Origin of the sequence: Janthinobacterium rivuli, from assembly GCF_009208735.1 — a bacterium.
Taxonomy (GTDB): Bacteria; Pseudomonadota; Gammaproteobacteria; order Burkholderiales; family Burkholderiaceae_D; genus Janthinobacterium.
In genome coordinates, this window is the sequence record NZ_WFLJ01000001.1 from 55,596 (window position 1) to 112,972 (window position 57,377).

A 57,377-nucleotide genomic window follows, 5' to 3' on the forward strand; every position below is an offset into this window, starting at 1 on the left:
TCCACAAAAATTTCAGGATCTTCCAGGGCGCGTGCTGCGAGAAACCAGTCCTCGGCTTGCGCATCGATCGGAGGCACCTTGCTTGCCTCGGTTTCACAGATAAAATCCGCAACATGCGGATTGAAGAGGGGCAGGCTTTGGTTGCGCGGCAAGATTTCTTCTTTGTCGTTAGGCATTTTGCAGGCGAATAAAGGAATACATAGGAAAACTGCCAAGATAAAAAATGGCAGGAAAAGGGGGAAATTTTTATACTTTTTCATGCTCAACCCAAACGTATCGTCGAGCTGCGTTTATCTTCCAATGGCAGCAAAAAACCAGTCATTTTTTTATCTGTAGAATTTCCAGAAAAAGAAAACTTTTTTTCGCGATTCTCATTCATTAATTTCACCCATGCCCTATAAGCACCCACAATCTCCGCCTTCGTCCCGCCCCCTCCATCGACCAGCCCGCCGCTATGCATGCGCCACACCCGCTTGCGCAAATCGCGGGCCACGCGGTGGTCGACGGTGGCGATATTGATTTCGCTGTCGACGGCCATGCTGCGCTGGTTCAGGTTGGCGCTGCCCAAGGTCATGAACACGTCGTCGACCAGCATCAGTTTGGAATGGATGTAGATTTCACGGTAGCGCCAGCGGTCGTTGTCGAACGCGCTGACATTGAGCATGGCTACCGAGACCTTCAGCCCGAATTCGCTCTCGAGCGTCATCACGCCGGGTTTGTTGATGCCGTTGGAATGCCGCACCACGTCGGGCAACTGGACTGCCGCCTCAGCGGTAATGCCGAATCCCGCCCTGACAAGCCGGGTTGTCGGCGCCTTGTTGTAGTCGTCGATCATCTCGTTTTGCCCCGTCATGCCAGCGTGCTGTCCCAGCGCCGCCAGCGTGTCGTGGGTGCGCCACCATCTGCGCGCGCTCGGGCACGGGGATGACGATGAATACGTGCATGACCGGCATATCACGCATGGTCTTGCCGGCCTTGACACTGCCGGCCTTCCAGGCGGCGACCACCCTCTTGCGCTCGGCCAGCAAATGGCGGGCCCATTCTTCATACTGGAAATACTGGTTTTCCACGTACAGGTAGCCGGCCGCCAGGCTGGCCTGGGTCACGGCGCGAAAATAGGTTTCCTTGATGCTCTTGTCTTGTTCCTCGGGCTGCGTCAGGACGATCTGCACGGTGGAGTCGCCCGGTTCGGCCTTGCGCAACAGCCGCGCCGGTGGGCTGCCATGGGGCAACTCGCGGCTCACGCTGGCAGTGGACGCTGCATGCGTGCGATCGCCGGCCGCGCGGTCCCAGGCCTTCACGAAATTGTTATAGAGCGCGATGAGCGCCTTGCCGCCGTCGATGCGGCAGGCGTAATCCTGATACGGTTTCAGCGTGGCGTATCCGCCATCCGCGGCCATGCCTTGCAAACACTCGCACCGCTCGTTGACGCCGCCCTGTTCGCGCCGCGTATCGTCGAGCAGATGGGCCGTCGTGTCCCAATAATCGGTCACCGAGTTCAGGCCCATCACGTAACCGACGGCCTTGGCCCCTTCTTCGTGGTCGAAATCGATCAGGACCGGTTTCTGGTGATGCGTGCCCAGGTATTGCATGCCGGGCTTTTCGATTTCCCCCATCGTCAGGCCGTGCGGCCGGTTGATTTCGGTCGCGATACTCTTGCTGATTGCCGCGCTGTCGCCGTGCCGCAAGCGTATCTCCAGACCGCCAAACAGGCCCTTGAACGCGGCCGCATACCAGCTGTGACAATATTCCTCACGCGCCATTTTCGGAATATCCTCGGGCCGGACGTACTCGCCCCAATAACCGTTGCCTAAAATAGGTTTCTTTCTTTTGACAGCATCGTGCAACATCGCCAGGCTGGCTTTGGCGCTGATGTCATCAAAGCGCTGTCCACCGATTTTCCATGGCGAGGTGCCGTGTGTATGGCCCGGCATGGTGCGCGCTATCGGTGAACCGATCCGGTCATGCCAGATCAGCAGGCGCACCCTGACGTGACGCCGTGCGGCGGCGATCAGCAAGTCGCCAAACGTGTCGCCGCGCGGCCAGGTGGCGCTGTTGCCGCGCACCAGTTCCATGCCCGGATCGAAACCCCAGCAGCACAGGTCGATGGACTTTTCAGCCCTGGCGATCTCGCCGGCGATGTTGGCGAACCCTTCCTGTCCGCAAATGAACAGCGTCAGCTTGTTGTTATGCGTAATCGGGTGGCTGGCCTTGCCTTTCAGGTTGCGGTTTTCCAGCAGCCACTGGAGCGAACTGGTCGCGCTGCGGCCGACCTCGTCGATGTGCGTGGTTTCGATTCGGCTGGTCGGTTCCGGCATGGCGCTCTCCCGTCAGTGTCGTGAATCATTGCATCCAGCGGCCATCGGCGGTGTCGTCGAACGCGCGCACACCGCGGTTCGACAGCGTCTGTTCGCCATCCGCCGCTGCGCCGGCATCGAAGCACGCGCTGGCCTGCAAGGCAAACTCTTCGCCATTGCCCAGGACGACACGGTAGCGCGGCGTGCCATCCTCGTGCGCGATCAGGATGCGGCCGAATTCATCGGTCAAGCCGCGTTCGACTTCCGCATCCCCCTTGTACAGCGTGTACGGCACCTGCGCGTAGTGACCGCCATCCGCATGGGCCTGTATCGTATGCTGCAATTGCCCCGCTACCGGCGCAATGGGCGGTTCCATCTCCGGCTGCGGCCGGTTCTTGGGCGCCAGCGTTTCCAGGTTTCCATGAAACAGCGTCGGCGACGGCGTGAAAAACTGCACCTTGTCGCCAATTTCGAGCATGCAGTCGGCGCCATGCAGGCGCACGCCTTTGCGGCCGCGAATATTCACCCAGTCGGCCTGGCTGATCAGCTCCAGCACCTTGTTGGCGACGATTTCGACCGCATCGGTTTGCGCCGCGATCTGCACCCTGCCGGAGGCGGCGATCAGTTTCATGCCGGCCTTGTGCACGAACAGGCGCAGCGCAGCGCCGATGCTGGCAAACAGGCCGCCACCTGCCGCCAGCGACAGGTCGCGCCCGGTCGTCAGCGCGGTGTGCTCGGCGCTGGCGATGTGCGTCGATTGCGCGCTCGTCGTTTCGATACCGGCCGGACTGGCCAGCACCAGATGCGGCTTGGATAACTCCGGAAAGACGTCTGCGCCGCCGTCAGCGGCGCCTAGGATGGCGGCGTGCTGGGCTGTCAGCACCTCGGCGGTGGCAGCCTGCTGCGCGGCGCTTTCCTGCGCGCCGTGATGCTGCGCCAGGGCGGCGAGCGCCTTGTGCCGCTCGGCCGCCTCGGCCAACCGGCGCACCGTTTCATCCATGCTCTTGATATGCGAGGCGGCGCCAGGGCGCGCTTCGGTGGTCAGCAACATGCCGCGGCCGGCGCGCGCCACGCCCCAGGCGTCCGACGCCAGTTCCCACCCCTCGCCGCGCGCATCCTTGCGCCCGCTGGTGTCTTCGATGCGGCTGATGCAGCCAAGCGACAATTGGCTGTGCTGATGATCGCTTTTCAGTTGCGCCTGGATGCGCCGGTGCGTGTCGTCGAGCACCAGCTGGTTGCCGCGCACGCCGTAGCCGCCGCCAGGCATCAGTTCCGCGGTGCGCCAGCCGCCCAGCATGCATTGCCCCGGCAAATTCCACGGCGGCGCATGATTGCCGTTGTATACCGCGCCGACAATGACGGGACGGTCGATATTTCCGTCGAGAAACTGGATCAGCACCTCCTGGCCGATGCGCGGCAACGCGATCTGGCCGAACGCCTGGCCCGCCCATGGCGTCATGACCCTGATCCATGGCGAACTGCCCGCGTCGAACTTGCCCAGCCGGTCCCAATGGAATTGCACCTTCACCCGGCCCAGCGCGTCGGTATGGATGGTTTCGCCTGCCGGCCCGGTGACAATCGCGGTCTGCACGCCAGGCAACTTGCAAGGCGTGCTGTTGAACTGCCGCCCCGGATACCAGCGGATGCTCTTGCGGATGCAGCTGAAACGGTTTTCATAATGCGACTTCGCGCCCGTCCCTGCCTGGTAATTGTTGGTGGCGACATGCTCGACCGACAGGATCAGGTATTCGCGCGAGCCGATATCCGGGCGCGCCGCTTCGCCTCTGGCCGGCATGGATTGCTCGCCGCTGAAGTGGCCGCCCAGCGTGAAACTGCGCCCGGCCTGGGCGCCGCGGTGATTGCCGCCGGCCTCGAAGTATTGCGCCTGGCAGTGATGCTCTTCCAGGCGGCGTTGCGCCAGCGCTTCGCCGTCGCCCATGTCGGCATAGCCATAGCCGGTGTCCTGATACAGTTCATGGGCAAACACGTCGCCCTGCGGGTGCAACGCATGGCCGCTGGCACGGCTGACATGGGGCTGCTTGTAATTGAAGCTGGCCAGCGTCAGCGAGCCTGAAGCGATCTTGCGTATGGCCTGCCAATCGCGTATGCCGTCGGACTCCAGCGAACCGGCGCCGCTGCGAAACGCCATCGCGTCGGCTTCGCCGGCATGGCCATCGCTTGAGTCGATGCTGTCGGTCAGCCAGGTATTGTCGCCCAGGCAGAGCGTGTGACCGTCGGCGCGATGTTCATACCAGTAATGGATGCCCTGCTCTTCCCAGCGCCGGTGCAGATGGTTGTAATCGGTTTCATTGTGCTGGTTGGCACAAGTTAATATCGCTTTTTCCTCATGCAGGCGGTTTTGCCAGTCGCGCTGCACATAATGCGCGAAGGTCGTTTCGCTGATGTCGATGACCGTGCGTCCATGGAACGAGACGTTGTCCATGCGCAGCCTGGAAAACGCCAGCCAGGGTTGCAGCACCATCTGGTAGAACGCGAAACCGCCATCGCTGCGCAATAGGCGAAATTCGCCGACATAACCATTAAAATGGCGCAAGCTGCCATCATCGCGCACCATCGAAATCGTGACCATGCGTCCCATCATCGCCGTCAGGGGCAGGTGGGGATTATCGGACAGCAATTCGACGTCGAAGCGAAAGTCGCGTGACATAGCTTCGTGCGCCCGCAAGCTGTTGACCAGCAGCGCGGTATCGGGCGGACCATCGTCGTGCGGAAAATCCATGCGCAGCAAGCGGTTCTCCTGGACTCGGCTGCCCGCTGCGAAAAGGCGCGTCAGGTCGGCTGCCAGCTTGCCATCATCCATATTGCCTCCTTCTGACTTGTTTCCCTGGCCCATGCTAACCATGGGGAACGCCGGCATATTGATGGAACACAAACTAGTTGCTCATACGCAAAAAAGCCGCATCGGCCCTGCGGCGGATGCGGCTTTGCGCTAGTGCAAGCGGCTTACTTCTTTGCGGCTTTTACTGGCTTCGGATACTTGATCGTCATTTCCTGCAGCAAGTTATCCGCATGGTCCACTTCCTTCATCACCCACAGCATGTAGCGGATGTCGAGGTGGATGGCGCGCGTGATGGCCGTGTCGAAGTACCAGTCCTTGGTGATCGATTCATACGTCGAATCGAAGTTCAGGCCGATCAGCTCGCCGCGCTTGTTCATCACGGCCGAGCCGGAATTGCCGCCCGTGGTGTCCGCGCTGGTGAGGAAGTTGACGGGAACCGTGCCCAGCGCCGGGTCGCGGAACTGGCCGTAGCGTTTTTGCTTGACGGCGTCGATCAAGCCTTGCGGCGCTTCGAACGGCGCCTTGCCCGTGACTTTCTCGACGATGCCTTCCACGGTCGTGAACGGTCCCTTGGTCAGCCCATCGCGCGGCGAGTACGGCGCTACCGTGCCGTAGGTGACGCGCAGGGTCGAGTTGGCGTCAGGATACACCGGCTTGCCTTGCGACTTTTTCCAGGCAATCACCGCTTGCATGTATTGCGGAATCACGCGTTCCAGGTTGCCGTCGACTTCCTTGCGGCGCTCTTCCAGCGCAAGCTCCACCGGCTGCAGCTTGACGGCCAGTTGCATGAAGGCGTCGTCGGACTGGGCAACAGCGGCCTGGTCCTTTTCCAGCCAGGCCAGGCGCTTGGCAGTGTCAGCCAGTTGCGTCTGCTGGTACAGGGCCGCCACGGCCGCTGGCGCCGGCAGCAGCGCGTCCAGGCCTTGCGGATGGCTCTTCGCCGCCAGTTGCGCATAACGCTTCAAGCCCGCTTCGAAACGCGCCTGATCGACCTTGTTGACATACGACTGTTCCAGGCGCGCCAGGCGGGCCTTGATGAAAGCCAGGTCGCGCTGCTGGAAGCCCGATTCGCGCTCGGCGTCCGCTTTCTGGCGCTCCAGCGACAAACGGTAGACGGTGCGCGCGCTCTTCAGCAAGTCGCTGTTGGTGGCCACGCTCCAGGCGAACTCTTCTTCGCTCAAGGCCATGTCGCTGGCGATCGCCGCGTCCAGTTCGGCCAGCAGGGTCGGCGACACGTTCGGCTGCCTGGCGTACCAGGCGCGGAATTCGGCGTCCTGCACGTCCTTGATGGCGGCGATGTCCTTGCGGGCAAAACCGTCGAGCAAGCCCTGGGTTTTCTTCAGCACGTTGTTGATGCTTTTGACCACGCTCGCATAGCGCACGGCGGCCGCCGCGTCACCCTGCGTCGCGTCGGCCATCACGGCCAGGTCCGCTTGCAGTTCCGACACTTTCAGGGGGAAGGCCGTATCGCGCGCGAAGCGGATTTCCGCCGGCAGCTTGTAGCGGCTGGTGCGGCCGGGATAGCCCGCCAGCAAGATGCCGTCACCGGCCTTCAAGCCTTCGGCCGAGACGACCAGAAAGTCCTTCGATTGGTATGGCACGTTGTCGGGCGACGGGTCGGCCGGACGGCCATCCTTGCCCACGTAGGCGCGCAGGAACGAATAGTCGCCCGTGTGGCGCGGCCATTCATAGTTGTCGATATCGCCGCCGAAGTTGCCGATCTTGTCCGATGGCGCGTACACGAGGCGCACGTCGCGTATCATCATCTGACGGATGCGGTAGTACTCGAGGCCGCGGTGGAAGGCGGGCACGGAGCAGCGGTACATCTTGTCCGTTTCGCATTCGGCGATCAAGTCCTTGACGCGCTTCTCCACGGCTTCGTGGCGCGCGCGGCCGCTCATGTCGGCCGTCAAGCCTTTCAATACGCGCTCGCTGACATTCTCCACCTTGTCCGTCACATACACCAGGCTGTTCGGACCGCCCGGCAGCTCGCTGGCGCGAGTCTTGGCCAGGAAGCCGTTGGTGATGTAATTGTGTTCCGGCGTGGAATTGCGCTGGATGGCGCCATACGCGCAATGGTGGTTCGTCACCACCAGGCCGGCGTCGGAGACGAAAGCGGCCGAGCAGCCGCCCAGCGACACGATGGCGCTCATCGGGTGCTTGCTCAGGTCGGCCAGTTTTTCCGCAGGAATCTCGATGCCGACCCGTTTCAGTTCGGCTTTCAGCTGTGGCAGTTGGTGTGGTTGCCACTGCCCTTCGTCGGCGTGTGCGCCGGCGAACGCGCCCAACAAGGCGACTGGTAATACGATTGTCTTGAACAAGATATGCCCCTCCATAAAAAGCAGGCGAAAGTATAGCCTGTCCAGCCTGCATGAGTCGGCAAAAATTATCCTGCTGCAATTACTGTATCGATTGCGGCATCAGGCGGCCGGCCGCCCCGTCCCCTGCAAGGGAATCTGCAGCAGCAACCGGCAACCGGCGCCCGAGGCCGGCACGCCCACCTCGAACTGTCCGCCCAGCGCCGTCACCCGCTCGGCGATGCCGATCAGGCCGAAGCACTGCTTCTTGCGCTGCTGCTGCGGCGTGATGCCGATGCCGTTGTCGCTGATGGCCACATACACGGCGCAGGCATCCGAACTGAGTTCGATCTCGACCTGGCTGGCCTGGGCATGGCGCATGACGTTGCTGAGCGCCTCCTGCACGATGCGGAACAGCACGATCTCGACCTGGCTGCCGACGGTGGAAAACAGCGCCTCGTCGCGTATCAGCAGCTGGCAAGCGACGCCGCTGCGCTTGCGGAAGTCGCCTACCTGCCACTCGATGGCGGCCTGCAAGCCCAGGTCCAGCGCCATCGGACGCAGTTCGTTCATGATGCCGCGCACGCTCTTGATGGTGGTGTCAACGTTGCTGAGCACGGCGCCGACCCGGCGGTGCAGGCGCGGATGCGAGCCTTCCGTGCGCGCGCTGAGCATGGAAATATCGATGCGCAGCGCCAAGAGGTTTTGTCCCAGCTCATCGTGGATATCGCGCGAGATGCGCTTGCGCTCGTCTTCCTTGGCCGTTTCCAGGTGCAGCGCCAGCTGGCGCAGCTGCGCATGCGACTGGCGCAGCGCGCCATCCATCAGCTTGCGTTCGGTAATGTCCGTGTGCGCCACCACCACGCGCAGCGGCCCTTCGCCGAGGAAACGGCTGATCCTGGCCTGCGACCAGCGGGGGCCCGAGCGCGTGGCAAATTCATACTCGAGCGCAAACGTGTCCGCATTGCCGGCAATGACGGCGCGGATGCCGGCGGCCAATTCGCGGCCGGCGCTGCGCTGCCAGCGCGGGTCCGACTCGCAAAATTCCAGATACTGCAGCGGCTGTGGCGTTTGCCCGACGAAGGCCAGGCAAGCTTGGTTGGCATGCACGACGCGGCCCGCCCGGTCCAGCACCAGCACCCGGTCCGTCAAGGAATCGATGGTGGCGTGAAAGAAGCGCTCCGCATCGCGCAAGGCTTCCTGCGCCCGCTCGCGCTGGTGTACTTCCAGTTGCAGATGCTGGTTGGCCCGCAGCAATTCGGCCGTGCGGTCGACCACCCGCTGGTCCAGCTCGCGGTGCAGTTCGCGCAAGTCCGCCTCGGCCAGCTTGCGTTCGGTGATATCGGAAAACACGCCGACAAAATGGCTGATGGCGCCGTCCGGGCTGCGCATGGGCGTGATCGACAGCGATTCGACGAAGCGCTCGCCGTTCTTGCGCCGGTTCACCAGTTCGCCATACCAGCTGCCATCCTGGTGCAGGCTGCGCCACATGGCTTCATAAAAATGCGGCAGATGCGTGCCGCCGCCGAGGAAGGATGGGTCGCGCCCGATGGCTTCCTCCGCCTGGTAGCCGGTGATCGTGGTGAAGGCGGGGTTGACGGAAATGATGCGGTTGGCGCTGTCCGTCACCAGCACGCCTTCGCGTATGCTGTCGAGGATGACGAAGGCGCGCCGCAAGGCCGATTCGCGCGCGTGCTCGTCGCCCAGGTCCGTCACCAGCATGCGCGCCGTGGCGCTGGCCGCGTCGAAATTGGCCTCGATGCGCACCATGCCGCCCATGCCGCCCGCGTCGCCCTGGAACAGTTGCGCTTCAAGCACCTGGCGCGTGCCGCTGGCAAAGACGGCGTCGAGGAAGCGGCGGAAGCCGACCTGCGCCTGGGGTGCGACGAATTGCTCGAAACGTCGTCCCAGCAGCTGGTTCCTGTCGCGCTGCAACAAGCCGCAGGCCGCCACGTTGACGCGCGTGATCACGCCTTCGCGCGCCAGCGAAAAGTAGCTGACGGGCGCCTGTTCATACAGCTGCGCATAACGGTCGCGGCTGTTTTCATATTCATTCTTCAGCTGCTCCAGCTCGGCCAGGGCCGCGCTCTGCATTTCCAGCTCGATCTGGCTGACCTGCAGCTCATGCAGCTGACGCATCACGTCTTCATTCGACTGCGGCGGCGCTGCGGGCTGGCGCTGCTGCGCCGCCAATTGTTCGGCCTGCTCTCGCAACCTGGCCGGCGCGCTGCCGTCGTCGAATGGTTCGTTCATGACGCGCTCTCTCCTGCTTTCCCGTCTGCCACGGCGCCGGACTGGATCTGGCGCAGCTGGGCCTCCAGTACCTTGGACTCGGTAATGTTAATAAAGGTTACCACCACGCCATCGATGACATTTTCCACCGTGCGGTAAGGCATGATCCGCACGTTGTACCAGCGCCCGTTCTTGGTCTGCACCTGCCGTTCGCAAAACACGAGGCTGCGGATCACTTCCAGCGCATCCGCCTCCAGATTCGGGTAGGCGAGATCGTTGACGATGTCGCTGAGCGGACGGCGCAAGTCCGTCTGGATCAGCTTATAGATTTGCGTGGCCGGCGCCGTGAAGCGGCGGATGCGCAGCTCGCTGTCGAGGAAAATGGTGGCGATGTCGGTGCTGTTGAGCAGGTTCTTCATGTCGCTGTTGACCAGCGACAAATCGTCGACCTTCGACTGCAGCTCCGCATTGACCGTGTACAGTTCTTCGTTGAGCGACTGCATCTCTTCCTTCGAGGTGGTCAACTCCTCGTTCGCCGATTGCAGTTCTTCATTGGTCGACTGCAATTCCTCGTTGGCCGACTTGAGTTCTTCGCGCGAGGTCTGCATTTCATCGCGCACGGCCTGGATTTCATTGCGTGCCTGGATCAGCTGCTGCTCCAGTTCCAGCACCTTGGGATTCGGCGAGCGGCCCCGGCGCGCGGTAGCCGCCAGCGGCACGCTGGCAAACGTGACGAAGACCATGCCGCGCAACGCTTCGGGCTGAAGCAAGGCTTCCGCCGTCAAATCCACGCCCTGCGCCTGCCCTGCGTGATCCTTGAGCACCAGGCCTTTCAGGCGTACCAGGCTGTCGCTTTGCAGCGCCTGCTTGATCAGGCCCGCCAGCTCGTAGCGCAAGCCTTCGCGCGCCATGGCGTGGATGTTCCAGTTGGCCTTGCCTGCCGCCGGCTCCAGGAAGGCGCCCGTGCGGCCATTGATGTACAGGATGTCCCCATCCTGGTTCAGCAGCACGGCCGCAGGCGAGTATTTTTGGAGCAATAATTGCTCGACATGGGATTGGATTTTTCCGGGCATGCTGACTTCTCTTGTGTCGCTGGGGGTAGGAGGAGTGGCCGACGATACCTTGGTGGGAAAGTACGTCAGCAAGCGCTGGCGCGCCAGGTTATCGAGCCGGCGGTACATCCGGCTCGACGTCGTCAGCGGCGCGAACAGCTCGGAAAAATGTCCTGGCGTGTCGGCGCTGCCCAACAGCAAAACGCCGTCGCGGTTCAGGGCGTAATGAAACAGGGGAATCAAACGCTGCTGCAATTTGGCATTGAGGTAAATCAACAGGTTGCGGCAGCACAGGATATCGAGCTTGGTAAACGGCGGATCGGAAATGATGTTTTGCTGGGCAAAGATGATCATGTTACGGATCTCTTTCCGGACCAGGTAATCGTTCTTGTCCTGCAAGAAAAACCGTTCCAGGCGCTCGGCCGACACGTCGCTGCTGATACTGTGCGGAAAGCGCCCCTGGCGCGCGCGGTCGATGGCGTCGGCCGACAGGTCGGTGGCAAAGATCTGCAGGCTGTACTTCGCCGGCGGGTTGCTGCCGGCGACCACCTCATGGAACACCATGGCCAGCGAATACGCTTCCTCGCCCGTGGAACAGGCAGGAATCCAGGCCTTGAAGGCACGCCCTTCCGGGTGGGCTGCCAGCATTTGCGGCAAGACCACCATCTTCAGGTATTCCCACACTTTCGGGTCGCGGAAAAAATTCGTCACGCCGATCAGCAACTCCTTGAACAGCAAGTCGATTTCCGCGGGATTGTTGCGCAGATAGGAAATGTACTCTTCCATCGACGTCATCTGGTACAAGCTCATGCGGCGCTCGATGCGGCGCAGCACCGTGTTGATCTTGTAGTCGGAAAAGCTGTTGCCCGTATGTTCGGTCAGCAAGGCGACAATTTCCTGCAAGGAATTGCGTCCGCTCGCCTGCTTGCCCGGCAACTCCAGGAAGCTGCTGCGAAACAGGTAACTGACGATCTTTTCCGGCATCTTGTCGGGAAAATCGACGAGGTCCACCGCGTCGGCGGCGATGGCGCTTTGCGGCATCATGTCGAACTTGGCCGTATCGGGATGCTGGGCCAGGGTCAGGCCGCCCGCCTGCTTGATGGCCTGCAAGCCGCGCGTGCCATCGCTGCCCATGCCGGACAGGATCACGCCCACGGCCAGTTCGCCCAGCTCGGCCGCCAGGCTTTCAAAGAAAGCATTGATGGGCAAGCGATGTCCGCGCAGTTGCAGCGGCTCGCTGAGCAGGAAACGTCCCTTCGACAGGCCCAGGTCGGCGTTCGACGGAATCACATAGATATGGTTGGGCTGCAAAACCGCCTGGTGCGTGATTTCCGTGACGGGAATGCTGGTAGCCCGCTGCAGCAGTTCCGGCAACAAGGCTTTTTGCGTGGGATCCAGATGCTGGATCACCACATAGGCGATGCCGCTCTCCTGCGGCACATGGGTCAGAAAAGCGACAATAGGGTCGAGTCCGCCAGCGGAAGCGCCGATGGCCACCACGGGAAAACCGATGGTGGACGCTTCAGCAGGCTGGCTGGCCGGACTGGTTTTGCTGCGTTTGCGGGTTATCATCGTCTGCAAGAAACCGGCCTCGGCAAACCTTGCCATGGCCGGCAATTGATAATCTTGCATTCTAGCACTCAAGATGCGCGGCAAAACACGAATTTGGCGCAGGACTTTTCCCTGCGCCAGGCTGCCCCGGTACTGTCCCCTTTACTGCGCCTGCGGCACATGCCAGCCGCCGCCCAGCGACTGGATCAGGGCCACGGCCGTCGTCTGGCGGTCCGCCTGCGCCTGCACCAGCGAACGGCGCGCCGACAAGGCCGTCACTTGCGCCGTCACCACGTCCGTATAGCCGACCTGGCCCGCGTTGTAGCGGTTCAGCATCTGCTGCTCGACCTGGTCGGCGGCCGCTGACGCCTGCTGGCGCAAGGCCAGCTGCTCGGCCAGCGCGCGCGTGGCCGACAACTGGTCTTCCACGGCGCCAAAGGCGGCCAGCACCGTCTGGCGGTAGCGCGCCACGGCCGCTTCATGGCCGGCCTTGGCCGCGTCCACGCTGGCCGTGGTGGCGCCCGCGTTGAACAGCGTCTGCGCGGCCGACACGCCCAGCGACCACAGGCTCGATGAGGCATTGAACAGGTCGCCGACACGGCTGGCGCCGGAACCGTAGGAACCCGTCAGGTTCAGGCTCGGGTAATACGCGGAACGGGCGATGCCGATCTGCTCGTTGGCCACGGCGACTCTACGCTCGGCGGCGGCGATGTCGGGACGGCGCTGCAGCAGGGTCGACGGCACGCCCAGCGGCACCTCGGGCACGGTCAGCGTCCACGGCGCCACGGCCAGGCTGAAGTCGGACGGCGCGCGGCCCAAAAGTATCGCGATCGCATGTTCCAGCTGGGCGCGCGCGCGCGTCTGGCTCGACAGGTCGATCTGCGCATTGGCCAGCTGCGTCTGCGCCTGCAGCAGGTCGGACTTGGCGGCGATGCCGGCATTGAAGCGGTTGCTGGTGATGTCGAGCACGCGCTTGTAGCCATCGATGGTGGCATTGAGCAGCGCGATCTGCGCATCGCTCTGGCGCAGCGAAAAATAATTGGTGGCCAGCTCGCCCTGCGCCGACAGGCGCGCCGCGGCCAGGTCCGCCGCGCTGGCGCTGGCGCTGGCGTCGGCGCCCGTCACACCGGCGCGCAGCTTGCCCCACACGTCCGGTTCCCAAGAGGCGCCGATAGCCGCCTTGAAGTTGTTGTTCGTCTGCTGCTCGCCGCCGCCACCGGAACGGGCGCCGCTGCCCGTCAGGTTCACGGTCGGGAACAGCGAGGCGCGCTGTTCGCGCACCAGCGCGCGCGCCTGCTCGTACGAGGCGATGGCGGCCGCCACGTTCTGGTTCGAGATGTCGATGCCTTCGGCCAGCTGATTCAATTGCGCGTCGCCGAACAGGGTCCACCACGGCCCCCGTTCCAGCGTGTCGGCCGGCACGGCAGGCTGCCAGCCGGCCGCCTCCTTGAACGTGTGCGGCGCGGCGGCCGTCGGCGTTTCATACGCGGGGCTGACGGCGCAACCGGCCAGCAGCAGGAAAGCGGTGGCCGCGCCCAGCGCCAGCAGGCGGCGCGCGGGGACGGTCGATACGATAGGTTTTACTTGCTTCATGATTGTGTGCTCGGGTTATCTGGCCCAGGAATGCGGCTCAATTGCTGCTCGTCGGCGCTGCGCGTGCGCAGCTTGTCGAGCAGGATGTAGACCACCGGGGTGGTCAGCAATGTGAGTAACTGGCTGGCAATCAGGCCGCCGATGATGGCGACCCCCAAGGGCTGGCGTAGCTCCGACCCCTCGCCGAAACCGATCGCCAGCGGCAAGGCGCCAAGCGCCGCCGCCAGGGTGGTCATCAGGATGGGGCGGAAACGCAGCAAACAAGCCTCGCGCACCGCCTCCACCGCTGTCAGGCCGCGCGAACGCTCGGCCTCCAGCGCGAAGTCGATGATCAATATAGCATTTTTCTTGACGATACCGATCAACAGGAACACGCCGATCAGGGCGATGATGGAAAACTCCATGCGGAACAGCAGCAAGGCCAGCACGGCCCCCACCCCCGCCGACGGCAAGGTCGACAGCACGGTGACGGGGTGGATCAGGCTTTCGTACAGGATGCCCAGCACGATGTAGATCACCACGATGGCCGCCAGAATGAGCAGCGGCTGCTCCTTGTTGCTGTCCTGGGCGCTCTTGGCCGAACCCTGGAAGCTGCCGCGCACGTTGACGGGCATGCCGATTTCCGACTCCGCCTGGGCCACGGCCGCCTGGCCGTCGCTGAGCGGGTAGCCGTCGGCCAGGTTGAACGACACGGTGGTGGCCAGTTCGCCGCCCTGGTGGTTGATCGAGGTGGCCGTCGCGCTTTCGGCGAAGCTGCTGAACGACGATAGCGGCACCATGTGCGCCAGGGTGGTGCTCAAGGCCGAGCCGCTGGACGGATCGCGCGCGGCCGTCGTATTGGACGTCGTCGCGGCAACGCTGGTGCCGGCCGTGGCAGCGCTGGCGGCCGTCGTGCCGGTGGCGGCGACGGCTGCCGCATTCGACGCCGGCACGTACACGGAGCGCAGCGCTTCCGGGCTTTGCGCATAGCGCGGCGCCACTTCCATGATCACGTGGTACTGGTTCAGTTCATCGTAGATGGTCGCCACCTGGCGCTGGCCGAAGCTGTTGTACAGGGCATTGTCGATATCCTTTACCTGCACGCCCAGCTGCGTGGCGCGGTCCTTGTCGATGGAAACAAACGTCTCCACGCCGTTTTCCGCCTGGTCCGTGTCGACGTCGATCAGGGCCGGCTGCAGCTTCATCTGGTCGGCCAGCTTCGCCGCCCACTTCTTCAAGTCCGCCTGGTTGTCGCTGATCAGGGTGTACTGGTACGTCGAATTGCTGGAACGCCCGCCCATGCGCAAATCCTGCACGGGATTGAGGAACAGCGAAATGCCCGTCACCTTAGCCAGCTGCGGACGCAAACGGGCGATCACGGCTTGCCCCTTGTCGGTGCGCTGCGAGGCAGGTTTGAGGTCGATGAACATGAAGCCGCCCCCTGCCCGTCCGCCACCGGTAAAGCCCACGACGGTGGCGACGGCCGGATCGTCCTTGATGATGTCGACCAGCTGGCGCAACTTGCTCTGCATGGCCTGGAAGGAGATGCTCTGGTCGGCGCGCATGCCGCCATTGATCTGGCCCGTGTCCTGCTGCGGGAAAAAGCCCTTGGGCGCGGCCGCGAACAGATACACGTTCAGACCGACGACGAACACGAGGATGGTCATCACCAGCGCGGCGCTGGACAGGGCCCAGTCCAGGCAATGCTCATAGACTTTCAGCATGCGCGCGAAGCCGCGCTCGAACCAGCGCGCCACGGCGCCCGGCTGCTTGTGCGGTTCGCCGCTTTTCAGCAGCCAGGCGCACATCATCGGCGTGGTGGTGAGCGAAATGACGAGCGAAATCATCACGGCGGCCGACAGGGTCACGGCAAATTCGCGGAACAGCCGTCCCACCTGTCCGCCCATGAACAGCAGCGGGATGAAGACGGCCACCAGCGACAGGCTGATCGACAGCACGGTAAAGCCCACTTCGCGCGCGCCCAGGAGCGCCGCCTTGAAGCGGTCCATGCCCGCCTCGATGTGGCGCTGCGTGTTTTCCAGCACCACGATGGCATCGTCGACGACAAAGCCCGTGGCCACCGTGAGCGCCATCAGCGACAGGTTGTTCAGGCTAAAACCCAGCATGTACATCACGCCGAAGGTGCCCAGCAGGGAGACGATGGTGGCCACGGCCGGGATGATGGTGGCGCGCACGCTGCGCAGGAAGGCGCTGACCACCAGCACCACGAGCACGATGGACAATATCAGCGTGAACTCGATTTCGTGCAGCGAGGAGCGGATGGAATTGGTGCTGTCGGACGCCACCTGCAGCTTGATGTCGCCGGGCAGCTGCGCCTGCAGTTGCGGCAGCAGCGCGCGCACGCCGTCCACCGTGGCGATGACGTTGGCGCCCGGCTGGCGCGTGATCAGCACGATGACGGCCGGGTCGCCGTTGAACAGGCCCAGGGTATTGTTGTTTTCCACGCCGTCGACCACTTCGGCCACGTCGTCGAGGCGGATGGCGGCGCCATCGCGCCAGGCCACCACCAGGCTGCGGTAATCGGCGGCGCTGCGCCCGCCCGACGCCGTCGCCGCCCCCGAATAGATCTGCAGGCTGCGCTCGTCGCCGGAGATTGCCCCTTTCGGGCGGTTGGCGTTGCTGGCCTGGATGGCCGCGCGCACGTCTTCCATCGACACGGCATAGTGATTGAGCTGGTACGGCAGCAGTTCCACGCGCACGGCCGGCAGCGAGCCGCCGCCCAGTTCCACGTCGCCCACGCCCTTGACCTGCGCCACCTTCTGCTGCACCAGGTTCGACACGGCGTCGTAGATCTGGCCCGGCGTGCGCGTTTTTGAGGTTAGCGCCAGGATGATCACGGGCGCGTCGGACGGATTGGCCTTGCGGTAGGTGGGGTTGCTGCGCAAGGTGGCCGGCAAGTCCACGCGCGCGGCGGCAATGGCCGCCTGCACTTCGCGCGCGGCCGAATCGATCTTGCGGTTCAAGTCGAACTGCAAATTGATGCGAGCCGAGCCCGTGCCCGACGACGACGTCATCTCGTTCACGCCCGAGATCACGCCCAGGCGCCGTTCCAGCGGCGTGGCCACGGAAGTGGCCATGGTCGCGGGGCTGGCGCCGGGCAGGCTGGCGCTGACGGAAATGGTCGGATAATCGACCTGCGGCAGCGGCGAGACGGGCAGCACGAAGAAGGCGCCGATGCCCGCCAGCGCGATGCCGATGGTCAGCAGCACGGTGGCGATGGGACGCTTGACGAACGGTTCGGACAAGTTCACGCGGCGCTCCCCGTATGATCGGCGGGCTTGTCCAGGCTGACGCCGCGTGTCTTGCGCGCGAAGCGCTGGCCCAGGCGGTCGAAACCCAGGTAGATGACGGGCGTGGTAAACAGGGTCAGCACCTGGCTGACGATCAGGCCGCCAAAGATGGCCAGGCCCAGCGGACGGCGCAGCTCGGCGCCCTCGCCCCAGCCCAGCATCAGCGGCACGGCCGCGAACAGGGCCGCCAGGGTCGTCATCAGGATGGGGCGGAAGCGCAGCAGCGCCGCCTGGTGGATGGCTTCCTGCGGGCTCTTGCCTTCATCGCGTTCGGCCTCGATGGCGAAGTCGATCATCATGATGGCGTTCTTTTTCACGATGCCGATCAACAGGATGATGCCGATGATGCCGATCACGCCCAGGTCCTGCCCGGAAATCATCAGCGCCAGCAAGGCGCCCACGCCGGCCGACGGCAGGGTCGACAAGATCGTCAGCGGATGGATGTAGCTTTCGTACAGCACGCCCAGCACGATGTAGACGCAGACGACGGCGGCCAGAATGAGCCACAGCTGGTTCGACAGCGAGTTTTCATACGCGCCGGCCGCGCCCAGGAAGGTCAACGTCACCGCTGGCGGCAAGGCGATGTCCTGCGCCGCCTGGCGGATGGCGTCGACGGCGCTGCCCAGCGCCACGCCCTGCGTCGTATCGAAGCCGAGGGTCGTGGCCGGGTATTGCGCCACGTGCGTGATTTGCAGCGGCGCCTGTTTTTCGCTGACGCTGGCAAAGGCGGACAAGGGCGTCGACTTGCCTGAACCCGTGCGCACCTGCAGGTCCGACAGGTCGGACGGCGTGGTGACGATGCCCGGCTGCGCTTCGAGGATGACGCGGTACTGGTTGGTTTCCGTGAAAATCGTCGAAATGATGCGCTGGCCGAAGGCGTTGTACAGCGCGTCGTCGACGGTTGCCGTGGTCACCGACATGCGCGCGGCGCTGTCGCGGTCGATCGCCACCGTGACGGCGGCGCCCGTGGCGCCCGCATCCGTGACGACGTTGCGCAGCTGCGTTTTTTCACGCATGCGGGCGGCCAGCTTGCGGGCCCACTCGGTGACGGTGGCCGTGTCGGCCCCTTCCAGCGAGACGCGGTACTGCGTCGGGCCCGATTCCGCATCGATGGTGAGATCCTGCGTCGGCTGCAGATACAGGGTCACGCCGGCCACCTTGGCCACGCGGTTGCGCAAGCGCTCCATGATCTCGTCCTGGCTGCCGCTGCGCGGACGCTTCAGGTTGATCAGCATGCTGCCCGTGTGCAGCATGGTGTTGTTGGCCGCATCGACGCCCACGAGGGAACTCAGGGTATCGACAGCGGGGTCTTCCAGCAGCGCGCTGGCGGCCGCCTGCTGCAAGGTGGCCATGCGCTCGTACGAAACAGCCTGCGACGTTTCGATGCGCGCCTGCAGCTGACCCGTGTCCTGCGTGGGGAACAGGCCTTTCGGAATCGTGATGTACAGGATGACGGTCAGCAGCAAGGTGGCCAGGGCCACCAGCAGGGTCAGGCCCTGGCGTTTCAGCACCCACACCAGCGCATGGTCGTATTGATGGATGACCTTGTCGAGGAAAGCCTGGATGCGCTGGCCCGTGGCGCTGATTTTTTCATCGGCGTGGCTCTTCAGCCAGCGCGCCGACATCATCGGCACCAGGGTCAGGGACACCACGGCGGAAATCAGGATCGTGATGGCCAGGGTCATGGCGAATTCACGGAACAGGCGGCCCACGACGTCGCCCATGAACAGCAGGGGAATCAGCACGGCGATCAGGGACACCGTCAGCGAGATGATGGTAAAGCCGATCTGCGACGCGCCTTTCAGGGCAGCGGCCATCGGCGTCTCGCCCTCTTCGATGTAGCGGGCGATGTTTTCGATCATGACGATGGCGTCGTCGACGACGAAGCCGGTGGCGATCGTCAGCGCCATCAGGGACAGGTTGTTCAGGCTGTAGCCGAGCAGATACATGACGCCGCAGGCGCCGATCAGCGAGATCGGCACGGACAGGCTGGCGATCACGGTGGCGCGCATGCTGTGCAGGAAGGCGAAGATCACCAGCACCACCAGCAGCACGGACAACAGCAGTTCCATTTCCACGTGTTCGACCGAGGCGCGGATGCCCGTCGTGCGGTCGCTCAGCACGTCGAGCTTCATGGCCGCCGGCAGGCTGGCCTGCAGGTCCGGCAGCAGGGCCTTGATGGCGTCGACCGTCTTGATGACGTTGGCGCCGGGCTGGCGCTGCACGTTCAGGATGATGGCCGGCTGCTTGCCGGACCAGGCGCCCAGGCGCGTGTTTTCCGCGCTGTCGACGACGTTGGCCACATCAAGCAGGCGCACGGGCGCGCCGTTTTTATACGTGATGATCAGGCGCTTGTAGTCTTCCGCCGTCACCAGCTGGTCGTTGGCGTTGATGGTGAACGAGCGCGTGGGGCCGTCGAAACTGCCCTTGGCGCTGTTGACGTTGGCCGCCGCGATGGCCGTGCGCAGGCTGTCGAGGCCCAGGCCGTACGAGGCCAGCAACTTGGTGTCGCCCTGGATGCGCACGGCGGGACGCTGGCCGCCCGACAGCGAGACGAGGCCCACGCCGTTGACCTGGCTGATCTTCAGCGCCAAACGCGTGTTGACGATGTTCTGCACCTGCGTCAGCGGCATCGTGTCCGAGGTGATCGCCAGGGTCAGCACGGGCGCGTCGGCCGGATTGATCTTCGCGTACACGGGCGGTGCCGGCAAGTCGGTCGGCAGCAGGGAGCCGCCCGCGTTGATGGCCGCCTGCACTTCCTGCTCGGCCACGTCCAGGGTCTGGCCCAGGGTGAATTGCAAGGTGATGAGGGAAACGCCGGCCGCGCTGGTGGAACTCATGCGCTGCAAGCCCGACATCTGTCCGAACTGGCGCTCCAGCGGCGCCGTCACGGTCTGCCCCATGACTTCGGGACTGGCGCCCGGGTACAGGGTCTGCACCTGGATGGTGGGGAAGTCCACCTGCGGCAAGGCGGCCAGCGGCAGGAACTTGAAGCCGACCAGCCCCGCCAGCACGATGGCCAGCATCAGCAGCGCCGTGGCGACGGGGCGCTTGATGAACGGCGTCGATGGACTCATTGCGCCGCGCCCTTCGCCGGCGCCGTGGCTGGCGCGGAGGCGGATGCCGAGGCCGAGGCCGATGCGCTGGCCGCGCCGTCAGGGTGCTGGCGGCGGTGGCGGCGTTCGCCGTTGGCGGTTCCCGCGCCACCTGCGCCGCCCATGGCAGGCTTGTCGCCCGCCAGGGTGACTTTCGCGCCTTCCTTCAGGCGGTCGGCGCCTTCCGTGATGACCTGTTCTCCCGCTTCCAGGCCGGCGCGGATTTCCACCATGTCGGTGGTGGCCTGGCCGCGCGTGACCATGCGCACGGTGACGGTCTTGTCCGCTTTTAGCACATACACGAAATCGCCATTATTGCTGTGACGCAGGGCCGTGACGGGCACCAGCACGGCGCCCGTGATATTGCCCAGTTCCAGGCGCACGTTGACGAACTGACTGGGGAACAGGGCCATCTTGTCGTTCGTGTAGCGGGCCTTGGCGCGCACGGTGCCCGTCTGCACGTCGACCTGGTTGTCCAGCGCCGTCAAGCTGCCCTTGTCCAGGGTATGCGTGCGCGTGCGGTCCAGCGCCAGCGCCGCCAATGCCGAGCCGCCGTTCAGGCGTTCCTGGATGGTCTGCACCTTATCCTGCGGCACGGAGAATTCCACGTCGATGGGCGAGAGCTGCGTCACCACCACCACGCCGCCCGTGTCGCCGGTGCTCACCAGGTTGCCGATGTCGACCACCTTCAGGCCCGCGCGGCCGCTGATCGGCGACACCACCTTGGTGTAGCCCAGGTTCAGCCTGGCCGTGCCTTCGGCGGCGCGGTCCGTCATGACCGTGCCTTCCAATTGTTTGACCAATGCCGCCTGCGTGTCGACGTCCTGGCGCGCGATGGAATCCTGGCCCAGCAGGGTTTGATAGCGCTTCAGGGTCAGGCGCGCGTTGTCCAGCTGCGCTTCATCGCGCTGGCGCTGGCCCGTGGCCTGCATCAGCGCCATCTCGAACTGCGCCGGATCGATCTGCGCCACCACCTGGCCCGCCTTGACCATGCCGCCTTCCTTGAATTTGAGCTCCTTCAAAATGCCCGACACTTGCGGGCGCACTGTCACGGTGGACGCGGCCGTCACCGTGCCCAGCGCATCGAGCACCACGGGCAGGTCGGATTTGACGGCCGTGGCCACGCCCACGGTGGTCGAGGGGCCCCCACGGCGCCCGCCGGGGCCACCAGGCCCGCCCGGACCACCGGCGCCAGGCTGGGCGCTGGTGCCGGAATGGGTCAGGTACCAGGCACCGCCCCCCAGCGCAGCCATCACGGCCAGCGCGATGACCGTGCCGACGATTTTCGAACGACGGCTGCGCCGCGGGGTGTGGGGTGTTGTCTGCGAATCCATCGCTTATCCTTGTAGTGGCCGCTGGCACGGCGAGTCTGTGGCGCCGGCCGAGGTGGAACACACTCAGGCCGGACGACCGTTTTTCGGGGTTGTTTCGGTACACAGCCGGGGGAGTCAAGAGCTGAAAATCAGCTGAAAAAACATCGCTCCCTAGCGTGAAACGACTCTAGCATAGTCATGTAACTGTTTCATTTCTACTTGAAACAATTATCCATGGCTGGCCGCAGTGGGCCCGGGCTTGCACGCCTGCCGGCATGCCGCCGCTGTGGGGGAATGGTGGAAAAATCAGGCTTGCGGGGCATCGCGCCCCGGGATTTGCCTGGCGCGGGCAGCTCGCATGCAGATACAAACTCGCTACAAATCTCGCGCCATCCGCCTTGACCTGGCGCCACGCGGGTGCCCGGGCGGCGCCGGACGGCGGCGATTCTTTACCTGGATTTACAAGGTCATGCCGAGGATGACATCCTGATAGTCGGTGCGGCCCACGCGGAAGGTGCGCCGACCCACCTGCGCAAAGCCGCAGCGCGCATAGAACGCCAGCGCATCGTGGTTTTCCGCGTACACGCCCAGCAGCACGCGCCCCGCCCCGCTGGCGCGCGCATGCTCCACGGCCGCGTGCATCAGGCGCTGGCCCACGCGCTGGCCCTGGAAGCGGTGCAACAGGTAGATGCGCTTGATTTCCAGATCGTCAGGACGCGGCTCGGCCACCGGCAGGCTGGCGGGACTGAGCACCAGATAGCCGACGGGTGCGCCGCCGGGCGTGGCCTCGGCCAGCCACAGCCGCATGGCCGGCAGCGCCAGCCACTCGCGGTACAGCTGCACGTCGTGCTGGCGCTGGCAATGGGCGATGACGTCGGCGCCATCGAGGATGCCGGCGAACGCTTCCAGGAAGGTGGCCTGGCCCACCAGCGCCAGCGCCGCTTCATCGCCCGGCACGCAAGGGCGGATGGTGATACCCGTGGGTGTACTCATGTCACTTGCCATATTCTGCTCCTCAAGGAAAACAAGCCGGGCGTAGCCGGCTTGGGTATGCTGTTGATGTGGGTGTTACTTGCCGCCCAGGGGTACCTCGCACAGGCAGTGCGTGAGGGCCATGAACGGTTTGTGCTCGCGCGTGATGCCGGACAGCCAGCTCAGGTCCTGCGCCATGCCCAGCGCCGCGTCGGCCGGCAAGCCCGTGCTGGCCAGGCCCAGTTTCACGTGCTCGCCCAAGCCCAGCGAAGCCATGGCCTTGGAGCCGAACATGCCGATCAGGCGGTCCACGTTCGACGTTTCCTGTTCCAGATAGGTCACGCGGTAGTCGGCGCCCAGGTTGGCGCGCTTGGCCGCCGAGGCCAGCGCATCGCCATAGCTGCCGATGCGGTCGACCAGGTTGCGCTCCTTCGCCTGCAAGCCCGTCCAGACGCGGCCCTGCGCCACTGCATCGATCTTTTCCGGCGTCGTCTTGCGCGCCTTGGCGGCCAGGTTCAGGAAGTCGCCATACACGTGGTTGATCGAGCCCTGGATCACTTGCGCGAAGCGGGGATCGAGCGGACGCAATGGGTTGCCCGCGTCGGCCAGCCAGGTGGTCGGCGAGCCGGCCGTGTGGATGCCCAGCTTTTCCACCACCTTGTCGGCCGTCGGCAGGATCGCGAACACGCCGATGGAACCGGTGATGGTGGCCGCGTCGGCGATCACTTCATCGGCCGAGGTGCTGATCCAGTAGCCGCCCGAAGCGGCCACGTTGCCCATCGAGACGACCACTGGTTTGCCGGCGGCGCGCGTCAGTTCCAGTTCGCGGCGGATCAGTTCCGAGCCGAAGGCGCTGCCGCCCGGCGAATCGACGCGCAGCACGACGGCCTTGATCGATTTGTCTTCGCGCGCCTGGCGGATCAGACGCGAGGTGGACAGGCCGCCGATGGCGCCCGGTGGCGCGATGCCGTCGCCGATTTCACCGGAGGCGATGACCACGCCGACGGCGTCGCCGATGTGCACGGGGCGCAGGCGCGCCAGGTAGTCGGTGTAGTTCACCTGGCGGAAGTTCGTGCCTTCCGCGTTCTTGGCGCCGCGCGCCATCATGAACTGGCGCAGCTCATCGCGCGTTTTCAGGCCATCGACCAGCTTGGCGTCCAGCGACAGCTTGCCCAGGTCGCCGCCGGCCGCCGTCATCAGCGCCGGCAGCGCATCGATAGCCTGCATGATGGCGCCGGCCGGCAGCTTGCGCGCCTTTTCCACGTCCGTCGTGTAGGTGGTCCACAGGCCGTTGTTCAAGTAGCGGTCCGCTTCGGCCGCCGCGTCGGACGGACCGTTGGCGATGAAAGGCTCGGCCGCGCTTTTATACGTGCCCACTTTCAGCAGGTTGACCGTCACGCCCACCTTGTCGAGCGCGTCGCGGTAGTAATTGCGGTAGCGGCCGAAGCCTTCCAGCATGACGCCGCCCATCGGGTGCAGGAATACCTCGTCGGCCTTGACCGCCACCAGGTACTGGCGCTGGTTGTAGCTCGAACCCCAGGACGTGACTTTCTTGCCCGTCGCGCGGAAGCGTTCCACGCCGGCCGCCACTTCGCGCAGCGAAGCGAGGCCGCCGCCCTGCAATTCGTCGAGCAGGATCACCATGGAGCCGATGTTCTTGTCCTTGGCCGCCGTGTCGAGCACCGCCAGCACGTCGCGCAGCTGCACGCTTTTCTTGACTTCGCCGCTGACATTGGCCAGCACCGCTTCGCGCACGCCGCCCGGGGTCTCCTCGACCAGCGGACCTTGCAAGTCGAGCACCAGCGTGGTCTTCTCGCTCAGGGGTTTGGCGCCGCCGCCAAAGATGGCAATCAGGATGGCGATGACGATCAGCAGGAAAATCAGGTTGATGACGGCGCGGCGGGTGGCGTCCAGCGCGCGCCAGAATGCGCCAAAGCCGCGGCGCAGCGGCGGGAAGGGGTTGAGTGACATTAATGCTCCATGAGGTTATGTACCTAAAGGAAACCAATATAACTGAAAATGGCTGGAATCGTCTTATTTTGACAAGTGTTGCGCGCCCTGGCCGCCCTGCTCTGCCGGCGTGGAAATGAGGAACAGGCCGGCCAGCACCAGCGCGCCATTCAGGATCAGCAATTCCAGGCCGAGGCGGTAGTGCGCAAACAGCCGCGCCTGCTCCTGTTCGATCAGCGCGCACAGCAGCGGGCCGGCCACGGCCACCAGCGGCACCCAGCGGTCGCGCACGCCGCGCCGGCTCACGAGTCCAAAGGCGAACAAGCCCAGCAACGGACCATAGGTATAGCTGGCCAGCTTCAGGATCACGACGATCATGCTGGGACTGTCGATCCACTTGAAGGCCATGATCAGGATCAGGAACAGCGCGGAAAAGCCCAGGTGGACACGCCGGCGCCAGCGCATCTGCACGGCAGGACTCAAATCCGGCCGGCGCTGCACGCCCAAAATATCGATGCAGAAGGTCGACGTCAATGCCGTGAGCGCCCCGTCCACGCTGGGAAACAGGGCGGAAATGAGGGCGATGAAGAAAATCAGCTGCACCACGGCGGGGAAATGCCCGAGCACCACGGCAGGGAACAATTTATCGCCCGTGGCCGTCACGCCGGCCAGCGGCGCGTACAGGTGCAGCAAGCCGCCGAGGAAGAGGAACAGCAGCAGCACGCCGGTCAGCACCACGGTCAGGCTGAGCATATTCTTTTGCGAGTCGCGCAAGGTGCGCACGGAAATGTTCTTTTGCATCATTTCCTGGTCCATGCCCGTCATGGCAATCGTGATGAACATGCCGGCAAGAATATGCTTCCACACGTAGGCGGGGCTGTCCGGGTCGGTGGTGAACATGCGCGTGAGGCCTTGCGCGCGCATGCGTTCGAGGCTGTCGACGAGCGACAAATCCATCTCGCGCAGCAAAAAGACGCTGCAGATGACGAGACCGGCCAGCATGCACGCCGTTTGCAGGGTATCGGTCCAGACGATGGTCTTGACGCCCCCTTCATACGTGTAGAGCAGGATCAGCAGCAGCACGACGCACGCCGTCAGCCAGAACGGCACGCCCAGGCTGTCGAGTATGGTCGCTTGCAGGATATTGACCACCAGATACAGCCGCGCCGTGGCGCCCAACAGGCGCGACAGAATAAAGAATGCCGCTCCGCTCTGGTAGGCGCGCCGTCCCAGGCGCAGTTCCAGGTAGCGGTAGATCGAGGTCAGCTGCAGCCGGTAGTACAGCGGCAGCAGGATGAAGGTGATGGCCAGGTAACCGAGCACGTAGCCGAGCATCAGCTGGATGTAGCCGAAACCGTTGCTCCCCACGGCGCCGGGCACGCTGATGAAGGTGACGCCCGTCAAGGTCGTGCCCACCATGCCGAAGGCCACCAGCATCCAGTTGCTGTCCTTGTTGCCGATGAAAAAACTGTCGTTGGTGGCGTGGCGCGAGGTGCGCCACGCCACGCCCAGCAAGATCAGGAAGTACGCGAGGACGACGGCAAACAGGGTGACTGGAGACATGGGTGTTGCGCTGGCGGCGAGGTGAGCAGGGGCAGAAATATACAGCAAAGCCCCTGTTCACGCCGGCCTCAGCAGCCGGTCGGTTTGACTTTCTCCACTTCCAGGCCGAACCATGGACGCAATCGCGTGCCGACGACGTTGCCGAGGAAGGCGCAGACCAGCCACAGCCAGCCGTGCAGGCTGCCCGAGATGATGCCGCTGAAATACGCGCCGATGTTGCAGCCATACGCCAGGCGCGCGCCGTAGCCGAGCAGCAAGCCGCCGACGATGGCGGCGATGATCGAGCGGCGCGGGATGCGCCATACGGGCGCGTAGCGGCCGGCCAGCGCCGCCGCCAGCATGGCGCCCAGCACGATACCGATGTCCATCACGGAAGTCTTGTCCTGCGTCAACGGCGCGGCCAGCGCGGCGGCGTTCGCCTTGGTCGACCAGTAAGCCCAGCTGGCCGTGTCGATGCCGACCACGGACGCGGCCTTGGCGCCCCACAGGGCGAACGCGGACGTCACGCCCCACGGCTTGCCCGACAGCGCCAGGGTGGCGAAGTTCAGCACGACGAGGGCGACGGCGCCCGCCACCAGCGGCCATGGGCCATGCAACCACGGCGACGCCTGCGCCGGGCGCAGGGGCGTGTCCACGAGCTTGCCGTGGCGGCGCTTTTCCACCAGCACCGTGATGGCGGCGATCAAGGCGAAGACGAGCCAGTTCAGCGCCAGCGCGGGTACCAGGCCCAGGGTCGTGACGAGGGAGATGGGTTTGAGCTGCGGCAGCGCCGTCCAGAACGGCATGTGCGCCGTGCCGATCACGGAGCCGACGATGAAGGCGGCCAGGGTGATCAGCATGCGCGTGCTGCCCCCGCCGACCGTGTACAGGGTGCCGGAGGCGCAACCGCCGCCCAGCTGCATGCCGATGCCGAAGATGAAAGCGCCGAAGATCACCGAGGTGCCGGCGGGAGAAACGAGGCCCGCGACGGGCGTGCCGAACAGGGTGCCGGCCGACAACGCGGGGAAGAACAGCGCCACGCCGACGGCCAGCATCAGCATTTGCGCGCGCAAGCCGTCGCCGCGGCCATCGGCGATGAAGACGCGCCAGGCCGACGTAAAGCCGAAGGCCGCGTGATACAGGGTGATGCCCAGCAAGGCGCCCACCACGTACAGCGCGGCCTGGTTGATGCCGACGGTTTGCGCCAGGTACCAGGCGCCTAGCACGATGAGCAACAGGGCGACGCCCAGCGGTGTCGGATTGATGGCGGCGCGCAGGCGCAGCGGTGATGTGGCTGTATCGGACATGGGGAGTAGGGGCAAAAGGAAGGTAAGCCCTATTCTAAACCCTGCGCTCATCCGCGACAGCAACTTGCTTGCAGACCAGGCCAGCCAGCTTAGTGCCCCACCGCATGCATCGATTTCTCGCCGCCAGTGCGCACGGGAATCGGATTCAAACGGTCCAGGCGGCCGCTGAGGGCCGTCAAACCGAAGGCGCCCAGCACGACGAGCGCGCCGATCCAGCCCGTATGCACGAGGCCCAGGTGTTCCACGATCAGGCCGCCGCCCCAGGCGCCGCCGGCGATGCCCAGGTTGAAGGCGGCGATGTTCAGGCCCGAGGCCACGTCGACGGCGCGGGGCGTGAAGTGCTCCGCTTGCTGGACGACATACACTTGCAATCCAGCCACGTTACCGAAGGCCACGGCGCCCCACAGCAGCACGGTGATGACGACGAGCACCGGGTGCGGCGCCGTGAAGGTCAACAGCAGCAAAACAAACGCCAGCAGCAGGAAGATCCGTTTCAGGGCACTGACCGGGCCTTTCCTGTCGGCCAGCTTGCCGCCCCAGATGTTGCCGAACGCCACGGACACGCCATACACGAGCATCACCGCGCCCACGGCGCCGGCGCTGAAACCCGACACTTGCTGCAAAATCGGCGCCAGATAGGTGAAGGCGATGAAGGAGCCGCCATAGCCGACGGCCGTCATGGCGTACACCAGCAGCAGGCGCGGCTGGCCCAGCACCTGCACTTGCTGCAGCAGCGAGGCGGGTTTGCTGTGCTGGATGGTCGAGGGCACGTACAGCAGGCTGCCGACAAAAGCGATCAAGCCCAGCGCCGACACGGCAAGGAAGGTTTCGCGCCAGCCAAAATGCTGGCCGATGAAGGTGCCCAGCGGCACGCCCGTCACCAGGGCCACGGTCAAGCCCGTAAACATGATGGCGATCGCGCTGGCCGCCTTGTCCTTCGGCACCAGGGACGTGGCGATGGTCGAGCCGATGGAAAAGAACACGCCATGCGCCAGCCCCGTCAGGATGCGGGCGATGACGAGGGTTTCATAGCCCGGCGACTTCCACGCCAGCAAGTTACCCAAGGTAAACAAGACCATCAAGGAAAGCAGCAGGGTCTTGCGGGGGATCTTGCCCGTCAGGGCCGTCAGCACGGGCGCGCCGACGGCCACGCCCAGCGCGTACAGACTGACCAGCAGGCCGGCCGATGGCAGGTTGACGCCCAGGTCGGCGGCGATGGTGGGCAACAGCCCCACGATGACGAACTCGGTGGTTCCGATGGCGAATGCGCTGAGGGTCAGCGCGAGCAAGGCAATGGGCATGGCAAACTCCGATAAATGATCTTGGCATGCAGTATCGGGGTTTTCTTTATGGCGAAAAATACCTCATCAGGCAGAAGATACTTGCGCACAGATCAACAATCTAATGGTCTGCTACACTGACCGGATCAACACGGGATCACCACCATGAATTCAGAAAAACTGGCGCTGCTGGTCACGCGCGAAATGCCATATGGGAAATATCAGGGACGGCTGCTGGCCGACCTGCCCGGTCACTACCTGGGCTGGTTCGCGCGCGAGGGCTTCCCCTCGGGCGAACTGGGCAGTTTAATCGCGCTGATGTATGAGCTCGACCACAACGATTTGCGCGGCTTGCTTGACCCCTTGCGCACGCGCAAGTCGCCGTGGCGGCCGGGCGAATAAGGCAGAAGTTAAAACTGGCGCACCTTCTTCGCCAGCATGGCGCTGAACTCGCCATTTTCCACGAGCTTTTGCAGCTCGCTGGCGCCACCGATGAGCACACCGTTGACGAAGACCATGGGAAACGTGGGCCAGCCCGTCCACATTTTCAAGGCATTGCGGCGGTGCCACTGGCTCAGATAACTGCCGTATTGCAAGTACTGGTAGGGCGTGCCCAGCACGTCGAGGATCTTGCGCGCCTTGCGCGGAAACGGGTTGAGCGCCATGCCGACGACGACCACTTGGTGCGCGGCGATGGCGGCCTGCACCTCGCGCACGATGTCCTGGTGCTTGCTGCCGATCAAAGGGCGGGCGGCGGGATGGATCTGGGCTTCGTCGAGAATGGCGCGGGTCATGAAAGTCCTGGTGTGAGTGGCACGTAGCGTGCGGATCACGCATTGTGCCATGCGCCCAGGCTGGCGTGCGCTACACTGCGCCTCTTCTCCTCTTCGCGTGAAAGATATGCAAGCAATCACTGCCATGCCCGAATACCGCACCCGCCGCCTGCTCGGCGCTCTTCTGCTCGCCGCCAGTGGCGCCAGCGCCCTCGCCGCTGCCGCCGCCAATCCCGGGCTCGAAATGGGCTTGCTCCATGCGCTGCACCTGAAAAAGGGCACGACAGACAGAGTGGGCACTTCCGGCAAGGCAATCCAGGCTTACATGCGCGAAGGCTACCTCGGCAAGCACCCAGAGCAGCGCTTCGACTACACCGATTACTACCTGCTGAAAAAGCCCGCCAGCTTCATGGGGCATGAACTGGTGCTCATCGAAGAGGAATACATCACGCAATACATAGGCTGCTGCGTCAGCCCCGGCGTTGGCGTGACGGTGAAGGTGCGCGGCAGCACGCAGAAGCTGCAAGCGTTCGCCCGCGCCCAGCGCTGCAGATTGACCGACCCGGTCGATATCCGACAGCTACTGGACGAAGTTGCCATCAAGACCCGGCTGCCCAAGGACCATTACGCGTCCTTGAGCTGCCGCGAACGCGACGCCGAGCGCGAAGAACCATGATGACTGCCAGCATTCAAAACAGCTCATCGAGCAGCAAGTGAAATTGCAGCTTGCCTTGATCGATATCAAGGAGCCCATATTGCTCAACAAACCTTTGCTGTAGCCCGGCGTCCAACTCACCGAGCGCACGCCAGACGATGGCTAGGTCCTGGTAACGGTCGGCCACGCCAGCCCGTCCCACGTCGAGGCAGCCGACGACGGCGCCTTCGTGCATCACGATATTCTCAAGCGAGAAATCGCCATGCGTGACGACGAGATCGGGCGTGATCGGCTGGCAGTCCTGCAGCGCCGCCCACACGTGCTGCGGCGTCCAGCCTTGGCGCCCGGCATCGAAATCGGCGGCATCGACGAGGCCCGCATCGATGCGCTGGCGCGCCTGGGCCAGTCGAACGGCAGAGCCAGCGTCGAACGAACACTCGCTCACGGGCAGCGCGTGCAGGCGGCGCAGGAAAGCCGCCAGCGCGTCGACCACGGCGGGTCCCAGCGCAGGGTTCGCTTCCAGCAGCTCGGATGCCGTCTTGCCCGGCAAGGCCGCCGTCAGCAGCCATGCCTGGTCCGGGTCTGTCACGCGGGCGAACTGGACCACCGCCGGCACGGGGCAATACTGCGCCAGCCAGCGCAGGCGCGCCGCCTCGTCGGAGATGTCGGCGGCGGCAACGTCCATGCCGTGCTTCAGGTACAGGTCCGGCGCACCGTTCCTGCCCTGCAGCCGGTAGACGGCGGCCCCCGACTCGCCGATGCTGTCGCGCGCCCATCGATAAGCGGCCACGGCGGCGGAGAGGCTGGCGGGCATGGCTGCCGTCACGGCGGCTTGTTGCTTATTGGCGAGGGTCATCGCGCTATCCCAGCGGCACGTGCAAGCCCATCTTGAGGCAGGTCAAGGCCACCGAAGTACGGTAGCGCCGGATATTGTCGTCGCCGCCGAACAGGCGCTCCGTCAGCGCCTCGTATTCGGCCATGCTGCTGGCGGTAATGACCAGCAGGTAATCGGCCTCGCCCGTGATCCCGTAGCACTGCTGGATGGCAGGCTCGGCCATGATGCGCGCGCGCATGCCGGCCGTGCGCTGCGGGTGTTCGTCGTGCAGGTGCACTTCCACCGTCAGGGTCAGGGGACGGCCCAGGCGGCTCGCGTCGAGCACGGCCACTTCATGACGGATCACGCCGCTCTCGCGCAGGCGGCGGATGCGCCGCTGCACGGCCGGCGCCGACAAATGCACGGCCTGGGCGATTTCGCGCTGCGAGGTCGTGTTATCTCGCTGCAAAATATCGAGGATGGCCAGGTCGAAGGTGTCGAGGGCAAGGGCAGGTGTGAGCGAAAGTTGCGTCATGGCGGTCAAAATGCAGTGCAAATATCGGAGTAGACACAATAAACTTTCGTCATTCCGATATCAAGCCTTTTATCCCCATGCCATTACGCCGCTATTCTTCGTTGATTCCCCTGCTCGCCATCCTCGGCTCCGTCACCTGCCTGGGACTGGGCACCTCATGGGCCAAGCACAGCCTGTTCCCGCTGGTGGGCGCACAGGGCACGACGGCCGTGCGCGTGGGCTTTTCCGCCCTGCTGCTGTTGCTGTTCTGGCGTCCGTGGCGCTGGCAGCTGAGCCGCGCCGACCTGCGCACGGTGGCCCTGTACGGCGCCGCGCTGGGACTGACGAACCTGTGTTTCTACATGGCGCTGCGCACGATTCCCTTCGGCATCGCCGTGGCGATCGAGTTTTCCGGCCCGCTGGCCGTCGCGCTGCTGGCCTCGCGCCGTCCGCTCGACTTCGTCTGGGTGGCCCTGGCCGTGGCGGGACTGGCGCTGCTGCTGCCGCTCGGCCACGACGTCAGCAATCTCGATCCCACCGGCGTGCTGTTCGCCCTGGGCGCCGCCGTCTGCTGGGCTTCGTACATCGTCTTTGGCAAGCGCGCCAGCCATTTGCATGCGGGCCATTCCGTGGCGCTGGGCCTGGCCATGGCCGCGCTGGTGGTGGTGCCCGTGGGTGTGATGCATAGCGGCGCCGCCCTGCTCTCGCCCGTGGTGCTGGGCGTGGGCCTGGGCGTGGCCCTCATTTCCAGCGCGATACCGATCTCGCTGGAAATGGTGGCCCTGAAACGCCTGACGCCGCAGGCCTTCGGCATCATGAGCAGCATGGAGCCGGCCGTGGCCGCCATGCTCGCGTACATCCTGCTCGACGAACGCCTGGGCGCCGGGCAATGGCTGGCCATCGCCATGATCATGGCCGCCTCCATGGGCAGTTCCTACATGGCGCAGCGCATGAAAAAAGCGGCGCCGGCGCTCATGGCTGAATACAGATAGTGAAGCGCGCGCCGCCCAGCGGTGAGTCATCGATGGCGATGGCGCCGCCGTGCAGCGCGACGGCCCTGGCGGCGATGGCCAGTCCCAGGCCGTGGCCGGCGGCCGCATGATCGTGCTCGCGGGCCAGGCGGTAGAACGGGGCGAACACCTGTTCGCGCTGCTCGGCGGGGATGCCGGGGCCATCATCCTCGATCACGATGCGCAGCGCATCGCCGTCGCGCACGGCCGACAGCGCCACGCGCGCGACGGCATATTTGGCGGCGTTGCCGAGCAGGTTGCCGACGGCGCGCGCCAGCAGGCGCGGATCGCCGCGCAGTTCGCCCAGATCGCCGGCGATGCTCGTGCTCAGCTGCGCTGGCCCGCACAGCGCCGACGCACAGTCCCGCAGCAGCGGCGCCAGGGCGAATGGCATGCGCGGCAAGTCCTGCGCATGATCGAGCTGCATCAGGCTCAGCAGCTCATTGACCAGCGTTTTCAGTTCCTCGACGTCGGCGCCCATGGCGTCGATGCGCCGCTGCAGGTCGGGCTGGCCGGCCGCATGCGGCCCGGCCAGCAGCGCCAGGCCGAATTCCAGCCGCGCGATCGGCGTGCGCAGCTCGTGCGAGACCGACAGCAGCAGATGCTTGCGCGCCTCCAGCAGGGAGCCGATGCGCTCGGCCATGTCATTGATGCGGCCCGCCAGCGGCGCGATGCTCGACGCGGGATTCACCCGCGCCCGCGCCGCCAGATCGCCCTGTCCGAAATCGTCGGCCATGCGCGACAGCGCCGCCAGGCTGCGGCCGTGCGCGCGCGTCCACCACCCGAGCGGCAGCAGCAGGCATAAGGCGATGACGGCGAAGCGGATCGCTTCCATGCGCAGCGCCTGGCCGACGTCGATGGGCAGGTTTTGCGCGTGTATCACGTCGTCCTCGCTGCCCGCATAGCGCGCGCCCGTGCCGTCCACGCGGCGATAGAAGGCCTTGCCGCCCACGTCCATCACGACGGCGCCTTGCAGCAGCTGCGCACGCCGGGCGGCCGGCAGCGCCGGCAGGACAGTGGACAAGGGTTCCAATTCCAGCGTGACGTCCGACACTTCGCGCACCTTGTTCAGGCGCGGTAGCCATTCGTCGGCGGGCGCCTTGTCGATGTACTGCTGCAGCAGGAAGATCTGGCCGGCGGCCTGGTCGCGCGCGATGTGCTCGAGCGGATCGCCGAACAGGCGGCTGAAGGTGATGTAGATGACGCAGCTGCCCAGCGCGATGGCCAGCAGCACCAGCAGCGCGAAACGCCAGAACAGGCGGTTCATTCCCAGGCCGAGGGCGTGAGCAGATAGCCTTCGCCCCACACCGTCTTGATGCGCTCGGCGGCGCCATCGTCGAACTTGCGGCGCAGGCGCGAGATGCAGTTGTCGATGCTGCGGTCCAGGCCATCGAATTCGATGCCGCGCATCTTGACGAGGATATCGTTGCGCGACATGACCTTGCCCGCCGCGTCGGCCAGGATGGCGAACAGCTTGAATTCGGCGCTGTTCATGGCGATTTCCTGGCCGCGCCAGTGCACGGCGCGGTTCTCGCGCGATACGCGCAGCTGGCCGATGACGATATCGCTGCCGGCCGCCGCGCTGCCGCGCCGCTGCAGCGCGCGCAGGCGGGCCAGCAGCACGCGCGGCTGGACCGGCTTGTTCACATAGTCGTCGGCGCCCTGCTCCAGGCCCGAGACTTCGTCGAAGGCGTCTTCGCGCGCGGTGAGTATCAGGATGGGCACGGCGCTGAGCTGGCGCAGCTGGCGGCACACCACCAGGCCATCGACGCCGGGCAAGGTCAGGTCAAGGATGACCAGGTCAGGCTCAAGGTCACGGAAGCGCGCCAGGGCCTGGTCGCCGCGCGTCACCACGTCGACCACATAGTCGTATTGCTCCAGGTATTCCTTGACCAGCGCGGCCAGCCGCGCATCGTCCTCCACCAGCATGACACCTTGCATCGTCCCTCCGCGCCGCCATTTTTGTGGCGTATTGTAGTGGAGCGCGGCGCAAAAGTGGCACATTCGACAATCAGGTACACATTGCTACACTTTTCATACAAATGCGCCCTACAAATTGAGGACAATTCAAGGACAAACCAGGGCGGATTCCGGGACGACGTTTGCCTAACATTCGTAGCTCCTACTTCAACCGGAATCCGAACATGAAAAAAATTGTATGCAGCACCCTGCTCGCCATCGCCGCCACGTCGCTGGCCCATGCCGAAGGCCTGTACGTGGGCGCCAACGTCAGCCCGGCTACCGACGGCAAGATCCAGTATGCGGCCGGCGGCGCGACGACGCAGCGCGGCGCCAGCGGCAAGGCGGTGCCCTTCGGCGTCTTCGCCGGCTACGATCTGACGCCGGCCTGGGCCCTGGAAGGCGGCTACCGCGCCAGCGGCGGCGCGACCAGCTTCGACCTCGATCCTGGCTACCGGCTCAAGGTACGCGCCAGCGCCGCCTACCTGGCGGCGCGCGGCACGTGGCACCTGGACGACGACTGGTCGCTGTTCGCCAAGGCCGGCGTGGCGCACAGCCGCCTGAAGCTGTCCATCGACGGCAGGAATGCGCCGCCGGGCGAATCGGCCAGCAAGACGGGCTTGTACGCCAGCGTGGGCGCGGCCTACCAGATCAACAAGGACGTGGCGCTGCAGCTCGAATGGGAGCACGCCCCGACAGTCAAATACGAAGGATTCGATAGCAGGATGAACCGCCTGGCGCTCGGTGTCCGCTTCGGTTTTTAAAAGGATGGCATGAACAAGTTCGCTCCCCGTTTTTTTTCCCGTTTTTCTCCCCTGCTGTTGCTGCTGGCCGCCTGTGCTCCGGCACTGGCCGACGGCGCCAGCGCCAGCGCGCTGATGATGCCCGACGGGAGCAGGGATATGTACGTGGGAGCGGCTGTCACGGGCAGCTCCGCGACGGACGATGGCGCGCCGCGCGCCGCCGTCCTGCGGCCGCTGCTGCAGGTCCAGTGGAGCAACGGCGTGTTCGTCTCTGCCAGCGGCGTGGCAGGCATGCATCTGTCGGCCACGCCGGGCGTGGAGTACGGCCCGCTGCTCGCCTCCAGCAATACGCGCGGTCCGGAAGATAGCTGGCGCCTGCGCGGCACGCGGCGCATCAAGGGCTCGCTCGACGTGGGCGGTTTCTATGGCCATTACCTGGGCGAGCAGACGCGCGTCACATCGAACCTGCTGTACGACACGAGCGCGCGCGGCTGGCGCGGCCAGTTCAGCCTGCAAAAGACCTTGCCCTCGCTGGCGGCCCACCATACGGTGACCGTGTCGGCCGGCGTGTCGCTGGCCAGCGGCGCCGTGATGGACGAGCGCTACGCCGTCAGCGCCGCTGCCGGGGGCGCGCGCGACTACCGGCCGGGCGGCGGCGTCACGTCCGTCGATGCCGGCATCAACTGGAACTGGGCCCTGAGCAGCAAGTGGCTGCTCAACAGCGCCGTGACGGGTACGCGCCTGGGCGATGGGCCGGCCCACAGTCCCGTCATCGAGCGCCGCAACGTGATCACCTGGTCCAGCGGCCTGGGCTACCGGTTTTAAGCGCCATGCGCAAATCCCTGCTTCTCGGTCTGGCACTGCTGCCCGCGTTCGCCTGTGCACAGGAGAGCAGCGACTGGCTCGCGTATCGCGATGCCTACCGCCACATGCTCTGGTTCGAGAAGTACGGCAAGCCCAAGCAATTGCTGCAGAATCATTTGCGCCTGCGTCCGCGCGACGCCGGCGTGTCCATGGACGGCTTGCGCCTGAGCTTGCACGGCAAGGACGCGCAGCTGGCGCTGCCGCTCGATGCGCTGGGCCGCGCCGTTTTCCCTTTCTCCAAGGCCGCGTATGACGACAACGCGGAACTGATGTGGAACCGCAAGCCGGGACAGGTCATGGCGAGTGCCTGGGTCTCCATCGTCGCCCGGCCCGACGGCGTGTACGCCACGGCCGACTTGCGCGCCGCCTGCGAACAACTGCTCGCCTACCTGCGCTACACGGGCGGGGCGAACGACAAGCGCTGCGCCGGCGTGCAGTTTGCATACCCGAGGACGGAGGCGGCGCAAGTGCGCTACCAGGGCGGCGATGGCGCGGCGTTGCCGCTGGCGGCGCAGGAAGGTCCCGCCTTTCCCGGCGATGCCGTCAGCGGCTTTCGCGTCTTCGCCTACCGCTTCAATGCGCACCCGCAGACGGGACAAGTCCTCACCAGCGGCACGCCGCTGGCGATCGCCGCGCTGCTCGAATAGAGTCTGCTCAGTGCGCGGCCGCCCCCGCCACATGGGCGGCCAGGTTGCGGCGCGCCAGCCACGCCAGCGGCAGCAGGGCCAGCAAGGCGGCGGCCACGCCGGCCCATGGCGACGACGCCATCAGCTGGCGCGACACCATCAGCGCCCCCAGCATGGAGCCGAAGGAAATGCCGAGATTAAATGCGGAGATGTTCAGGCCCGAAGCGAAATCGACGGCGCGCGGCGTGTAGCGCTCGGCCGTGGCCAGCATGCCGGCTTGCAGGGCGGGCGACAGGCCGAAGGCGAACACGCCCCAGACGAACAGCATCACCGTCATCATCGACTGTGAACTGATGCTCAAGGCCACACCCACTTGCGTGACGGCCAGCAACAGCAGCATCCATCGCAAGGCTTTTTGCCAGCCCAGGTGGCTCGTCAGGTAGCCGCCCGCCAGGTTGCCGGCAAAGGTGGCGATGCCGAAGACGATCAGCAAGGCGCTGGCCATGGTGACGGAAAAGCCCGTCACATCCGTCAGGATGGGCGTGATGAACGTGAAGGCGGCAAAGCTGCTGCCGAAGCCGAACGTGGTGACCGCCATCATGGTGAGAATGGGGCCGCTGCCCAGGGCCGCCAGCTGCGTCATGGCCTTGCCGCCCTTGCCCTGCTGCAAACCGGCAGGCAGCCAGCGCGCCATGGCGGCCAGGCCCAGCGCGGCCAGCACGACGACTGCAAAGAAGGGCAAGCGCCAGCCCATCAGGTTGCCGAGGAAGCTGCCGAGCGGCACGCCGATCACCATGGCCAGGGTCAATCCCGCGAACATCACGGAAATCGCCCTGCCCGCCTGCGCCTTGCTGACCAGGCTGGCCGCCACGGTGGCGCCGATGGCAAAGAAGGTGCCATGCGCCACAGCCGTGATGACCCGCCCCGCCAGCAGCCATTCAAACGTGTGGGAAAAGGCGGCCAGCACGTTACCGGCCAGGAACACGCTCATCAGCCCCAGCAAGGCGGCCTTGCGCGGCAGGCGCGACATCAGCAACACCAGCAGCGGCGTGCCGATGGCCAGCGCCAGCGCATACAGGCTGACCAGCGAGCCGGCCGATTCGATGGAAACATGCAAATCCTTCGCGATGGCCGGCAAGATGCCGACGACGATGAATTCGGTGACGCCGATGGCGAAGGCGCCGACGGCCAGCGCCAGCACGCCGGGCGGCATGGTGCTGGCGGAAGTGGAAACAGGGTGTTCGGTGTGCATGGAGCTCTCCGGCGTAGGGTTCAAGCCAGCCAGTGTATCGAGAGAAATACTTTTGATATAGACTCTCACAATGGAAACACCTGTGAAATGGATTCAATAATGGCCAGGCAAGACATCAACCGCGCGTTCGAGATGGCCGTGTTTGTCGCCGTGGTGGAAACGGGAGCCTTTTCCGCCGCCGCGCGCCGCCTGGCCCTGACGCCGTCGGCCGTCAGCAAGCTCGTCAATCGCCTGGAAGCGCGGCTCGGCGCGCGCTTGCTCCAGCGCAGCACGCGCCAGCTGCACACGACGCCCGAGGGCGACGCCTTCTTTATCCAGTGCAAGCGCATCCTCGACGATATCGACGGCGCCGAGCGCGAAGCATCGCAGGGCGCCGCGCCGCGCGGGCGCTTGCGCATCAACTGTTTCGTGCCGTTCGGCGTGCGCCATCTGCTGCCCATCCTGCCCGAGTTCGCGCAGCGCTATCCCGACATCGTGCTCGACGTCGTCGTCAGCGACGCCATCGTCGACTTGCTGGAAGACCGCACCGACATCGCCATCCGCACGGGCAAGCTGAAGGAATCGAACCTGGTGGCGCGCAAACTGGGCGAAGACACGATGGTCGTGGTGGCCTCGCCCGCATACGCGGCGCGCCACGGCCTGCCGCGCACGCCGCAGGAATTGTCACAGCACAATTTATTGGCGTTCAACTTCCGCTGCCAGAACGAAACCTGGCCCTTCCTCGACAAGGAGAGCGGAGCAACATTGCAAGTGGCGCCGCAAGGCAATACCTGCGTCAGCGATGGCGAAAGCATGCGCCAGTTGGTGCTGGCCGGCATGGGACTGGGACGCTTTTCGCGCCAGCACGTGCTGCGCGATATCGAGCACGGCGATTTGATCCCGGTGCTGCAGGACTACAATCCGGGCGACAAGGAAGTCGTGCACGCCGTCTTCGTGGGACCGGGTTTGCAAGTGCCGGCCAGGGTGCGCGTGATGCTCGATTATCTGCTGGAAAAAGTGAGGCTGGGCGATGCCTAAACCACCACCGCCTCCAGCCGCAACTGCCGGCCTTCATCGAGCATCAGCTCGAATTCGGCCGCCGGCACGGCCGGGCTGAACAGATAGCCTTGCAACTGGTCGCAGCCCAGTTCGCGCAGGAAGCGCATCTGCTCGGCCGTTTCCACCCCTTCGGCGACGATTTCCTGGCGCAGCTGCTGCGCCATGGTGACGATGGCGCGGGCGATGGCGCAGTCGTTTTCCTCGAACGGCAAGCCGATGACGAAGGAGCGGTCGATTTTCAAAGTGCTGATGGGGAATTTCTTCAGGTAGGCGAGACTGGAATAGCCGGTGCCGAAGTCGTCCAGCGCCAGCGCCAGGCCCATGGCCACCAGCTGGTTCATGATGTCGATCACCTTGTCGGCGCCGCGCATCAACAGGCTTTCCGTGATTTCCAGCATGATCTGGTCGGGTCGCACCTGGTAGCGTTCCAGCACGGCCGCTATGCGCGCCGGCAACTGCTCATCGAACTGGCGCGCCGACAGGTTGACGGCGATGGCCGGCATGTGCAGGCCACGGTCTTCCCAGCTGCGAATCTGGCGGCACGCCTCGTCCAGCACCCAGGTGCCCAGTTCCAGAATCAGGCTGGTTTCCTCGGCGACGGGGATGAAGAGGCCGGGCGAAACCATGCCGCGCATCGGATGCTTCCACCGCAGCAAGGCTTCCGCGCCCACGATGCGCCCGCTGGCCAGGCTCACTTTCGGCTGGTAATGCAATTCCAGCTCCTTGTCGCCCAGTGCCAGGCGCATCTCACTTTCCAGGCGCAAATGTTCCTTGGCCCTGCGATTCATGTCCTCGCGGTAAAACAGGAAAGTCGATTCGATGGTCTGCGCCGCCTTGGCCACGGCCACGTCGGCAAAGCGGAACAGGGCCGGCGCTTCCAGGCCGTCTTCGGGATACACGGTGATGCCGATGCTGGCGCCCACGTGCAAGGCATGCGCATCGATATTGATCGGCGCCTCCAGCAGGTTGAGCAGCTTTTGCGCCACGTTCGCCGCATGTTCGCGCTTTTCGATATGCAGCAGCGCCACGACGAACTTGCTGTTGTCGACGCGCGCCAGGATGTCGGCGTCGCGCAGGGCGCCGCGGAACAGCTGGCCGATGGCGATCACCAGCTGGTCGCCCACTTCATGGCCGAGCGTGTCGCTGATGGAACCGATGCGGCTGATGTCGATGACCATCAGCGCGCCATGCGTGCCCTGGCGTTTCGCTTCGGCCAGGCCCTGGTCGACCAGTTGATTCAGCAGGCAGCGGTTGGGCAAGCCCGTCAGGCTGTCGTAGTTGGCCATGCGCTGCATGCGGGCCTCGGCATCCTTGTGCACCGAGATATCGGAAAACAGGGAAAACACGTGGCTGATTTCGCCGAATTCGTCGCGCACGACGCTGATGGTGACGTCTTGCGGGAACAGTTCGCCATTCTTGCGCTTGCCGATGATCTCGCCGCGCCAGGAGCCGTGGCCCCGCATGGCGGCGCGCACCTTGGCGCGGAAATCGGGATCGTGCACGCCCGAGCGCAGCAAGTCCGGCGTGCGGCCGATGGCTTCGGCCGGCGAGTAGCCGGTGATGCGGCTGAAGGAACTGTTAATCGAGACGATGCGCTCTTCCGCATCCGTGATCAGCACGGCTTGCTCGCTGTCTTCGATGATGCGCGCGTGCAATTTGACCTTGTCGACGTCGGATAGCGGCTCGCTCATGGCCGACAGGCGCACGGCCATGCCGCAAGCCTTGCCCGCCTGGTCGTGGATCACATGGCGGTGCATGCGCAGCCACGTCACCATGCCCGACTTCTTGCGCCGACGCACATCGGTGGCCACGTCGCCGTGGGTGAAATGCAGTTCCAGCACGCTCGCTTCCGCGTCGTCTTCCGGATACAAGAACAGGATGTGCTGGCCCAGCGCTTCCAGTTCGGAATAGCCGAACATCTGTTCGGCGCCATGGTTCCAGCCGATCAGGAAACCATCGGGATCGATTTCCAGCAAGGCGTCGGCCGGCGCCACGCGTACCACGGGCCGGCTGGCGCCGCGCAGCCGCTCCAGCTCTTCCTGCAGCCGCGCCAGGGTGGCGGCCTGCTGCGGCCCCGCCTGTTCACGGGCATCCTCGGCCAGGCGCAGGCACAGCGCAACCTTCGCCTCAAGCATGGCAACCCCACTCGTGGGCCAGGTCAGGGGGGCATATCAGGGGCGCTGCGGTGTGTGTAATCATCAAAATCCCACTATGGGGCGTCGAGGTCGGGCGGGAAATACTGTGAATATGGTAACTTAAAAGTGTTGGCGTATGTCAACATTTTAAGGCCTATGCCGAATGGCCCGGCAGATGTCGCGCCAGGCGTGCAAACACATCCGGTTCGCGCATGCGCGCCATCCACCAGCGCAGCGCGGCGCCATCCTCGCCCACGCGCCAGGCCAGGTAAAACGTTTCCGACGGTTTCGGCTCTTCCACGGCCTTTTCCACCAGCAAGCCGCGCGCGATGGCGGCGCGGGCGCATGGCCCCGGCAGGAAGCCAAAGCCCAGCCCCAGCACCTGGTAGTCGAACTTGACTTGCATGTTGGGCACGCTCAAGGCATCTTGTCCCAGCAGCAGCCCCACCGTGCGCGGCGCCATCTGGCGCGCCGAATCGGCCACCACCACGGCCCGGTGCTGTTGCAGGTGGCCGCGCGACAAGGGCTGCTCCACCTGCGCCAGCGGATGCGTGGGCGCCACGGCAAACACGAAGTCGAGCATGCCGATCGGTTGCGCGATATAGCCGCCGCCCGCCGGCCCGTCGCCGGGCGCGCCCACCAGCAAGTCGGCGCGCCGGTCCAGCAGCGCTTCCCAGGTGCCCGACAGGGTGTCTTGCGACAGGCGCAAACGCGTCTGCTGCGCCACGTCGTAAAAGGCGCGCACGTCGTCGGCCAGGGCCAGGGCGGAAAACATGGAATCGATGCCGATGGACAATTCTGTTTCCCAGCCGGACGCCACCCGGCGCACGCGGTGCTCGAGGTCCTGCGCCGCCTTCAATAGATAGCGGCCCTCTTTCAGCAATTCCTGCCCGGCCGCCGTCAGCATGACTTTCGGGCCATTGCGCTGGAACACTTGCACGCCCAGGTCGTCTTCCAGCTTGGCCACCGTGTAGGAAATGGTGGACGGGACTTTATGCAACTCCTTGCCGGCGGACGAGAACGATCCGCGACGGTCGATGGCGTCGACGATTTGCAGGGCTTCCAGGCTCAGTCTTAACATTCGATTTTTTCGATCATAGCACGGTAGATTTTCCGTTTTTCTTTCTCCGCCGACGGGCCTATACTTTCTTCATCGTACAGCGAAGGCAGAGGCCAGGGCATAGCGCCAGGCAACGGTCCTTCGAAATTATCGCACATTAACTTTTAGAAACGGAGTCCACCATGTTACAGATTCGTCATAGCGAAGAACGCGGCGCCGCCAACCACGGCTGGCTCAATTCCCACCACAGCTTTTCCTTCGGTAGCTACCATGATCCCTTGCACATGGGCTTTGGTCCCCTGCTGGTGATCAATGAAGACCGGGTCACGCCTGGCCAGGGTTTCGGCACGCACGGCCACCGCGACATGGAAATCATTTCGTATGTGCTCGACGGCGCGCTGGAACACAAGGACAGCATGGGCACCGGCTCCGTCCTGCACTACGGCGATGTGCAGCGCATGAGCGCCGGCAGCGGCGTGCGCCACAGCGAGTTCAACCACTCGGCGACGGATGGCTTGCACTTCCTGCAGATCTGGATCCAGCCTAACGTGACGGGCATTCCGCCCAGCTATGAAGAGAAACACTTCACGCCGGAAAGCAAACGGGGCAAGCTGCGCCTGATCGCCTCGAGCGACGGCCGCCAGGGTTCCGTGCTGATCCACCAGGATGCGGCCATCTACGCCAGCATCCTGCAGGAAGGCGAACAGGCGGAACATGCGCTCGACGAAGGCCGCCTCGCCTATGTGCACCTGATCCGCGGCAGCCTGGTGGTCAACGGCACGCCCTTGAAAGCGGGCGATGCGCTGAAACTGACGCATGAGGCCAGCGTCATCATCACGCAGCCGGAAGACGCGGAATTCCTCGTCTTCGACTTACCGAAATAACTGATCAATATAGAGAAAGAGAAAAATCATGGAAAACAAAACCAACGTCTTGCTGCCCCTCGGCCGTGCCGCCCTTGGCGTGCTGTTCTTTGTCTCGGGCTTGCTGAAAATCGGTGCCTTCGCGGGGGTGGCCGGCTACATGGCCAGCCAGGGCTTGCCGATCGCCAATATCCTGCTGGTGGGCGTGATCGCCCTGGAAGTGGGCGGCGGCCTGCTGCTGATCACGGGCTGGCAGGCGCGCTGGGCGGCGCTGGCCCTGGCGCTGTTCCTGATCCCGACCACCGTGATCTTCCACGCCTTCTGGAGCGCCGATGCGGCCCACTTCCAGGACCAGTTGACGAACTTCCTGAAGAATCTGTCCATCTTCGGCGGCATGCTCCTGCTGGTGGAGCGCGGTTTTCGCAAGGTTCGCTAAGGCCCGGGGGCGGCCTGTCACCGTCCTGTCATCAAGCTGACATGGCGCGGTCACATAGGCTGACTATCATGTGGTTGCCAATTAATCACGCAACCACAGGACATCGCAGCCCATGAACAAGCCCACCGATCTGGCCATCCGCGCCACCGATCTGAACGACACTGACAGCAACGCGTCCCACGACAACCATTTCAACAGCATCCTGAACGCCCGCCTGAGCCGCCGCAACTGGCTGCGCGGCAGCGCCGTCACGGCCGCTACCGCCGTCATGGGGTCGATGGGCCTGTCCGCTTGCGGCGGTGGCAGCGATGCGGCCGCCGTCACGCCAACACCGACGCCGACACCCGAAAAACTGCTGGCCTTCACGGCCGTGCCGAAAAGCCTGGCCGACGTCGTGTCGGTGCCGGCCGGCTACACGGCCACCGCCCTGTATGCGCTGGGCGACTCGCTGCGCGCGGCCACGCCCGCCTACAAGAACGACGGCAGCGATACCGATTTCGACAACCGCGCCGGCGACCACCACGACGGCATGGAATACTACGGCCTCTCCGCCGCCGGCGCGCCGCTGGCGTCCGGCGCCGAACGGGGCTTGCTGGCGATGAACCACGAAGCGACCACCGACGAAAAACTGTCCTCGCACTTCCTGCACGTGAATGGCGGCACCACCACGCTGCCGCGCCCCGCCGCCGAAGTCGACAAGGAAGTGGCCGTCCACGGCCTGAGCGTGGTGGAAGTCAAGAAGACGGGCAGCGCCTGGGCCACCGTCAACGATTCCGCCTTCAACCGCCGCGTCACGCCGCTGACGGACGTCGAGCTTGCCGGCCCGGTACGCGGCAACGCGCTCGTGGTGACCAAGTATTCGCCGACCGGCACCAAGACGCGCGGCACCATCAACAACTGCGGCACGGGCAAGTCGCCCTGGGGCAGCTACCTGTCCGGCGAAGAAAACTGGGCCGGCTACTTCACGCGCTCGGCCACCGACAATGCGGCGCGCGGCGACAAGTCCGTCGTTTCGCTGAACCGCTATGGCCGCAGCCAGGGCGGCGCCTCGCGCCACGGCTGGGAAACGGGCGGCAGCGATGACAAATACGCGCGCTGGAATCTGAGCAAGATCGGCGCCTCCGCCGACGGCAGCGACGACTACCGCAATGAATTGAACGGCATGGGCTACATCGTCGAGATGGACCCGTACGACAAAACCCGCGCTATCCGCAAGCGCACGGCGCTGGGCCGCTACGCGCACGAAAGCGCCGCCTTCAGCGTGCCGACCGTGGGCCAGCAGCTGGCCGTCTACATGGGCGACGATTCGCGCAACGAATACATCTACAAGTTCGTCACGACGGCCGTCTGGGCCGCCGCCGATGCCAACCCGGCCGACCGCATCGCCACCGGCGACAAATACCTCGATTCGGGCAAGCTGTACGTGGCCAAGCTGGCCGCCGACGGCACGGGCCAGTGGATCGAGCTGGCCCTGTCGAACCCGCTGATCCAGGCGTACGGCGCCTACAAGTTCGCCGACCTGGCCGACGTGCTGGTCAATGCCCGCCTGGCGGCCGACGCCGTGGGCGCGACCAAGATGGACCGTCCGGAATGGTGCTCGGTCAACCCGGCCAATGGCGAGATCTACTACACGCTGACCAACAACTCGAACCGCACCGTCAATCCGAGCGGCTCGTCGCAGCTAGCGCCGGACAGCGCCAATCCGCGCGCCTACACGGACATGAAGGGCAGCAGCGCGCAGAACGGCAATCCGAACGGCCACATCATCCGCTTCAAGGAAGGCACGGGCGCGGCCGCGGCCACCAGCTTTACCTGGGATGTCTACCTGTTTGGCGCCGAGAGCGGCGCCGACGCCAGCAAGATCAACCTGTCGAACCTGACGGCCGACCAGGATTTCTCGAGCCCGGACGGCCTGGCCTTCAGCCCCTACACGGGCATCTGCTGGATCCAGACCGACGATGGCGCGTACACGGACGTGACCAACTGCATGATGCTGGCGGCCATCCCCGGCAAGGTCGGCGACGGCGCCAAGTCGACCCTGAACTACGCGACGGCGGCCGGCGGCAACCTGGCGGTCGACACCTTCATCGGCAAGAAACCCACGGCCGACACGCTCAAGCGCTTCCTGGTGGGGCCGGTCGGCTCGGAAATCACGGGCATCAGCGAAACGCCCGATGGCAAGACCATGTTCATCAACATCCAGCATCCGGGTGAAAACACCGCGCTGGCCAATATCGGCGATCCGTCCAAGTACACGAGCCAGTGGCCGGCCAACGCCGGGTATGGCGCCGGCAAGCGTCCCCGCTCGGCTACCATCGTGATCACCAAGAACGACGGCGGGCGCATCGGCAGCTGACGTCCGGTGCCTGGCGGCGGTATCCGCCAGGCAATGCCGGCAATTCACCTTGTAAAAGGAGGAAGTGTCCCTAAGTAAGGCTGATCACCAGACATTGCGACGACCGAATGGCAGTCAGGGAAAACGTTTCCCTGCTTTTTGGTATGATGGCAAGGCGCGCCGGCACCGGAGTGGTGTCGCGCGCCTTTTATTTTTTGATAATTACTTATATGAGCACAACCATGCAAAGCGGCGCAGACCTCCTGGCGACAGGCGAATTGGATTACACGACTTCCTGCGCACTGCCGACGCCGTGGGCCCAGTTCACCCTGCACGCCTTTGTCGAGCACGCCACGGGCAAGGAACACCTGGCCATGGTGCTGGGCGATATCGGCAACGGCGAACCGGTACTGGCGCGCGTGCATTCCGAGTGCCTGACGGGCGACGTGTTGTTTTCGCAGCGCTGCGACTGCGGCGCGCAACTCGAAGGCGCCTTGAAACGCATCGCCGAGGAAGGCCGCGGCATCTTGCTGTACCTGCGCCAGGAAGGGCGCGGCATCGGCCTGATCAACAAGATCCGCGCCTACCGCCTGCAGGAGGCGGGGGCCGACACGGTGCAGGCGAATGAACAGCTGGGCTTCAAGGCCGATGCGCGCAACTACACCTTGTGCAAGCCCATGTTTGCGCAATTCGACATCCACAGCCTGCGCTTGATGACGAACAACCCGCGCAAGATCGCCGCCATGGAAGCGCTGGGCATCACGGTGGCCGAGCGGGTACCGCTGCTGGTGAACCGCAACGCCTTCAACCAGCATTACCTGAACACCAAGCAAAGCAAGCTCGGTCACATGATGACGCCGGAAACGGCGCCAGCGCTGGAAGACGGCGCCCTGTAATGCCCGGGCCGGCGCGGCGTCTGCGCCGTTGCCGCGCCCGCTTCGCTCCTGCTCACGCACAAAGGATGCATGAAATTAGCTAACTACGCCTGCTTGCTGGCCAGCCTGTGCGCTGCCGCAGGCGCCCACGCAGCCCCGGCTCCGGCGCCTGCGCCAGCCGCGCCCCTCGCCGCTTCGACTCCCCCCATCAAGCCACCGCCGGCCACCGCCGCGCCCGCCGCCACCGAACATGCGGCCCTGCCGCCGCCCTCGTCGGCCGCGCAAAAGCTGTACACGGCCGCGCGCGCCGACATCCTGCAAGTGCGCGTGCTGCTGAAAAACGGCCGCACGCAATCGTCGGTCGGCTCGGGCTTTTTGATCGGCACGGGCGACCTGGTGGTGAGCAACTATCACGTCGTGTCGCAATTCGCGCTCGACCCCGATACCTACGTGGGCGAATGGGTCGACACCAGCGGCCAGCGCGGCAATGTGGAATTGCTGGCCGTCGACGTGCTGCATGACCTGGCCGTGCTGCGCGTGAACCGCCACGGCACGGGTTTCTTCAAGATGCCGGAGCCGCTGGCGCCGCTGACGCAGGGCCAGTACCTGTATTCGATGGGCAATCCGCTGGACCTGGGCTTCGCCATCTCGGAAGGCTCGTACAACGGCGTCGTCACGCGCAGCTTCTACGACCAGCTAATGTTTACGGGACCGATCAATTCCGGCATGAGCGGCGGCCCCAGCGTGACGGCGAATGGCGACGTCGCCGGCATCAATGTCTCGAAACGCCTCGACGGCGAACTCGTCAGTTTTCTCGTGCCCGCCCGCTATGCCCAGCAACTGCTGGCCAAGGTGGCGCAGCAAGGCAAGCCGCCGAAGGACTTCAAACCGCTGGTGACGGCGCAACTGCTGGCGCACCAGGAAGTCATGCTGGCGCGCCTGCTCGACACGCCCTTGAGCCTGAAAGCCATGGGCCCGTACCGTGTGCCCGTGCGCGAGTCCAACCAGATGCGCTGCTGGGGCCGCTCCAACGTCAAGTCCGACAAGCCCTACATGCTCGACAACACCAGCTGCGCCATGGAATCGGCCATCTTCATCTCGGGTGCCCTGCAGACGGGACAAGTGTCGATGCGCCACGAATTCCTGCGCAGCAGCGAACTGGGCGCGTTGCGCTTTTCCGAGCTGGCCAGTGCCTCGTTCAAGAATGAAAGTTTCGGCAGCTACAAGAGCGCCAACCTGACGGGCCCCCATTGCACCGAACAGTTCGTCAAGAACAAGACCCTGCCCTTGCGCGCCGTCCTGTGCGTGCGCGCCTACCGCAAGTTTACCGGCCTGTACGATTTTGCCCTGCTGGCCGCCAGCACCGATGAGCCACTCATGAGCCTGCAAAGCCGCATCGACGCGCGCGGCGTGTCCTACGCCAACGGCATGCGCGTCACGCGCACCTTCCTCGAAGCGCTGTCGCGGGAAAGCGGCCGCAAGCCATGAAAGCACCGTACTTCATCGAAATCCTCGCCGAGAATGGCGAAGTGCGGCAACGCCAGCGGATCGCGTCCCTGCCGATCCGCATCGGCCGCGGCTACGACAACGACTTCATCCTCGACGACGCGCACACGGCCCCCGCGCACGCCATCGTCGAGGACGACGGCGCAGGCGGCCTGCTGCTGCGCGACCTGGGCAGCCAGAATGGCGTGATCCACCGGGGACAGCGGCAACTGCAAGTGGCCTTGAGCGGCAACAGCATCGTGCGCCTGGGCCACACGCGCCTGCGCGTGCGCGCCAGCGACCAGCCGGTGGCGCCCGAACTGGGCGACACGACGCGGCATGACTGGGAAGGCCTGCGCCCCGCCATCGCTGGCCTGGCCATGATCGGCGCCTCGGCCGCCTTCAGCAACTGGCTCAGTGATGCGGACGCCTTCGACCCGATTTCCTACCTGATGATCATCGCCTACGCGCTGGCCGGCGGCCTCGTGTGGGCGTCGATCTGGGCCGTGGCGAACCGCCTGTTCGGCCATGTGGCGCGCTTCGGCCGCCACTTGTTCATCATCGGCTGCGGCTTGCTGGCCATGGAAGCGTGGGAACTGGGCAGCAATGTGGCGGCGTATGCGCTGTCGCTGGAAGTGCTGACGCGCTATGGACGGCATATGTTCATCGTCATCGTCTGCGCCATGATCTACCACCATCTGTGCACGATCAAGCCGCAGCACCCGCGCCGCTTCGGCCTCGTTGCCGTCGTGCTGGCCATCATCGGCTCGACCCTGATCCTGCTGAGCAACCTGCAGATCAACGGCCGCCTGGCCGACGAAGCGTACATGTCGGTGATCTCCCCCCCGGCCTTGCGCCTGAGCCCGGATCACACGACGGACGCCTTCTTCCGCGATGCGGCCCGCCTGCAGCGCGACGTCGACGCCGAACGGGGCAAGGCGGCCAAGGGCGCCGACGAAGACGACGACAGCGGCGACTGACAACGCGCATGCAAAAAAAGCCCGCCGTGTCCTGACAGACCGGCGGGCTTTTTAACGGGCGCCGCGCGGCGCGCGGCTTTCGTAGCTTGAAACCTGCTTAGAACTTGGCTTCCTGCTTGCGGCGCGCCGTAAAGCCCAGCAAACCCAGGCCGATCAGCAGCATGGCGTAGGTGGTTGGCTCAGGGACGGCCGAGATCAAGCCATCCTGCGCGCCAAAGCTGACGAAATTGTTGTTGCCCGCCTTGAACTGCGCTTGCTGGCCGCCATCGCAGCAGCCTTCCAGACCGTAGATGCTCAGGGTATGGTTGCCGGCCGACAGGGCGCTCGAACCGCTGAGGAACTGGCTGCCATTGTTGTAGTTGCCTGCCCACCACATGTCGTTGCTCTTGAAGTCCAGCGCCACGCCATCGAGGAACAGGGCGCCGCCCTTGCCGAAGTCGACGCCGGTGCGGAAGCTCCAGGCGCCCGCATCGGCGGCGCTGACGCCAAAGTTGATCACCGACTTGAAGGCGATGTTCGAGCCGCTGCCGAACAGGCCGCTGTTGTTGACATTGTTGTAGCTGGCAATCGTCGTCGAGCCATAGCCGGCGCCGGGCGTGGCCACGGCGGCATTCACCACGGACTGGTAAGCGGCGGCGGAAGCTTGCGCGCCGGCGTTCGAGAAACCGGTGGACAGGGTGATGGTGCTGGCGTTCGCGTGGGCAAACACACCGACAGCGATCAGGGACAAGGCGATTTTAGGCAAGTTTTTCATGATGGTATCCAGTAAGTAAGTATTCAGTGGGCGCAGCAAGGAGCGCAGGAGCTGAATACACGCTGCATTGAGGCGTGTCGGCGTAGCGCTAGGAATTGCAAGATGAGCGGTCGGGGACGTGGCTTCCGCAAGACAGCGCGGACTTGCGGAGTGCCATGGCGGCACTGCAAGCGTCCTGGGAAGGGTTCGGGTTCCCGGGACAAGACCAGACGATTGACGGGTCAGGTAAGGCGTTGAAGCTATTCTATCTTAAATTCCCTACAAGAAAAGTATTTTTCTTTTAACCATGAACGATATTTTTCTGGCAAGCAGTTTTCAGGCGGGCCAAAAACCCCGCGCTCCACTCTGCAGCGATGACCGTGCGCGACGCGTGGCGTGTCGCGGCGGCACCACAGACCAGCCCGCCACTGTCGCATCTTGCGCATTTCTTTTCGCATGCCTCTGCACCACGGGGCGAAACAGCATGGCAAAATGTAGTCACGCTGCTATCTATCCGAACAGGGGAGAAAGAGGAATGGTCGACCTGGAAGAACTACGCTATCTGGCACTGTCGTTTCCCGACACCACCGAGGAAGAACACCACGACCGTCCGGCCTTCCGCGTGGGCGGGAAGATCTTTGCCACCCTGCCCGATGACGAGCACATCAACGTGCTGCTCGATGCGGAAGCGGCGCATATCGCCACCGTCATCACGCCATCGGGTTGCGAAAAGCTGTGGTGGGGCGAACGCCTGGCGGGCATCACGGTTTGCCTGGCGGACGCCGAGCTGGACATGCTGGCCGCCGCCCTGACGGCCGCCTGGCGGCGCAAGGCGCCCAGCGACCTGGCCAAGACCATCGCCCCGACAGGGTAGTTACATCGGCCAATTGCGCAGCAGCAATCCCACCATCTGCTGCAATTGCTCGCGCGAGACGCCGGCTGCCGCCTGGATGGCCATGCCCTGCGACAGGGTCACGACAAAGCGCGCCTGCTGCTCCGGGCAGGAATCGGGCGGCAAATCCCCCTCTTCCCTGGCGCGCCGCAAGCGGTCGCGCAATTTGATTTCACCGCGCAGGCGGCGCGCGAACAGTTCATCGCGGATCGGCAAGGCATCGTCGCTGCAGGCCAGCGCCGCATTGACGCCCATGCAGCCGTGCGGGCCATCGGGCATGGTTTGCGCATCGACATACTGCGTCAGCAACGCTTCCACCACCTGGCGCGCCGTCGGCTGTTCCAGCGCCGCATCAAAAAACCGCATGCGCGTGTCGCTGTAGCGCTCGAGCGCTTTGTGGAACAATTGCTCCTTGTTGCCGAAGACGGCATACAGGCTGGGCCGGTTCATGCCCATGGCTTTCGTCAATTCCGGCAAGGAACTGCCCTCATAGCCTTTTTCCCAGAACACTTTCATGGCGCAATCGAGCGCCTCGTCCGCGTCGAAGGTGCGTGGCCGCCCCGTCTTCGCCTTGACGGCTTCCTCTTTTTTATCTTGTTTCATACCGTTCGGTAAAAAATTATTGACAACAATGTCTGCCTGCCCTGATTATATACCGACCGGTTAAAAACCTCCGGCTTTTCAGGAACCCCTCATGCATACATCTTCCAACGCCACTGACAACGATACCACCGTGGCGCCGTGGCTGGCCGTCCTGTCGGTCGGCATCGGCGCCTTCGCCCTCGTCACCTCCGAATTCCTGCCCGTCGGCCTGCTGCCGGCCATGGCCGCCGAACTGGCCATCAGCAAGGGCCAGGCGGGGCTGATGATCACCACGCCCGGCATCGTTGCCGCATTTGCCGCCATCTTCGTCACCGTCGGCTCGGGCCGCCTGGACCGCCGCATCGTGCTGCTGGCGCTGACGGCCCTGCTGGTGGCCTCGAACCTGCTGGTGGCGCTGGCGCCCTCGTATGCGTGGATACTGCTGGGCCGCGCCATGCTGGGCGTGGGCGTGGGCGGCTTCTGGGCCATCGGCAGCGCCATCGGCCCGCGCCTCGTGGCGCCGCAGCATGCGTCGCGCGCCATGTCCATCATCTTCGCCGGCGTCTCGCTGGGCACGGTGGCGGGCGTGCCGGCCGGCGCGCTGGTGGGAGACTTGGTCGGCTGGCGGGTCGCCTTCGGCGCGGCCAGCGCCATCGCCGTGCTGGTCTTCGTCGGCCAGCTGTTGCTGCTGCCCAGGCTGCCGCCGACACAGGCCATCCGCCTGCGCCAGCTGCCGATGATTTTCGGCATCCGCAAGGCCAGGCTGGGCCTGATCGCCACGGCCATGCTGTTCACGGGCCAGTTCGCCGCCTACACGTACATCGCGCCTTTCCTCACGCAAATCTCGCACCTGGCGGCCGGCACGGTCAGCGCCATGCTGCTCGTGTACGGCGCTTCCGGCTTCATCGGCAACCTCGTGGGCGGCTGGGCCGCCGGCCGCCACGAACGGGCCGCGCTGATGGTGACGGGCGCCGTGCTGGGTCTGTCCACCCTGGCCTTGGCCGCGTTCGGCAGCCATGCAGTCACGGCCATGCTGCTGGTGGCCGTGTGGGGCTTCGGTTTCGGCGCCATGCCGATCGCCGTGCAGACGTGGATGTTCAAGGCGGCGCCGGAACTGATGGAAGGCAGCAGCGCGCTGTTTGTCGCCATCGTGCAAGTGTCGCTGGCGTCGGGCGCCTTGCTCGGTGGCCTGGCCGTCGACCGGCTGGGCGTAGCGAGCGCGATGGTCGTGGGCGGCCTGTTCGCCCTCGGCTGCGCCTTGACGATCGCGCTCTTCGGCAAACCGCGGGCCGGCGCCAAGGCTGGCGCGGCCTGCATCGCCTCGTAGGAATCAGATGCGGCCGCGGCGGAATTCCCCAAGGAATTTCGTCACTTCGGCAGACGTCATCACCACGTCCGCGTCGCCGTGATACGCATACAGGAAGGGCGTGCCGCCCAGGCGGTCCGTCAGCTTGGCAAAGAGCAAGAAACGGCTGCCCAGCGGATAGCGCTGCAGGTCGACCAGGCGGCGCGAGCACTGCACGGCCAGTTCCGGCGAAAAAGCCTGGCCCGGCACGGGGCGGATTTCCACGCGGCCATGAATCGCACGCGATTCGACGGCGACATGCCGGTATGCATAAGTATCACGGGCCATGCCGCCACCTTGAATGAAGTAAAGGCGCCATCTTAAGCGAAGTGGACGCCTGCCGTGTTACCGCGGCACGATGCGCAGCAAGCGGCCGTTGTCTTCATCGGTCAGCGCGTACAGGTAGCCATCCGGCCCCTGGCGCACGTCGCGCACGCGCGCGCCGATGGCCAGGCGGTCCTGCCCCGTCACCTTGCCGCTGGCATCGACGGCGATGCGGCGGATATCCTTGGCCGCCAGGCCGCCGCTGAAGATGCTGCCGCGCCAGGCGGCGATCTTGTCGCCCGTGTAGACGGCCAGGCCCGACGGCGCCGGCGACGGCACCCAGGCCACGCTCGGATTGAGCATGCCGGGTACTTCGTGCTTGCCGACGGGCTCATGCGTCTTGTAGTCGGCGCCATAGCTTTGCAGGGGCCAGCCATAGTTGCCGCCCGCCACCACCAGGTTCAGCTCGTCGCCGCCATACGGGCCATGCTCCGTGGCCCACACGCGTCCCGAAACGGGATCGAGCGCCAGGCCCTGCACGTTGCGGTGGCCGTACGACCAGATTTCCGGCAAGGCGCCCTTGGCCGCCAACGGATTGCCGGGCGCCGGCTTGCCCTCTTCCGTCAGGCGCAGGATGGAACCCTGGTGCGTGGCCAGGTTTTGCGCCTGCTCGCGCGCCAGACGGTCGCCTATGCGCAACGGCGGATTGCCGCCATCGGCCACGCTCATCAGCAAAGTGCCATCTGGCAGCCACAGCAGACGCGAGCCGAAATGCTGGCCGCCGCTCTTGTCGGTCGTCACCTTGAACAGGGTCTGGATACCCGTCACCTTCTTGCCGTCAAACACGCCGCGCACCAGGGTCGTGCGGTTGGCGTCATTCGTGCCCGTCGACACCGTCATGTACACGCGTGGCGTGGCCTTGCCCGCATCCTGCGGATGAATGACTATATCGAGCAAGCCGCCCTGCCCGCCAGTAAACACCTTGGGCATACCTTCCAGCGGAACGTCAGCGAAGCTCTTGCCGTTCAGCAAATGCAAGGTGCCCTGCTTGCTGGTGACCAGCGCGCGCCCCTCGCCCAGCCAGGCGATGCCCCACGGCTGGCGCACGCCCTGCGCGACGGTCTCGGCCTTCCAGCCCTGTTTGGCGGCGGGCGGCTCGCCCGTCGCTTGCAGTTCGGCCCAGGCCGATGGCGCGGCGGCCAGTGCCCATGCAAGCAAGATACTGGTACGGCGTCGCTGGAACATGCTCTCTCCTGTCAGTGGTCGATGGTCGTTGGCGTATCAGGCGCGCAGCAGCAAGGCCACGGCTTCGGCCGCGATGCCCTCTTCGCGGCCCAGGTAGCCGAGTTTTTCATTCGTCTTGGCCTTGATGTTCACCTGGCTCACACTCACGCCCAGGTCTTCGGCCACGTTGGCGCACATGGCGGCGATGTGCGGCGCCATTTTCGGGCGCTGGGCGATGATGGTGGCGTCGATATTGCCGATGATATAACCGGTGGCTTGCACGCGGCGCACGGCTTCGCGCAGCAGGGTGCGCGAATCGGCGCCCTTGAATTGCGCGTCCGTGTCCGGGAAATGGCGGCCGATGTCGCCCAGGGCGGCGGCGCCGAAGAGCGCGTCCGTAATCGCGTGCAGCAGCACGTCGGCGTCGGAATGGCCGAGCAAGCCCAGGTGATGGGGGATTTTCACGCCGCCGATGATCAGGTCGCGGTGCTCCACCAGCGCGTGGCAGTCATAGCCCTGGCCGATGCGGAAAGGCAGTACGGGAGTCGTTGTGTTCATGCGGGTCTCTCTGGAATTCAAGGGTTGGCCAAGTACAGCTCGGCCGTGTGTATGTCGCGCGGCAAGGTCACCTTCAGGTTGCGCGGGTGGCCTTCGACCAGCCTGGGCGCCAGGCCCAGCGCTTCGACGGCGCTGGCGTCGTCGGTGATCGCTTGCGGATCGGGCGCTTCGGACAAGGCCCGGTGCAGCAAGGCGTAGGAAAACATTTGCGGCGTCTGCGCCAGCCACAGACCATCGCGCGGCACCGTCTGCGCCGACAGGTTGCCAGGGCCCGCGCGCTTGACGGTGTCGACCACGGGCAAGGCCAGCAAGCCGCCGGCCGCATGCTCGCCCACTTCCATGATCAGCTTTGCGATCAGCGCCGGCGTCAGGCCGGGCCGCGCCGCGTCGTGCACCAGCACCTGGTCATGGGCGGCCATGTTGCCGTGCAGCGCCTGCAAGCCATTCAGGATGGTTTCCATGCGCGTGGCGCCGCCGCAGCGCAGCACAGTGACGCCCTGCTCCGGCACGACCGTGTCAATCACGCCATCCTCGGCGCTGACGACGACATACGTGTGCGCGATCAGCGGGCTGGCGAGAAAGGCGTCGAGCGCGTGGCGCAGCATGGGTTTGCCGGCGATCGGTAAATATTGCTTGGGACTGCCCGCCTCCATGCGCGCGCCCACGCCGGCGGCGGGGATCAACGCAAAGTAACGGACCGTGTTCGGTGCTGCTGTCATGCCATTCCTTGTCTAGTTGCCGGGCGCTGCCTTGCCCGTCAGGATATTCTGGATCTCGCCCTTGCACGCCTTGCCCAGGCGCGCATATTCTTGTGGCGAATCGATGGCCGCCTGCAAGGTTTCCACCTTGCGCATTTCGGCCTTGATGTACGGCAACCAGCCCGTGTCGATCTCGCGCGCCAGCGCCGCCTTGGCCGTGCCGCTGGGCGCATACAGGGGCCGCGCCTCGAAGCGCCTGGCCAGCGCCGCGCGCACGGTCTTTTCCACGCGCGGCAGATGTTCCATATAGGTTTTCATGTGCCGCAGCTCGTGCGCGAGTATCTCATCATACGCGCAAGTGCCGGGGGCAAACTCGCGGCCGATATAGATCACCACGGGCGCATACGTGAGGGTCACGGTGAGCTGCGGCGCCACGCATTCATAGCCGCTGGCCGGGTCTTGCAGCATGGGACCGGCCAGGGCGATGGCCACGCGCGACTCCGTCTTGGTCAAGCCCAGTACCCAGGTGTTGGCGCGCGCCGTGCCCTTCATCACCGTCAGGGCCTTGTACGGCAGATGCGTGTCGATGGCATAGCCGTTCTGCTGCGCCGTCAGCACGGACACCGTCTTGCTGATCGTGTCTTCGCAGCGCACCTGGAACGGCGTGCGCGCGGCCCCGTGTGCGCCCAGGCAGATCGACGCCAGCAGCAGGAAGATCGCCGTGCGCATGCGCGGAATCAGGCTGGCTGCCAGGCGCCGCTGGTGATCTTGTCAAGCCAGAAGATGCCGATGACGGTTTTCACGTCCGTGATGGTGCCATCCTTGACCCAGTCGAGCAGCTGCGGCACCGTGGCCGTGAACGTTTCGAGGAATTCGCCCTCGTCGAGCTGGCGTTCGCCGGCCACCAGGCCGCGCGCCAGAAACAGTTCCAGGTGCTCGTCGGAGTACGCGATGGCGTTATGGATGGTGGAGACGAATTGCCAGTCGCTGGCCGTGTAGCCCGTTTCTTCCAGCAACTCGCGCTGGGCGCAAGCCAGATGCGATTCGCCCGCGTCGATCTTTCCGGCCGGAAATTCAATGAAGACACGGTCCAGCGGATAGCGATATTGGCGTTCCATCAGCACCGTGCCGTCGTCGAGCAGCGGCAGGATGACGACGGCGCCCGGATGCAGGACGAATTCGCGCGCCGTGATCTTGCCGTCAGGCAGAGCAACGCGGTCGCGCTGCACGCGCAGGAAGCCGCCCTGATAGACGAGCTCGCCGTCCACCTTGGTCTCAGTTAAATTCATGTCCATGCGTTCAGTATCCATACCTTGATTATGCTCAATAAAAAAAAACGGCGCCAGAGGCGCCGCTTTCGGTCGATGGGGCTAATGCCGCTTGCGCAGGTAGCGGGCGACAAAGCCTGGGAAAGCCAGCACCAGGAACAGGCAGCCGGTGATGGCATAGAACTCCCACGTCTGCGGGAAACCGTTGCCGATGCGCGCTTCGAGCGCGAACGCCACGGCGCCGACGATGAAGTACAGAATCACCATCTCCAGCAGGCGCAGCGCCAGCGGCTTGCGCCAGCCTTTGCCCCCGTCTGCCTGCGCCGCCTTTTTCAGCGGCACGGCGGCAAACAGTTTCTCGTTCAGGAAAGGCAGGTTGGCGCCCAGGATGCCCAGGGCGATCACCAGCCAGCTCGAGGCGGTGACATCCATCGATCAGGACGCCAGCGTCTTGGTGATGGCGGTCGCGCAAGCAGCCAGGATGCTGTTCGGCATCACGCCCAGTGCCAGCACGAACACGCCGTTCAGGGCCAGCACGACGCGCATGTCGCCATGCACGACCAGCGCGTTGCTGTCCGCCGGCTCGTCGAACCACATCATCTTCACGACGCGCAGGTAGTAGAAGGCGCCGATCAGCGAGAACAGCACGGCGGCGATGGTCAGCCACAGCTGGCCCGTGGCCAGCACGGAAGCGAGCACCGAGTACTTGGCCATGAAGCCCATCAGCGGCGGCACGCCGGCCAGCGAGAACATGAACAGGGTCATCACCAGCGCGAAGATCGGGCTGCGTTTGCCCAGGCCCTTGAAGTCGGCCAGTTCTTCTGC

At 64.8% G+C, this 57,377-nt stretch carries 49 protein-coding genes (2 of these 49 cut by a window edge); 15 read left to right on the forward strand and 34 right to left on the reverse strand.

Going from position 1 to position 57,377, the window contains the following annotated elements; all coding sequences use genetic code 11:
* From GCN78_RS00280 to GCN78_RS00350, 16 genes are all read right to left on the reverse strand, one after another.
* Positions 1-260, reverse strand: the 5' end (the start) of a protein-coding gene (locus tag GCN78_RS00280) for a tetratricopeptide repeat protein (RefSeq protein ID WP_152249794.1). It extends 1,339 nt beyond the left edge of the window; only the first 260 of its 1,599 coding nucleotides appear in the window; its start codon is at positions 258-260; its stop codon lies beyond the left edge, outside the window.
* Between the two features lie 2 nt (positions 261-262).
* Positions 263-835, reverse strand: a complete 573-nt coding sequence (locus GCN78_RS29525) for a phospholipase D-like domain-containing protein (protein WP_226939389.1) — start codon at positions 833-835, stop codon at positions 263-265.
* Positions 768-2,318, reverse strand: coding sequence for a phospholipase D-like domain-containing protein (locus GCN78_RS00285; RefSeq protein WP_226939390.1), 1,551 nt, complete (start codon positions 2,316-2,318; stop codon positions 768-770). Before GCN78_RS00285 ends, GCN78_RS29525 begins: the two co-directional genes overlap by 68 nt.
* Before the next feature lie 25 nt (positions 2,319-2,343).
* Positions 2,344-5,118, reverse strand: coding sequence for a type VI secretion system Vgr family protein (locus tag GCN78_RS00290; protein WP_226939391.1), 2,775 nt, complete (start codon positions 5,116-5,118; stop codon positions 2,344-2,346).
* 143 nt (positions 5,119-5,261) lie between these two features.
* On the reverse strand, positions 5,262-7,418 hold the full coding sequence (locus tag GCN78_RS00295) for a S46 family peptidase (RefSeq protein WP_413465168.1): 2,157 nt from the start codon (positions 7,416-7,418) through the stop codon (positions 5,262-5,264).
* A gap of 99 nt (positions 7,419-7,517) precedes the next feature.
* Positions 7,518-9,647, reverse strand: a complete 2,130-nt coding sequence (locus GCN78_RS00300) for a sensor histidine kinase (RefSeq protein WP_226939392.1) — start codon at positions 9,645-9,647, stop codon at positions 7,518-7,520.
* A complete protein-coding gene (locus GCN78_RS00305; protein WP_226939393.1) occupies positions 9,644-12,310 on the reverse strand; it encodes a chemotaxis protein CheB in 2,667 nt (888 codons plus the stop codon). The genes GCN78_RS00300 and GCN78_RS00305 overlap by 4 nt, the downstream gene beginning before the upstream one ends.
* A gap of 81 nt (positions 12,311-12,391) precedes the next feature.
* Entirely contained in the window at positions 12,392-13,822 is a 1,431-nt protein-coding gene (locus GCN78_RS00310) for an efflux transporter outer membrane subunit (RefSeq protein WP_226939394.1), read from the reverse strand.
* The gene (locus GCN78_RS00315; protein WP_152249800.1) at positions 13,819-17,073 is read right to left on the reverse strand and encodes an efflux RND transporter permease subunit; all 3,255 of its coding nucleotides are present in this window, start codon (positions 17,071-17,073) and stop codon (positions 13,819-13,821) included. Before GCN78_RS00315 ends, GCN78_RS00310 begins: the two co-directional genes overlap by 4 nt.
* Positions 17,070-20,189, reverse strand: a complete 3,120-nt coding sequence (locus GCN78_RS00320; RefSeq protein WP_152249802.1) for an efflux RND transporter permease subunit — start codon at positions 20,187-20,189, stop codon at positions 17,070-17,072. The genes GCN78_RS00315 and GCN78_RS00320 overlap by 4 nt, the downstream gene beginning before the upstream one ends.
* The gene (locus GCN78_RS00325; RefSeq protein WP_152249804.1) at positions 20,186-21,541 is read right to left on the reverse strand and encodes an efflux RND transporter periplasmic adaptor subunit; all 1,356 of its coding nucleotides are present in this window, start codon (positions 21,539-21,541) and stop codon (positions 20,186-20,188) included. Before GCN78_RS00325 ends, GCN78_RS00320 begins: the two co-directional genes overlap by 4 nt.
* Before the next feature lie 438 nt (positions 21,542-21,979).
* Entirely contained in the window at positions 21,980-22,513 is a 534-nt protein-coding gene (locus GCN78_RS00330) for a GNAT family N-acetyltransferase (RefSeq protein WP_152249806.1), read from the reverse strand.
* A gap of 75 nt (positions 22,514-22,588) precedes the next feature.
* On the reverse strand, positions 22,589-24,463 hold the full coding sequence (gene sppA / locus GCN78_RS00335) for a signal peptide peptidase SppA (protein WP_152249808.1): 1,875 nt from the start codon (positions 24,461-24,463) through the stop codon (positions 22,589-22,591).
* A gap of 63 nt (positions 24,464-24,526) precedes the next feature.
* Positions 24,527-26,005: a sodium:solute symporter gene (locus tag GCN78_RS00340; RefSeq protein ID WP_152249810.1), complete on the reverse strand. Its 1,479-nt coding sequence runs from the start codon at positions 26,003-26,005 to the stop codon at positions 24,527-24,529.
* Positions 26,006-26,073: 68 nt separating this feature from the next.
* Entirely contained in the window at positions 26,074-27,291 is a 1,218-nt protein-coding gene (locus GCN78_RS00345; protein ID WP_152249812.1) for a YeeE/YedE family protein, read from the reverse strand.
* A gap of 89 nt (positions 27,292-27,380) precedes the next feature.
* Positions 27,381-28,592 (reverse strand): MFS transporter, encoded by a 1,212-nt coding sequence (locus tag GCN78_RS00350; protein WP_152249814.1) that lies wholly within the window; start codon positions 28,590-28,592, stop codon positions 27,381-27,383.
* Between the two features lie 144 nt (positions 28,593-28,736).
* Here GCN78_RS00350 and GCN78_RS00355 point away from each other — a divergent pair, with 144 nt between their 5' ends.
* Positions 28,737-28,973 (forward strand): DUF3820 family protein, encoded by a 237-nt coding sequence (locus tag GCN78_RS00355; RefSeq protein ID WP_071076391.1) that lies wholly within the window; start codon positions 28,737-28,739, stop codon positions 28,971-28,973.
* Between the two features lie 8 nt (positions 28,974-28,981).
* On the opposite strand, the gene GCN78_RS00360 is transcribed toward GCN78_RS00355, so the two are convergent.
* Positions 28,982-29,365, reverse strand: a complete 384-nt coding sequence (locus tag GCN78_RS00360) for a glutaredoxin domain-containing protein (RefSeq protein WP_152249816.1) — start codon at positions 29,363-29,365, stop codon at positions 28,982-28,984.
* A gap of 124 nt (positions 29,366-29,489) precedes the next feature.
* Between GCN78_RS00360 and GCN78_RS00365 the strand changes: the two genes are divergently transcribed.
* Positions 29,490-30,020, forward strand: a complete 531-nt coding sequence (locus GCN78_RS00365; RefSeq protein WP_152249818.1) for a hypothetical protein — start codon at positions 29,490-29,492, stop codon at positions 30,018-30,020.
* A 13-nt stretch (positions 30,021-30,033) separates the two neighbouring features.
* Here GCN78_RS00365 and GCN78_RS00370 read toward each other — a convergent pair whose 3' ends face one another.
* Both GCN78_RS00370 and GCN78_RS00375 read right to left on the reverse strand, forming a co-directional pair.
* Positions 30,034-30,855 (reverse strand): APH(3')-I family aminoglycoside O-phosphotransferase, encoded by an 822-nt coding sequence (locus tag GCN78_RS00370; RefSeq protein WP_152249820.1) that lies wholly within the window; start codon positions 30,853-30,855, stop codon positions 30,034-30,036.
* Positions 30,856-30,859: 4 nt separating this feature from the next.
* Positions 30,860-31,348 carry an Lrp/AsnC family transcriptional regulator gene (locus tag GCN78_RS00375; protein WP_152249822.1) on the reverse strand — a complete coding sequence of 163 codons (489 nt, stop codon included), beginning with the start codon at positions 31,346-31,348 and terminating at the stop codon, positions 30,860-30,862.
* A gap of 77 nt (positions 31,349-31,425) precedes the next feature.
* Here GCN78_RS00375 and GCN78_RS00380 point away from each other — a divergent pair, with 77 nt between their 5' ends.
* Positions 31,426-32,319 (forward strand): EamA family transporter, encoded by an 894-nt coding sequence (locus GCN78_RS00380; RefSeq protein WP_152249825.1) that lies wholly within the window; start codon positions 31,426-31,428, stop codon positions 32,317-32,319.
* Here the strand turns inward: GCN78_RS00380 and GCN78_RS00385 are convergent.
* Both GCN78_RS00385 and GCN78_RS00390 read right to left on the reverse strand, forming a co-directional pair.
* On the reverse strand, positions 32,300-33,604 hold the full coding sequence (locus GCN78_RS00385; RefSeq protein WP_152249827.1) for an ATP-binding protein: 1,305 nt from the start codon (positions 33,602-33,604) through the stop codon (positions 32,300-32,302). The two genes, GCN78_RS00380 and GCN78_RS00385, sit on opposite strands and share 20 nt — an antisense overlap.
* Entirely contained in the window at positions 33,601-34,278 is a 678-nt protein-coding gene (locus GCN78_RS00390; RefSeq protein WP_152249829.1) for a response regulator, read from the reverse strand. Before GCN78_RS00390 ends, GCN78_RS00385 begins: the two co-directional genes overlap by 4 nt.
* Positions 34,279-34,481: 203 nt before the next feature.
* Here GCN78_RS00390 and GCN78_RS00395 point away from each other — a divergent pair, with 203 nt between their 5' ends.
* Genes GCN78_RS00395 through GCN78_RS00405 form a run of 3 tightly spaced genes read left to right on the forward strand, consistent with a single transcriptional unit; the run spans position 34,482 to position 36,550 of the window.
* Positions 34,482-35,060, forward strand: coding sequence for a porin family protein (locus tag GCN78_RS00395; RefSeq protein WP_152249831.1), 579 nt, complete (start codon positions 34,482-34,484; stop codon positions 35,058-35,060).
* A 9-nt stretch (positions 35,061-35,069) separates the two neighbouring features.
* Positions 35,070-35,864 carry a MipA/OmpV family protein gene (locus tag GCN78_RS00400; protein WP_226939395.1) on the forward strand — a complete coding sequence of 265 codons (795 nt, stop codon included), beginning with the start codon at positions 35,070-35,072 and terminating at the stop codon, positions 35,862-35,864.
* A 5-nt stretch (positions 35,865-35,869) separates the two neighbouring features.
* Positions 35,870-36,550: a hypothetical protein gene (locus tag GCN78_RS00405; protein WP_152249833.1), complete on the forward strand. Its 681-nt coding sequence runs from the start codon at positions 35,870-35,872 to the stop codon at positions 36,548-36,550.
* A gap of 7 nt (positions 36,551-36,557) precedes the next feature.
* Here the strand turns inward: GCN78_RS00405 and GCN78_RS00410 are convergent, their stop codons facing one another.
* Entirely contained in the window at positions 36,558-37,781 is a 1,224-nt protein-coding gene (locus GCN78_RS00410; protein WP_226939396.1) for an MFS transporter, read from the reverse strand.
* A gap of 87 nt (positions 37,782-37,868) precedes the next feature.
* Here GCN78_RS00410 and GCN78_RS00415 point away from each other — a divergent pair, with 87 nt between their 5' ends.
* A complete protein-coding gene (locus GCN78_RS00415) occupies positions 37,869-38,798 on the forward strand; it encodes a LysR family transcriptional regulator (protein WP_226939397.1) in 930 nt (309 codons plus the stop codon).
* Here the strand turns inward: GCN78_RS00415 and GCN78_RS00420 are convergent.
* Entirely contained in the window at positions 38,795-40,954 is a 2,160-nt protein-coding gene (locus GCN78_RS00420) for a putative bifunctional diguanylate cyclase/phosphodiesterase (protein ID WP_152249835.1), read from the reverse strand. The genes GCN78_RS00415 and GCN78_RS00420 overlap by 4 nt on opposite strands.
* A gap of 154 nt (positions 40,955-41,108) precedes the next feature.
* The gene (locus GCN78_RS00425) at positions 41,109-42,035 is read right to left on the reverse strand and encodes a LysR family transcriptional regulator (RefSeq protein ID WP_152249837.1); all 927 of its coding nucleotides are present in this window, start codon (positions 42,033-42,035) and stop codon (positions 41,109-41,111) included.
* Positions 42,036-42,196: 161 nt separating this feature from the next.
* On the opposite strand from GCN78_RS00425, the gene GCN78_RS00430 reads away from it, so the two are divergent.
* From GCN78_RS00430 to GCN78_RS00455, 6 genes are all read left to right on the forward strand, one after another.
* The gene (locus GCN78_RS00430; RefSeq protein ID WP_152249839.1) at positions 42,197-42,898 is read left to right on the forward strand and encodes a pirin family protein; all 702 of its coding nucleotides are present in this window, start codon (positions 42,197-42,199) and stop codon (positions 42,896-42,898) included.
* A 28-nt stretch (positions 42,899-42,926) separates the two neighbouring features.
* Entirely contained in the window at positions 42,927-43,313 is a 387-nt protein-coding gene (locus GCN78_RS00435) for a DoxX family protein (RefSeq protein WP_152249841.1), read from the forward strand.
* A gap of 112 nt (positions 43,314-43,425) precedes the next feature.
* Entirely contained in the window at positions 43,426-45,669 is a 2,244-nt protein-coding gene (locus tag GCN78_RS00440) for a PhoX family protein (protein WP_152249843.1), read from the forward strand.
* Positions 45,670-45,890: 221 nt separating this feature from the next.
* Entirely contained in the window at positions 45,891-46,544 is a 654-nt protein-coding gene (gene ribA, locus GCN78_RS00445; protein ID WP_152249845.1) for a GTP cyclohydrolase II, read from the forward strand.
* A gap of 69 nt (positions 46,545-46,613) precedes the next feature.
* Positions 46,614-48,011, forward strand: a complete 1,398-nt coding sequence (locus tag GCN78_RS00450; protein WP_152249847.1) for a S1 family peptidase — start codon at positions 46,614-46,616, stop codon at positions 48,009-48,011.
* On the forward strand, positions 48,008-48,988 hold the full coding sequence (locus GCN78_RS00455; RefSeq protein WP_152249849.1) for an FHA domain-containing protein: 981 nt from the start codon (positions 48,008-48,010) through the stop codon (positions 48,986-48,988). The genes GCN78_RS00450 and GCN78_RS00455 overlap by 4 nt, the downstream gene beginning before the upstream one ends.
* A 97-nt stretch (positions 48,989-49,085) precedes the next feature.
* On the opposite strand, the gene GCN78_RS00460 is transcribed toward GCN78_RS00455, so the two are convergent.
* Positions 49,086-49,742: a CCXG family PEP-CTERM protein gene (locus tag GCN78_RS00460; RefSeq protein WP_152249851.1), complete on the reverse strand. Its 657-nt coding sequence runs from the start codon at positions 49,740-49,742 to the stop codon at positions 49,086-49,088.
* Between the two features lie 514 nt (positions 49,743-50,256).
* On the opposite strand from GCN78_RS00460, the gene GCN78_RS00465 reads away from it, so the two are divergent.
* Positions 50,257-50,595: an MmcQ/YjbR family DNA-binding protein gene (locus GCN78_RS00465; protein ID WP_131687304.1), complete on the forward strand. Its 339-nt coding sequence runs from the start codon at positions 50,257-50,259 to the stop codon at positions 50,593-50,595.
* Here the strand turns inward: GCN78_RS00465 and GCN78_RS00470 are convergent, their stop codons facing one another.
* The gene (locus tag GCN78_RS00470) at positions 50,596-51,216 is read right to left on the reverse strand and encodes a TetR/AcrR family transcriptional regulator (protein WP_152249853.1); all 621 of its coding nucleotides are present in this window, start codon (positions 51,214-51,216) and stop codon (positions 50,596-50,598) included. It lies immediately after the preceding gene.
* 91 nt (positions 51,217-51,307) lie between these two features.
* On the opposite strand from GCN78_RS00470, the gene GCN78_RS00475 reads away from it, so the two are divergent.
* Entirely contained in the window at positions 51,308-52,522 is a 1,215-nt protein-coding gene (locus GCN78_RS00475; RefSeq protein WP_152249855.1) for an MFS transporter, read from the forward strand.
* 3 nt (positions 52,523-52,525) lie between these two features.
* Here the strand turns inward: GCN78_RS00475 and GCN78_RS00480 are convergent, their stop codons facing one another.
* The 8 genes from GCN78_RS00480 to nuoN all read right to left on the reverse strand — a co-directional run.
* Positions 52,526-52,828, reverse strand: a complete 303-nt coding sequence (locus GCN78_RS00480) for a hypothetical protein (protein ID WP_193316562.1) — start codon at positions 52,826-52,828, stop codon at positions 52,526-52,528.
* A 57-nt stretch (positions 52,829-52,885) separates the two neighbouring features.
* Entirely contained in the window at positions 52,886-54,049 is a 1,164-nt protein-coding gene (locus GCN78_RS00485; protein WP_152249859.1) for a PQQ-dependent sugar dehydrogenase, read from the reverse strand.
* A 36-nt stretch (positions 54,050-54,085) separates the two neighbouring features.
* Positions 54,086-54,586 carry a 2-C-methyl-D-erythritol 2,4-cyclodiphosphate synthase gene (ispF, locus tag GCN78_RS00490; RefSeq protein WP_152249861.1) on the reverse strand — a complete coding sequence of 167 codons (501 nt, stop codon included), beginning with the start codon at positions 54,584-54,586 and terminating at the stop codon, positions 54,086-54,088.
* Positions 54,587-54,603: 17 nt separating this feature from the next.
* Positions 54,604-55,305, reverse strand: a complete 702-nt coding sequence (gene ispD, locus GCN78_RS00495; RefSeq protein ID WP_152249863.1) for a 2-C-methyl-D-erythritol 4-phosphate cytidylyltransferase — start codon at positions 55,303-55,305, stop codon at positions 54,604-54,606.
* A gap of 12 nt (positions 55,306-55,317) precedes the next feature.
* A complete protein-coding gene (locus tag GCN78_RS00500; RefSeq protein ID WP_193316563.1) occupies positions 55,318-56,013 on the reverse strand; it encodes a hypothetical protein in 696 nt (231 codons plus the stop codon).
* Between the two features lie 8 nt (positions 56,014-56,021).
* Positions 56,022-56,579, reverse strand: a complete 558-nt coding sequence (locus GCN78_RS00505; RefSeq protein ID WP_070255807.1) for an NUDIX domain-containing protein — start codon at positions 56,577-56,579, stop codon at positions 56,022-56,024.
* Positions 56,580-56,654: 75 nt separating this feature from the next.
* Positions 56,655-56,984, reverse strand: a complete 330-nt coding sequence (locus GCN78_RS00510; RefSeq protein WP_152249867.1) for a DUF2818 family protein — start codon at positions 56,982-56,984, stop codon at positions 56,655-56,657.
* A 3-nt stretch (positions 56,985-56,987) separates the two neighbouring features.
* Positions 56,988-57,377 carry the 3' portion of an NADH-quinone oxidoreductase subunit NuoN gene (gene nuoN / locus GCN78_RS00515; RefSeq protein ID WP_152249869.1) on the reverse strand. The gene runs 1,113 nt beyond the window's last position, so only the last 390 of its 1,503 coding nucleotides appear in the window; the start codon falls outside the window, past its right edge — the gene reads right to left on this strand; it ends in the stop codon at positions 56,988-56,990.

Bases quoted from the DNA above. Each gene is read 5' to 3' on its own strand.
- GCN78_RS00415 (WP_226939397.1), top strand. From the start codon at position 37,869: ATGGATTCAATAATGGCCAGGCAAGACATCAACCGCGCGTTCGAGATG.
- GCN78_RS00300 (WP_226939392.1), bottom strand. From the start codon at position 9,647: ATGAACGAACCATTCGACGACGGCAGCGCGCCGGCCAGGTTGCGAGAG.
- GCN78_RS00355 (WP_071076391.1), top strand. From the start codon at position 28,737: ATGAATTCAGAAAAACTGGCGCTGCTGGTCACGCGCGAAATGCCATAT.
- GCN78_RS00390 (WP_152249829.1), bottom strand. From the start codon at position 34,278: ATGCAAGGTGTCATGCTGGTGGAGGACGATGCGCGGCTGGCCGCGCTG.
- GCN78_RS00465 (WP_131687304.1), top strand. From the start codon at position 50,257: ATGGTCGACCTGGAAGAACTACGCTATCTGGCACTGTCGTTTCCCGAC.
- GCN78_RS00405 (WP_152249833.1), top strand. From the start codon at position 35,870: ATGCGCAAATCCCTGCTTCTCGGTCTGGCACTGCTGCCCGCGTTCGCC.
- GCN78_RS00430 (WP_152249839.1), top strand. From the start codon at position 42,197: ATGTTACAGATTCGTCATAGCGAAGAACGCGGCGCCGCCAACCACGGC.
- GCN78_RS00325 (WP_152249804.1), bottom strand. From the start codon at position 21,541: ATGGATTCGCAGACAACACCCCACACCCCGCGGCGCAGCCGTCGTTCG.
- GCN78_RS00370 (WP_152249820.1), bottom strand. From the start codon at position 30,855: ATGACCCTCGCCAATAAGCAACAAGCCGCCGTGACGGCAGCCATGCCC.
- ribA (WP_152249845.1), top strand. From the start codon at position 45,891: ATGCAAAGCGGCGCAGACCTCCTGGCGACAGGCGAATTGGATTACACG.
- GCN78_RS00290 (WP_226939391.1), bottom strand. From the start codon at position 5,118: ATGGATGATGGCAAGCTGGCAGCCGACCTGACGCGCCTTTTCGCAGCG.
- GCN78_RS00350 (WP_152249814.1), bottom strand. From the start codon at position 28,592: ATGCCCATTGCCTTGCTCGCGCTGACCCTCAGCGCATTCGCCATCGGA.
- GCN78_RS00485 (WP_152249859.1), bottom strand. From the start codon at position 54,049: ATGTTCCAGCGACGCCGTACCAGTATCTTGCTTGCATGGGCACTGGCC.
- GCN78_RS00460 (WP_152249851.1), bottom strand. From the start codon at position 49,742: ATGAAAAACTTGCCTAAAATCGCCTTGTCCCTGATCGCTGTCGGTGTG.
- GCN78_RS00345 (WP_152249812.1), bottom strand. From the start codon at position 27,291: ATGTCCGATACAGCCACATCACCGCTGCGCCTGCGCGCCGCCATCAAT.
- GCN78_RS00440 (WP_152249843.1), top strand. From the start codon at position 43,426: ATGAACAAGCCCACCGATCTGGCCATCCGCGCCACCGATCTGAACGAC.
- GCN78_RS00365 (WP_152249818.1), top strand. From the start codon at position 29,490: ATGCCCGAATACCGCACCCGCCGCCTGCTCGGCGCTCTTCTGCTCGCC.
- GCN78_RS00505 (WP_070255807.1), bottom strand. From the start codon at position 56,579: ATGGACATGAATTTAACTGAGACCAAGGTGGACGGCGAGCTCGTCTAT.
- GCN78_RS00470 (WP_152249853.1), bottom strand. From the start codon at position 51,216: ATGAAACAAGATAAAAAAGAGGAAGCCGTCAAGGCGAAGACGGGGCGG.
- GCN78_RS00500 (WP_193316563.1), bottom strand. From the start codon at position 56,013: ATGCGCACGGCGATCTTCCTGCTGCTGGCGTCGATCTGCCTGGGCGCA.
- GCN78_RS00420 (WP_152249835.1), bottom strand. From the start codon at position 40,954: ATGCTTGAGGCGAAGGTTGCGCTGTGCCTGCGCCTGGCCGAGGATGCC.
- GCN78_RS00360 (WP_152249816.1), bottom strand. From the start codon at position 29,365: ATGACCCGCGCCATTCTCGACGAAGCCCAGATCCATCCCGCCGCCCGC.
- GCN78_RS00400 (WP_226939395.1), top strand. From the start codon at position 35,070: ATGAACAAGTTCGCTCCCCGTTTTTTTTCCCGTTTTTCTCCCCTGCTG.
- GCN78_RS00340 (WP_152249810.1), bottom strand. From the start codon at position 26,005: ATGTCTCCAGTCACCCTGTTTGCCGTCGTCCTCGCGTACTTCCTGATC.
- GCN78_RS00380 (WP_152249825.1), top strand. From the start codon at position 31,426: ATGCCATTACGCCGCTATTCTTCGTTGATTCCCCTGCTCGCCATCCTC.
- GCN78_RS00455 (WP_152249849.1), top strand. From the start codon at position 48,008: ATGAAAGCACCGTACTTCATCGAAATCCTCGCCGAGAATGGCGAAGTG.
- GCN78_RS00410 (WP_226939396.1), bottom strand. From the start codon at position 37,781: ATGCACACCGAACACCCTGTTTCCACTTCCGCCAGCACCATGCCGCCC.
- GCN78_RS00425 (WP_152249837.1), bottom strand. From the start codon at position 42,035: ATGTTAAGACTGAGCCTGGAAGCCCTGCAAATCGTCGACGCCATCGAC.
- GCN78_RS00435 (WP_152249841.1), top strand. From the start codon at position 42,927: ATGGAAAACAAAACCAACGTCTTGCTGCCCCTCGGCCGTGCCGCCCTT.
- GCN78_RS29525 (WP_226939389.1), bottom strand. From the start codon at position 835: ATGATCGACGACTACAACAAGGCGCCGACAACCCGGCTTGTCAGGGCG.
- GCN78_RS00475 (WP_152249855.1), top strand. From the start codon at position 51,308: ATGCATACATCTTCCAACGCCACTGACAACGATACCACCGTGGCGCCG.
- GCN78_RS00310 (WP_226939394.1), bottom strand. From the start codon at position 13,822: ATGAAGCAAGTAAAACCTATCGTATCGACCGTCCCCGCGCGCCGCCTG.
- GCN78_RS00480 (WP_193316562.1), bottom strand. From the start codon at position 52,828: ATGGCCCGTGATACTTATGCATACCGGCATGTCGCCGTCGAATCGCGT.
- GCN78_RS00330 (WP_152249806.1), bottom strand. From the start codon at position 22,513: ATGAGTACACCCACGGGTATCACCATCCGCCCTTGCGTGCCGGGCGAT.
- GCN78_RS00395 (WP_152249831.1), top strand. From the start codon at position 34,482: ATGAAAAAAATTGTATGCAGCACCCTGCTCGCCATCGCCGCCACGTCG.
- GCN78_RS00305 (WP_226939393.1), bottom strand. From the start codon at position 12,310: ATGCAAGATTATCAATTGCCGGCCATGGCAAGGTTTGCCGAGGCCGGT.
- sppA (WP_152249808.1), bottom strand. From the start codon at position 24,463: ATGTCACTCAACCCCTTCCCGCCGCTGCGCCGCGGCTTTGGCGCATTC.
- GCN78_RS00320 (WP_152249802.1), bottom strand. From the start codon at position 20,189: ATGAGTCCATCGACGCCGTTCATCAAGCGCCCCGTCGCCACGGCGCTG.
- ispF (WP_152249861.1), bottom strand. From the start codon at position 54,586: ATGAACACAACGACTCCCGTACTGCCTTTCCGCATCGGCCAGGGCTAT.
- GCN78_RS00385 (WP_152249827.1), bottom strand. From the start codon at position 33,604: ATGAACCGCCTGTTCTGGCGTTTCGCGCTGCTGGTGCTGCTGGCCATC.
- GCN78_RS00285 (WP_226939390.1), bottom strand. From the start codon at position 2,318: ATGCCGGAACCGACCAGCCGAATCGAAACCACGCACATCGACGAGGTC.
- GCN78_RS00450 (WP_152249847.1), top strand. From the start codon at position 46,614: ATGAAATTAGCTAACTACGCCTGCTTGCTGGCCAGCCTGTGCGCTGCC.
- GCN78_RS00510 (WP_152249867.1), bottom strand. From the start codon at position 56,984: ATGGATGTCACCGCCTCGAGCTGGCTGGTGATCGCCCTGGGCATCCTG.
- GCN78_RS00375 (WP_152249822.1), bottom strand. From the start codon at position 31,348: ATGACGCAACTTTCGCTCACACCTGCCCTTGCCCTCGACACCTTCGAC.
- ispD (WP_152249863.1), bottom strand. From the start codon at position 55,305: ATGACAGCAGCACCGAACACGGTCCGTTACTTTGCGTTGATCCCCGCC.